This is a genomic window from Pseudonocardia sp. NPDC049154, from assembly GCF_040648315.1.
In the GTDB taxonomy this organism is placed as follows: domain Bacteria; phylum Actinomycetota; class Actinomycetes; order Mycobacteriales; family Pseudonocardiaceae; genus Pseudonocardia.
In genome coordinates this window covers 1-53,429 of the sequence record NZ_JBEZDN010000049.1, presented here as the reverse complement: position 1 = coordinate 53,429, position 53,429 = coordinate 1, and the positions used below count along the sequence as shown (strand labels likewise).

Annotated in this window: 49 protein-coding genes; 25 read left to right on the top strand and 24 right to left on the bottom strand. The window is 72.8% G+C overall.

Features of this window, described 5'->3' with window-relative positions; all coding sequences use genetic code 11:
• Positions 1-91: 91 nt before the first annotated feature.
• Positions 92-1,570 (bottom strand): fatty acid--CoA ligase family protein, encoded by a 1,479-nt coding sequence (locus AB0B41_RS22630; RefSeq protein ID WP_358206382.1) that lies wholly within the window; start codon positions 1,568-1,570, stop codon positions 92-94.
• A gap of 156 nt (positions 1,571-1,726) precedes the next feature.
• Here AB0B41_RS22630 and AB0B41_RS22625 point away from each other — a divergent pair, with 156 nt between their 5' ends.
• From AB0B41_RS22625 to AB0B41_RS22605, 5 genes are all read left to right on the top strand, one after another.
• Positions 1,727-2,443: an FCD domain-containing protein gene (locus AB0B41_RS22625; protein WP_358206380.1), complete on the top strand. Its 717-nt coding sequence runs from the start codon at positions 1,727-1,729 to the stop codon at positions 2,441-2,443.
• Between the two features lie 130 nt (positions 2,444-2,573).
• Positions 2,574-3,803 (top strand): ABC transporter substrate-binding protein, encoded by a 1,230-nt coding sequence (locus AB0B41_RS22620; RefSeq protein ID WP_358206378.1) that lies wholly within the window; start codon positions 2,574-2,576, stop codon positions 3,801-3,803.
• Positions 3,800-4,663 (top strand): branched-chain amino acid ABC transporter permease, encoded by an 864-nt coding sequence (locus AB0B41_RS22615; RefSeq protein ID WP_358206376.1) that lies wholly within the window; start codon positions 3,800-3,802, stop codon positions 4,661-4,663. The genes AB0B41_RS22620 and AB0B41_RS22615 overlap by 4 nt, the downstream gene beginning before the upstream one ends.
• Position 4,664: 1 nt before the next feature.
• Positions 4,665-6,548 (top strand): branched-chain amino acid ABC transporter ATP-binding protein/permease, encoded by a 1,884-nt coding sequence (locus AB0B41_RS22610; protein ID WP_358206374.1) that lies wholly within the window; start codon positions 4,665-4,667, stop codon positions 6,546-6,548.
• Positions 6,545-7,327 (top strand): ABC transporter ATP-binding protein, encoded by a 783-nt coding sequence (locus AB0B41_RS22605; RefSeq protein WP_358206372.1) that lies wholly within the window; start codon positions 6,545-6,547, stop codon positions 7,325-7,327. Before AB0B41_RS22610 ends, AB0B41_RS22605 begins: the two co-directional genes overlap by 4 nt.
• Before the next feature lie 75 nt (positions 7,328-7,402).
• Here the strand turns inward: AB0B41_RS22605 and AB0B41_RS22600 are convergent, their stop codons facing one another.
• Positions 7,403-8,398 carry an alpha/beta hydrolase gene (locus AB0B41_RS22600; protein WP_358206370.1) on the bottom strand — a complete coding sequence of 332 codons (996 nt, stop codon included), beginning with the start codon at positions 8,396-8,398 and terminating at the stop codon, positions 7,403-7,405.
• A gap of 174 nt (positions 8,399-8,572) precedes the next feature.
• On the opposite strand from AB0B41_RS22600, the gene AB0B41_RS22595 reads away from it, so the two are divergent.
• A complete protein-coding gene (locus tag AB0B41_RS22595) occupies positions 8,573-9,478 on the top strand; it encodes an enoyl-CoA hydratase-related protein (protein ID WP_358206368.1) in 906 nt (301 codons plus the stop codon).
• Between the two features lie 81 nt (positions 9,479-9,559).
• Here the strand turns inward: AB0B41_RS22595 and AB0B41_RS22590 are convergent, their stop codons facing one another.
• Positions 9,560-10,438, bottom strand: a complete 879-nt coding sequence (locus AB0B41_RS22590) for a TIGR03619 family F420-dependent LLM class oxidoreductase (protein ID WP_358206367.1) — start codon at positions 10,436-10,438, stop codon at positions 9,560-9,562.
• A 109-nt stretch (positions 10,439-10,547) separates the two neighbouring features.
• On the opposite strand from AB0B41_RS22590, the gene AB0B41_RS22585 reads away from it, so the two are divergent.
• From AB0B41_RS22585 to AB0B41_RS22555, 7 genes are all read left to right on the top strand, one after another.
• Positions 10,548-12,098 carry an AMP-binding protein gene (locus tag AB0B41_RS22585; protein ID WP_358206366.1) on the top strand — a complete coding sequence of 517 codons (1,551 nt, stop codon included), beginning with the start codon at positions 10,548-10,550 and terminating at the stop codon, positions 12,096-12,098.
• Between the two features lie 49 nt (positions 12,099-12,147).
• Entirely contained in the window at positions 12,148-13,353 is a 1,206-nt protein-coding gene (locus AB0B41_RS22580) for an MFS transporter (protein WP_358206364.1), read from the top strand.
• 125 nt (positions 13,354-13,478) lie between these two features.
• Positions 13,479-14,396, top strand: a complete 918-nt coding sequence (locus tag AB0B41_RS22575) for an LLM class flavin-dependent oxidoreductase (protein WP_358206362.1) — start codon at positions 13,479-13,481, stop codon at positions 14,394-14,396.
• Positions 14,397-14,463: 67 nt separating this feature from the next.
• Positions 14,464-17,127, top strand: coding sequence for a heterodisulfide reductase-related iron-sulfur binding cluster (locus tag AB0B41_RS22570; protein WP_358206360.1), 2,664 nt, complete (start codon positions 14,464-14,466; stop codon positions 17,125-17,127).
• Positions 17,128-17,424: 297 nt separating this feature from the next.
• Positions 17,425-18,258 (top strand): sugar phosphate isomerase/epimerase, encoded by an 834-nt coding sequence (locus tag AB0B41_RS22565; RefSeq protein WP_358206358.1) that lies wholly within the window; start codon positions 17,425-17,427, stop codon positions 18,256-18,258.
• A gap of 3 nt (positions 18,259-18,261) precedes the next feature.
• The gene (locus AB0B41_RS22560) at positions 18,262-19,905 is read left to right on the top strand and encodes an AMP-binding protein (protein WP_358206357.1); all 1,644 of its coding nucleotides are present in this window, start codon (positions 18,262-18,264) and stop codon (positions 19,903-19,905) included.
• Positions 19,902-20,849 carry an SDR family NAD(P)-dependent oxidoreductase gene (locus tag AB0B41_RS22555; protein ID WP_358206355.1) on the top strand — a complete coding sequence of 316 codons (948 nt, stop codon included), beginning with the start codon at positions 19,902-19,904 and terminating at the stop codon, positions 20,847-20,849. Before AB0B41_RS22560 ends, AB0B41_RS22555 begins: the two co-directional genes overlap by 4 nt.
• A gap of 71 nt (positions 20,850-20,920) precedes the next feature.
• Here the strand turns inward: AB0B41_RS22555 and AB0B41_RS22550 are convergent, their stop codons facing one another.
• The 4 genes from AB0B41_RS22550 to AB0B41_RS22535 all read right to left on the bottom strand — a co-directional run bounded on the left by AB0B41_RS22550 (position 20,921) and on the right by AB0B41_RS22535 (position 25,052).
• Positions 20,921-22,081 (bottom strand): CoA transferase, encoded by a 1,161-nt coding sequence (locus tag AB0B41_RS22550; protein ID WP_358206353.1) that lies wholly within the window; start codon positions 22,079-22,081, stop codon positions 20,921-20,923.
• Positions 22,078-22,935 (bottom strand): hotdog fold thioesterase, encoded by an 858-nt coding sequence (locus AB0B41_RS22545; protein ID WP_358206351.1) that lies wholly within the window; start codon positions 22,933-22,935, stop codon positions 22,078-22,080. Before AB0B41_RS22545 ends, AB0B41_RS22550 begins: the two co-directional genes overlap by 4 nt.
• Before the next feature lies 1 nt (position 22,936).
• The gene (locus AB0B41_RS22540) at positions 22,937-23,686 is read right to left on the bottom strand and encodes a 3-oxoacyl-ACP reductase family protein (protein WP_358206349.1); all 750 of its coding nucleotides are present in this window, start codon (positions 23,684-23,686) and stop codon (positions 22,937-22,939) included.
• A 145-nt stretch (positions 23,687-23,831) separates the two neighbouring features.
• Positions 23,832-25,052, bottom strand: coding sequence for a CaiB/BaiF CoA-transferase family protein (locus tag AB0B41_RS22535; protein WP_358206347.1), 1,221 nt, complete (start codon positions 25,050-25,052; stop codon positions 23,832-23,834).
• 162 nt (positions 25,053-25,214) lie between these two features.
• Here AB0B41_RS22535 and AB0B41_RS22530 point away from each other — a divergent pair, with 162 nt between their 5' ends.
• Positions 25,215-25,952, top strand: coding sequence for an SDR family NAD(P)-dependent oxidoreductase (locus AB0B41_RS22530; protein WP_358206345.1), 738 nt, complete (start codon positions 25,215-25,217; stop codon positions 25,950-25,952).
• A 26-nt stretch (positions 25,953-25,978) separates the two neighbouring features.
• Here AB0B41_RS22530 and AB0B41_RS22525 read toward each other — a convergent pair whose 3' ends face one another.
• Positions 25,979-26,767, bottom strand: coding sequence for an enoyl-CoA hydratase/isomerase family protein (locus AB0B41_RS22525; RefSeq protein ID WP_358206343.1), 789 nt, complete (start codon positions 26,765-26,767; stop codon positions 25,979-25,981).
• A gap of 31 nt (positions 26,768-26,798) precedes the next feature.
• Positions 26,799-28,337: a class I adenylate-forming enzyme family protein gene (locus AB0B41_RS22520; protein ID WP_358206341.1), complete on the bottom strand. Its 1,539-nt coding sequence runs from the start codon at positions 28,335-28,337 to the stop codon at positions 26,799-26,801.
• Between the two features lie 194 nt (positions 28,338-28,531).
• On the opposite strand from AB0B41_RS22520, the gene AB0B41_RS22515 reads away from it, so the two are divergent.
• From AB0B41_RS22515 to AB0B41_RS22500, 4 genes are all read left to right on the top strand, one after another.
• Positions 28,532-29,305, top strand: coding sequence for a crotonase/enoyl-CoA hydratase family protein (locus tag AB0B41_RS22515; RefSeq protein WP_358206339.1), 774 nt, complete (start codon positions 28,532-28,534; stop codon positions 29,303-29,305).
• On the top strand, positions 29,302-29,898 hold the full coding sequence (locus AB0B41_RS22510) for a nuclear transport factor 2 family protein (RefSeq protein ID WP_358206337.1): 597 nt from the start codon (positions 29,302-29,304) through the stop codon (positions 29,896-29,898). Before AB0B41_RS22515 ends, AB0B41_RS22510 begins: the two co-directional genes overlap by 4 nt.
• Positions 29,891-30,877 (top strand): LLM class flavin-dependent oxidoreductase, encoded by a 987-nt coding sequence (locus AB0B41_RS22505; RefSeq protein WP_358206335.1) that lies wholly within the window; start codon positions 29,891-29,893, stop codon positions 30,875-30,877. The genes AB0B41_RS22510 and AB0B41_RS22505 overlap by 8 nt, the downstream gene beginning before the upstream one ends.
• A gap of 118 nt (positions 30,878-30,995) precedes the next feature.
• Positions 30,996-31,370, top strand: a complete 375-nt coding sequence (locus AB0B41_RS22500) for a transposase (protein ID WP_358206333.1) — start codon at positions 30,996-30,998, stop codon at positions 31,368-31,370.
• A 512-nt stretch (positions 31,371-31,882) separates the two neighbouring features.
• Here the strand turns inward: AB0B41_RS22500 and AB0B41_RS22495 are convergent.
• The 4 genes from AB0B41_RS22495 to AB0B41_RS22480 all read right to left on the bottom strand — a co-directional run bounded on the left by AB0B41_RS22495 (position 31,883) and on the right by AB0B41_RS22480 (position 35,718).
• Complete coding sequence (locus AB0B41_RS22495) at positions 31,883-32,725, bottom strand: methyltransferase domain-containing protein (RefSeq protein WP_358206331.1); 843 nt, start codon at positions 32,723-32,725, stop codon at positions 31,883-31,885.
• Between the two features lie 75 nt (positions 32,726-32,800).
• Entirely contained in the window at positions 32,801-33,643 is an 843-nt protein-coding gene (locus AB0B41_RS22490; RefSeq protein WP_358206329.1) for an alpha/beta fold hydrolase, read from the bottom strand.
• Between the two features lie 107 nt (positions 33,644-33,750).
• Entirely contained in the window at positions 33,751-34,566 is an 816-nt protein-coding gene (locus AB0B41_RS22485) for an oxidoreductase (protein ID WP_358206327.1), read from the bottom strand.
• 204 nt (positions 34,567-34,770) lie between these two features.
• On the bottom strand, positions 34,771-35,718 hold the full coding sequence (locus AB0B41_RS22480) for an NAD(P)/FAD-dependent oxidoreductase (RefSeq protein WP_358206325.1): 948 nt from the start codon (positions 35,716-35,718) through the stop codon (positions 34,771-34,773).
• A gap of 96 nt (positions 35,719-35,814) precedes the next feature.
• Here AB0B41_RS22480 and AB0B41_RS22475 point away from each other — a divergent pair, with 96 nt between their 5' ends.
• Positions 35,815-36,492, top strand: coding sequence for a TetR/AcrR family transcriptional regulator (locus AB0B41_RS22475; protein ID WP_358206323.1), 678 nt, complete (start codon positions 35,815-35,817; stop codon positions 36,490-36,492).
• 685 nt (positions 36,493-37,177) lie between these two features.
• Here the strand turns inward: AB0B41_RS22475 and AB0B41_RS22470 are convergent.
• Both AB0B41_RS22470 and AB0B41_RS22465 read right to left on the bottom strand, forming a co-directional pair.
• On the bottom strand, positions 37,178-38,215 hold the full coding sequence (locus tag AB0B41_RS22470) for a hypothetical protein (RefSeq protein ID WP_358206321.1): 1,038 nt from the start codon (positions 38,213-38,215) through the stop codon (positions 37,178-37,180).
• A gap of 1 nt (position 38,216) precedes the next feature.
• On the bottom strand, positions 38,217-39,056 hold the full coding sequence (locus AB0B41_RS22465; RefSeq protein WP_358206320.1) for a hypothetical protein: 840 nt from the start codon (positions 39,054-39,056) through the stop codon (positions 38,217-38,219).
• A gap of 35 nt (positions 39,057-39,091) precedes the next feature.
• Between AB0B41_RS22465 and AB0B41_RS22460 the strand changes: the two genes are divergently transcribed.
• Positions 39,092-39,802: a GntR family transcriptional regulator gene (locus tag AB0B41_RS22460; RefSeq protein WP_358206318.1), complete on the top strand. Its 711-nt coding sequence runs from the start codon at positions 39,092-39,094 to the stop codon at positions 39,800-39,802.
• A gap of 22 nt (positions 39,803-39,824) precedes the next feature.
• On the top strand, positions 39,825-40,901 hold the full coding sequence (locus AB0B41_RS22455; RefSeq protein WP_358206316.1) for a CoA transferase: 1,077 nt from the start codon (positions 39,825-39,827) through the stop codon (positions 40,899-40,901).
• 15 nt (positions 40,902-40,916) lie between these two features.
• Here the strand turns inward: AB0B41_RS22455 and AB0B41_RS22450 are convergent, their stop codons facing one another.
• The 7 genes from AB0B41_RS22450 to AB0B41_RS22420 form a co-directional block, all read right to left on the bottom strand.
• Positions 40,917-41,930: a phosphotransferase family protein gene (locus AB0B41_RS22450; RefSeq protein ID WP_358206314.1), complete on the bottom strand. Its 1,014-nt coding sequence runs from the start codon at positions 41,928-41,930 to the stop codon at positions 40,917-40,919.
• A gap of 1 nt (position 41,931) precedes the next feature.
• Positions 41,932-42,936, bottom strand: a complete 1,005-nt coding sequence (locus tag AB0B41_RS22445; protein WP_358206312.1) for a hypothetical protein — start codon at positions 42,934-42,936, stop codon at positions 41,932-41,934.
• Positions 42,937-42,945: 9 nt separating this feature from the next.
• Positions 42,946-43,707: an SDR family oxidoreductase gene (locus AB0B41_RS22440; RefSeq protein ID WP_358206310.1), complete on the bottom strand. Its 762-nt coding sequence runs from the start codon at positions 43,705-43,707 to the stop codon at positions 42,946-42,948.
• A 159-nt stretch (positions 43,708-43,866) separates the two neighbouring features.
• Positions 43,867-44,310: a hypothetical protein gene (locus AB0B41_RS22435; protein WP_358206308.1), complete on the bottom strand. Its 444-nt coding sequence runs from the start codon at positions 44,308-44,310 to the stop codon at positions 43,867-43,869.
• 14 nt (positions 44,311-44,324) lie between these two features.
• Positions 44,325-45,926 (bottom strand): NAD(P)/FAD-dependent oxidoreductase, encoded by a 1,602-nt coding sequence (locus AB0B41_RS22430; protein WP_358206306.1) that lies wholly within the window; start codon positions 45,924-45,926, stop codon positions 44,325-44,327.
• Positions 45,923-47,128, bottom strand: a complete 1,206-nt coding sequence (locus tag AB0B41_RS22425; RefSeq protein ID WP_358206304.1) for an LLM class flavin-dependent oxidoreductase — start codon at positions 47,126-47,128, stop codon at positions 45,923-45,925. Before AB0B41_RS22425 ends, AB0B41_RS22430 begins: the two co-directional genes overlap by 4 nt.
• Complete coding sequence (locus tag AB0B41_RS22420) at positions 47,128-48,042, bottom strand: SDR family NAD(P)-dependent oxidoreductase (protein ID WP_358206302.1); 915 nt, start codon at positions 48,040-48,042, stop codon at positions 47,128-47,130. Before AB0B41_RS22420 ends, AB0B41_RS22425 begins: the two co-directional genes overlap by 1 nt.
• Before the next feature lie 351 nt (positions 48,043-48,393).
• On the opposite strand from AB0B41_RS22420, the gene AB0B41_RS22415 reads away from it, so the two are divergent.
• The 3 genes from AB0B41_RS22415 to AB0B41_RS22405 are packed head-to-tail and all read left to right on the top strand — an operon-like array spanning position 48,394 to position 51,634.
• The gene (locus AB0B41_RS22415; RefSeq protein WP_358206300.1) at positions 48,394-49,341 is read left to right on the top strand and encodes an alpha/beta hydrolase; all 948 of its coding nucleotides are present in this window, start codon (positions 48,394-48,396) and stop codon (positions 49,339-49,341) included.
• A gap of 2 nt (positions 49,342-49,343) precedes the next feature.
• On the top strand, positions 49,344-50,249 hold the full coding sequence (locus AB0B41_RS22410; RefSeq protein WP_358206298.1) for a helix-turn-helix domain-containing protein: 906 nt from the start codon (positions 49,344-49,346) through the stop codon (positions 50,247-50,249).
• The gene (locus tag AB0B41_RS22405) at positions 50,246-51,634 is read left to right on the top strand and encodes an MFS transporter (RefSeq protein WP_358206296.1); all 1,389 of its coding nucleotides are present in this window, start codon (positions 50,246-50,248) and stop codon (positions 51,632-51,634) included. Before AB0B41_RS22410 ends, AB0B41_RS22405 begins: the two co-directional genes overlap by 4 nt.
• 378 nt (positions 51,635-52,012) lie before the next feature.
• Here AB0B41_RS22405 and AB0B41_RS22400 read toward each other — a convergent pair whose 3' ends face one another.
• Positions 52,013-52,318 (bottom strand): WHG domain-containing protein, encoded by a 306-nt coding sequence (locus tag AB0B41_RS22400; protein ID WP_358206294.1) that lies wholly within the window; start codon positions 52,316-52,318, stop codon positions 52,013-52,015.
• Positions 52,219-52,482, bottom strand: a complete 264-nt coding sequence (locus AB0B41_RS22395; protein WP_358206292.1) for a hypothetical protein — start codon at positions 52,480-52,482, stop codon at positions 52,219-52,221. Before AB0B41_RS22395 ends, AB0B41_RS22400 begins: the two co-directional genes overlap by 100 nt.
• Positions 52,483-52,672: 190 nt before the next feature.
• On the opposite strand from AB0B41_RS22395, the gene AB0B41_RS22390 reads away from it, so the two are divergent.
• A partial coding sequence (locus tag AB0B41_RS22390) for an electron transfer flavoprotein subunit beta/FixA family protein (protein ID WP_358206290.1) occupies positions 52,673-53,429 on the top strand: 757 nt, incomplete at its 3' end.

The following is a 53,429-nucleotide window of genomic DNA, read 5'->3' as shown; positions in this document are numbered from 1 at the left end:
GGAAATGCTGGCAGACCAACACCCCCTACGACCCCGCCAGACACCGCGCCGCCCAAGCCCATCAACACCGAGCGGCTTGACACAGGGCTACTCAGAGCCCCGCCTGCGCCGCGCGCGCGGTGAGCTCCCGGCGCAGGACCTTGCCGTTCGGGTTGCGCGGCAGGGCCTCGACGAACTCCCACGCCACGGGCACCTTGAACCCGGCGAGCCGGGCGCGGGCGTAGGCGCGCAGCTCCGCCGGGTCGGGGCTCGCGCCCGCGGCCACGAGGAACGCCGTGACGGTCTCGCCGAGGCGCTGGTCCGGCACCCCGACCACGGCGACCTCCCGCACCGCCGGATGGGTCAGCAGCACCTGCTCGACCTCGATCGGGTAGACGTTCTCCCCGCCCCGGATGATCTTGTCCCCGCGCCTGCCGACGAGGAAGACGTAGCCGTCCTCGTCGATGCGGGCGAGGTCGCCGGTGCGCTGCCAGCCCTGCTCGTCCACCACGAACGAGTGCAAGCTGCGGGCCCAGACCTCGCCGACCCCGTCCTCGTCGGGGGACTCGAGGCGCAGCTCGGTGCCGGGGGCCGCGCGACCGACCGACCGCAGCAGATCGGGCCGCTCGCCCGCCGCCAGCCGGTGGTCGGCCGCGGTGAGCACGCTGACCGGTGAGCCCTCGGTCTGGCCGAAGAGGTTCACGAAGTCCACGTGCGGCATGACCTCCTGCACCCGCCGCATGGTGTCGGGATGGATCGGGGAGGCGCCGTAGCCGAGCACCCGCAGGCTCGCCGAGGCGAGCGCGTCCTCGGCCAGCAGCATCTCGAAGACCGTCGGGATGGTCACGCAGTGGGTGGGCCGCACCGCCTCCAGTGCGCGCCACGCATCGACCGAGAAGGACGGGAAGACCGCCAGCGAAGCGCCGTTGCCGAGCGCGACGGCGATGTTCCCCAGTCCGCCGACGTGGTGGAACAGCGAGGTCGCCACCATCCGGTCGGCCGGGTGCAGGTCGAGCAGGTAGCCGTTGACGTCCGCCCGCCTGCCCAGCGGGAACTCCCGCACGTCCACGCGCTTGGGCAGCCCGGTGGTGCCCGAGGTGTGCATGGTCAGCGCGACCCGGTCGGAGTCCGTGCCGGGTTCCAGCGGGTGGTCGCCCGCGGGCTCGCGGTCGACGACCACCACCCGCCGCCGTACCTCGGCGCCAAGCCGGGCCGCCAGGTCGGCGTACGCGGGCTCGGCGAGCAGCACGTCCCCGGGCATCCGGGTCAGGCACGCGAGCAGCTCCGGTTCGGTCATCCGGGGCGCGAGCGGGGCCAGCGGGCGGTCGGCCAGCGCACCCGCCACGAGCAGTGCGACCGAGGTCGGTCGGGTGGTCAGCAGTGCGGGCACCGAGCAGCCCGAGACCGAAGACTCGGCCCGCAGCAGGTCCACCGAGCCCGCGACCATGGACGAGAAGCGGGCCCGCGTCCAGGTCCGCGCGCCCTCCGTGGTGGCCTCGACCAGCGCGATCGCCTCCGGGTCCCGCTCGAGGTGGCTCACCACCCGCTGCGTCCACGTGGTGAGCGGGGACGGCGTGTAGTCCTCGTACACGGGTGCCTCCGGGTGGGTTCTCGGCGCGTTCCACCGGCCCTGACGACGATGCCGGCAATCCGGTTTATCATACAGACAGTTCCGACGGAATCGGTCACGAATCGGAGGACCATGGCGACTCCGGACGGGCACACGACACCCGTGCGCGTGCCCAAGATGGCTGAGATCATCACGGATCGCCTTCGCCGCAGCATCGTGCGCGGGGAGCTCGCCGAGGGGGCGGCACTGCCCTCGGAGGCCGAGCTGATGGCCACCTTCGGGGTCTCCCGCCCCACGCTGCGCGAGGCGCTGCGCGTGCTGGAGTCCGAGGCGCTGATCCAGGTGCGCCGCGGGGCCCGCGGCGGGGCGCGGGCGCAGGTCCCCCGCGCCGCGGTGGTCGCGCGCTACGCGGGACTGGTGCTGCAGTTCCGCGGGGTGACCCTCGACGACCTCTACGAGGCCCGGACCGTGCTCGAGCCGCCCTGCGTGGGGTTGCTCGCGGCGCGCGGCGGCGGGGAGGCGGTGCCCGAGCTGCGCGCCGCCCTGACCCGCCAGCGTGAAGCGGGCGCGGACCCGGAGGGCGCGGTCCGCGCGCACGTCGCCTTCCACGCCCTGCTGGTCGAGCACGCGGGGAACCAGACCCTGCGCCTGCTCATGCGCGTGGTCGAGCACATCGTGGACCAGGCCGACCTGGCCCAGGCGCGCACCGCCGCGGGGTCCTCGCTCTCCCGGGAGGCGAGCAGGCAGGGCCTGGCGGCCCACCGCCGGGTCGTCGACCTGATCGAGGCGCGAGACGTCGAGGGGGCCACGACACTGTGGCACCGCCACCTCGCCGAGGCGCGCCGCTATCTGCGCAGGCCGGAGGTGCGCACGGTGCTCGACCTGCTCGCCTAGGTGGGCGGGCGCCACGATGCCCACGCAAATCGGTAGAAGAGGTTGATGAATTCCGACTGTTCGGTTTAGGGTGTCGCCGATCACGCGATCGTGTGAAAGCGCGCTTCGTGCGCCGAGCCGGAGGAGACCAATGTCGGTCTGGAGATCCATTCGTGGTGTCGTCGCGGCGCTCGCCGCGGGGGCCGTCCTCGCGGCCTGTGGCGGCGGGGGAGGTTCGGACCAGGCTTCCGGGCAGGGTGGGGACACCTTCAAGCTGCTCGCGGTGCTGTCGGTCAGTGGCGCCAACTCGCAGACGGGCGGCATCCCTTCGCGGCAGGCCCTGGAGGCCGGGATCGAGATCCTGAACAAGCAGGGTGGGATCAAGGGCAAGCAGATCCAGATGGACGTCGTGGACATGGCGAGCGACCCGACCAAGGGCGTCGCCAACGTCCAGTCCTACCTGGCCGACCACGACAAGCCGGACGCCGTGTTCGGCGGGCAGTACAGCGCCGAGTCGCTGCCGCTCGCGCCGATCCTGACGCAGGCCGAGCTGCTGCAGATGTCGTCGTCGATCACGCCGTCGCTCGACAACCCGCAGAAGTTCCCGTACGCGTTCCAGCAGTCGATCCCGATCGCGACGATCATCGACGTGCTGGCCACGCACCTCGCGGGCCAGGGCTACAAGACGGTCGGCTACGCCGCGGGCGATGACGAGTCGGGCCACTCCGCGGTCGACGCGTTCACCAAGGTCGCCGCGTCCAAGGGGCTGACGGTCGTCCCGGGTTTCGTGCCCCCGGGCTCGGTCGACGCGACCGCCACCCTGGAGCGCATCCGGGCGTCGAACCCGGACGTGCTCGTGCTCAACGGCGTCGGCCCCGCGGCCGCCACGCTGCTGAAGAGCCGCACCAACCTGGGCTGGACCATCCCCACCGTCGGTGAGGGCACCGCGTTCGCGGCCAACGACCTGGGCAAGATCTCCTCGCCCGCGGACTGGAACAACGTCACGGTCCAGACCCCGAACTGGCAGGTTGCCGGCTCGAACATCCTGAGCGTCCCGGCGTTCAAGACGTTCCTGGACACCTACAAGGCCAAGAACCAGATCACCATCGGCATGGGTGGCCTCGTGTGCATCTACGAGAACCTGATCGCGATCAAGGCGGCGGCCGAGGCCGCTCCCACGACCGGCGGCGCCGACCTGGCCAAGGCCATGGAGAGCTTCGGCCCGACGCCGATCCCGGCGTCCATCTCCTCGCTCTGGATCGGGCCCGGCGGGCTCGGCGCCTCGGCGCAGCACCACAGCAACCAGGCGTGGGGCACGGGTGACTTCACGTTCGTCCCGGCGCAGGCGCTCCAGGACGGCATGGCCTCCGTGCGGACATGACCATCATCTGGGCAGGCCTCGCCCTCGGCTCGGTCTACGCGCTGACGGCGATGCTCTACAACGTCACCGTCGCCACGTCCGGCGTGTTCAGCTTCGCCGCGGCGCAGTACGTGATGATCGGGACCTTCGTGGCCTATGTCGTCAACGTGCAGTGGGGGCTCCCCGCGATCCTCGCCGTGCCCGCTGGCGCGGTGGTGGGCGGGGTGCTCGGGTACCTCACCGAGCTCCTCGCCATCCGCCCGCTCAAGGACAAGACGGGGTGGGCGCCCCTGGTCACGACGGTCGGGGCGGGTGTCGTGCTCGAGGGTCTGGCGTTCGCAATCTGGGGCTCGGACCCGCTGCGGGTCCCCCCGGTGGTGCCGGACCGCGCGTTCGACGCCCTCGGCGGCCAGCTGCAGTTCAACGACCTGCTGCTGATCGTCCTGGGGATCGTGCTCTGCTTCGGCGCCCATCTGCTGCACAAGCGCAGCCGGTGGGGGCTGATGGGCCGGGCGATGACCGCCGACCCGGACAACGCGGCCGCGCGCGGCATCAATGTGCGCGGTCTGGTCACCGGCTCGTTCGTGGTGGCGGGCGCCGTCGGCGGCGCACTGGGGATCGTCGTGGCACCGAAGACCGAGACGCTCTTCTCGGTCGGCACCGTGCTCGTGGTCTACGCCTTCGCGGCGCTGACGGCGGGCGGGTTCGGCAGCTACGTCGGCTGCTGGGTCGGCGGCATCGTCATCGGCCTGCTCCAGGCGCACACCGAGCGTTACGTCGGCAGCTCCTACCCGCTGCTGCTCATCTTCCTGCTGGTCCTGGTGGTGCTACTGGTGAAGCCCACCGGGTTGTTCGGCGACAGACGGGTCAGGTTGGTGTGACATGACCGCCTTCGTACGCACGGTCTCGACACAGGTACCCCGGCGGCTGTGGATCATCACGCCCATCGTGGTGGCGCTCTTCGCGCTGCTGCCGGCGATGGGGTACCACGGCGGCATCCTCCGGCAGCTGATCCTGATCGCCATCTACACGCTGGTGGTCAGCGGGCTGAACCTCAGCTTCGGCTACGCGGGGGAGGTCGTCCTCGGCCAGGTCGCCATCCTGGCCCTGGGTGCCTACATCACGGCCATCCTGAGCACCAACGGCGTGACCGACATCGGGCTGGCGCTGCTGCTGTCGCTGGTCGCCTCGGCGATCCTCGGGCTGGTCACCGGCCTGCCCGGGCTGCGGCTGAGCCACCTGGCGCTCGGGCTCATCACCTTCTTCCTGGTGCTGCTCGTGCCGCCGGTCGCGCTGGCGTTCTCGAACGTGACCGGCGGCTACACCGGCCTGGTCGGGCTGATGACCCCGACGCTGTTCGGGTCACCGATCAAGGGGACCGTCGGGCTCTACGTGGTCAGCGTGGTGCTCGCCGGGTTCTGGATCTTCGTGATGCGCAACCTGGTGCTCTCCCGCTACGGGCTCGCGCTGCGGGTGCTCAAGGAGAACCCGCTGCTGGCGTCGTCGCTGGGGCTGTCGGTGCTGCGGCTGCGGCTGAGCGCCTACGTGATCGGCAGTCTGCCCGCCGGGCTGGCCGGGGTGCTCTTCGCCTACGCCACGGCTTACGTGGCGCCGGCGTCGTTCACCCTCACCCTGTCGATCGCGGTGCTGGCGGCCTCGGTCGTCGGCGGGTCGCAGAGCATCTACGGCGCCGTGCTCGGCTCGGCGCTGCTGGTGCTCGGCCCGCTGAGCGCCCAGGGCTTCGAGCGCTACTCGCTCGTGGTCTACGGCGCGTTCCTGCTGCTCGCGGGCACCGTCCTGGCCATGGGCCTGACGGGTGCGGGGCGCGCGCTGTTCGTCCGGCTGCGGACCCTCTTCTCCGGCGAGCGGGCCCGCCACGCCGCGCCGACCGGGCCGGTGGACCCGTCCGAGGCTGCCGACGCGGCGGACGCCGAGGGGACCCCGCGCGCGGAGCTGATGCTCCCCGGCGAGGTGCTCGAGGTGTCCGGCGCGACGAGGGCGTTCGGTGAGGTCAAGGCGATCACCGACGTCGACTTCCGGGCCGAGCCGGGCCGGATCACCGCGCTGATCGGCGCGAACGGCGCAGGCAAGACCACCCTGCTCAACGCCGTGTCCGGGGCGATCACCCTGGACTCCGGCACGGTCCGGATCGGCGACCGGGACGTGACCGCGCTGCCGGTCGCGACCCGGGCCCGGAAGGGCATGGGCCGGAGCTTCCAGACCCCGATGATCCCGTCGTCGATGACGGTCATGGAGGTCGCGGAGTCCGGCTCGCTGGTCGCCGGGCCGCTGCGGCCGATCGCGGCGATCCTGCGGCTGCCCGCGTTCCGCAAGGAGCGCCGGGAGAACCGCGAGACCGCCCGCACCGCGTTGGAGCTGGTGGCGCTCGGGGACCGGGCGAACGTGCCCGCCTCCGCGCTCCCGCTCAGCACGCGGCGGCTGCTGGAGGTCGTAAGGGCGGTGGCGGGCAGGCCCCGCGTGGTGCTGCTCGACGAGCCCGCTGCCGGCATGGACGACGACGCGATCGAGGAGCTCCGGGCGCTGCTCAAGCAGCTGCGTCGGGCCGGCGCCACGGTGGTGCTGATCGAGCACAACATCTCGTTCGTGCTCGAGATCGCCGACGACGTCGTCGTCATGGAGCTGGGGAAGGTGATCGCCGCGGGTCCGCCGGAGCAGATCCGCACGGACGAGCGGGTCATCGCCAGCTACCTCGGCACCAAGCACGCCGCGGCCGCGAGCCGCGCCGACGGGGAGGGCGGGGCATGAGCACCACCGAGTCCGGGGCCGATCCCGGGTCGTTGGAACCGCTGTCGAACGAGCGCGGTGAGCCGGTGCTGGCCGCCGCGGGGCTGCGGTTGGGCTACGCCGACCTGACCGCGGTGTGGGACGTCGACCTGGAGGTCCGCGCCGGGCGCACCACGGCCCTGCTGGGGCGCAACGGCGCGGGCAAGACCACGTTGCTCAAGGGCCTCGTCGGGCTGCTCCCGGCGAAGGCGGGCCGGGTGACGCTGCACGGCAAGGACGTCACCGGGGCCCCCGCCTGGGAACGGGTGGGCCGGGGGCTCGCGATCGTCCAGGAGGGCAAGCGGATCTTCCGCAACCTCACGGTCGAGGAGAACGTCACCGTCTCGGTGCCGCGCCGGATGCCGCGCGCCGAGCGGGCCGCCGCGCTCGACCGGATCTGGACGGACTTCCCGGTGCTCACCGAGCGGCGGGGCCGCCTGGGCGGTGAGCTCAGCGGTGGGCAGCAGCAGATGCTGAACATCGCGAGCGCGATCGTGGCCCGGCCGACCGTGCTGTTGGTCGACGAGCCGTCGTCCGGGCTGTCGCCCATGGCCGTCGAGCAGGTGCTCGGAGTGATCGACCGGCTCCGCGCGGACGGGCTCGCGATCCTGCTCGTCGAGCAGGTGATCGAGGACGTCCTGGGCGGCTTCGCGGACGACGTCGTGCTCATGGACCAGGGGCGTGTGCTGCTGCGCGAGGACGCGGAGAACGTCTCCTTCGACCTCGTCGCCAGCACGATGTTCGGGTCCGGCGCGGTGTGAGGCGGCCCGGGCCCGGCGCCCGGCGCACGACCTGAGGCGGCGGTCGCCCCGATGGGGCGGCCGCCGCCGTCGGTGTCAGCTCGCGGCCCAGCGCTCCTCGGCGAAGGCCCGCACGACGCCGCGGTGCTCGGCGTCCTCGGGTGTCGCGCCCATGAACACGGTGTGGCCGGCCGCCTCGAAGACGTGCAGGTCCGCGTGAGCGCCCGCCCGCCGCAGCGCCCGGTGCAGCCGCACCGTGTCGGACAGCAGGATGTCCCGGGTGCCGGTGGTGAGCAGGGTGGGCGGCCACTCGGGCCCGAACTCGCCGAAGATCGGCGACAGGTACGGGTTGCGCGGGTCGTGCAGTCCCACGTACCACTCGGCGAGGGGGCCGAGGTGTCGGACGAGGACGTTGTCGAGGCCCAGGTTGGTGTTCACCGAGTCGGATTGCAGCGTCATGTCCACCAACGGCGTCCGCAGGACGAGACCGGCCGGCATCGGGAGGCCCTCGTCCTGGGCGCGCAGCAGCGTTGCGGCGGCCAGGTTCGACCCCGCCGACGTGCCGGCCAGCACGATCTCGCTCGGCTCGTGCTCCGCGAGCAGCGCGCGGTACGCGGCCACGCAGTCGTCCAGCGGTGCGGGGAAAGGGTGGTCCGGGGGCATGCGGTAGTCCACGCCCCACACCGTGACGCCCAGGGCCACCGCGGCGCCCGCGGTGGTGATCTGGCACATCTCGCCGGCGCCGAGGAGGAACCCCCCGCCGTGCAGGTCCAGCAGGACCCGGCGGTCGTCCGGGGTGTCGCCCGGCGGACGGGCGACGTAGACCAGGGCGTCCTCGTGACGGCGCTCCTCGATGTCGACGCCCATGTCCTTGGGGCGAAGCGCGTAGACCCGCAGCAGCGCCTCGTCGATCCCCTTGGCCATCGACCGCCAGCCCTCGGCGTCCTCGCGTGCGGGCCACGGCTGGGGCGGGAACTCGTAGGGGGGCCCGGTGTTGCCGCGGATGATCACGGCCTGCGCCTCGGCGCTCACGGAACCGGGGACCGGGATCTCACGTGCCGGAAGATGCAGCACGGGTGGTTCGTCACTCATCTGTGGACGCTCCTCGGAGACACAATAGTTCAACTGAACGGTACCGGTTTCGCCACTCGCTCCGGGTCCGCCGCGACTCGCTCCACAGGTCCGGACGTGGGGGTGCCGGTCGAGCGGCCGGGCGAGGCTTTACCCTCCGCCCATAATCGGGTAGACCATCAAACAGTAACTGCGATGACGCTGGAGGACTCCATGACCGACACCGCCGAGCCGGCGACCGAGGCCCCGGAGCCCATCGTGCTCGAGGAGACGGCGGACGGGGTCCGCGTCGTCACCCTGAACCGCCCGGACCGGCGCAACGGGTGGTCCCCGGAGCTGGAGGCGGCGTACTTCGCCGCGTTGGATCGCTGCGATGCCGACGACGAGGTCAAGGCGGTCGTGGTGACCGGCGTGGGGCGGTTCTTCTGTCCGGGCCTGGATCTGACCCGGTTGGCGAAGGTGGCGGGCGGTGGGTTCAGCCTCGCCGGCCGCCCGCCGCAGTACCGCCCCCGCCGGCTGCGCAAGCCGTTGATCGCCGCGATCAACGGGGCGTGCGCCGGGATCGGGCTGGTCCAGGCACTTCAGGCGGACGTGCGGTTCTGCGCCGAGGAGGCGCGGTTCTCCACGGCGTTCGCCCGCCGCGGGCTCGCGGCCGAGTACGCGATCAGCTGGGTCCTGTCGCGCTACGTCGGCGTGGAGAACGCGTTGGACCTGCTGCTCTCGGCGCGCACGTTCGACGCCGCCGAGGCACACCGGCTGGGCCTGGTCAGCAGGCTGCTGCCGCGCGAGCGGGTGCTCGACGAGGCCGTCGCCTACGCCCGCGACCTGGCCGCGAACTGCGCGCCCGCCGCGATGGCCGCGATCAAGCACCAGGTCTACACCGACCTGGAGACGGGCCTCGAGGACGCGATGGCCCGCTCGCTGCAGGTGATGGTCGCGTCGAACACGTTCACCGACCTCGCCGAGGGTGTGGCCGCGCCCGGGGAGAAGCGGCCGCCGCGGTTCGCCCCACTCAGCACGGCCTACGACGCCGACGAGGTGACGGGTAGGCCGGTCCCCGGCGCCACCCTGACCGCCGACGACGTGCTGGGAACGGACTAGAGCGCGCGTCCCGCGGATCATCCAGCCGGTGTCCGCTCTCACCCGGACCGGACCGGACCGGAACCGACCGCCGGGCGAGGATCAGCCGCGCGCCGCCAGCTCGGCCAGAGCGTGCAGCTGGTCCGCGTAGTGGGCGGGCGAGGTCGACATCGGATGCACCACCAGCCCGCGGGCGCCGGCCTTGCGCAGGATGTCGAGCAGGGTGGTACTGCGGTCCGGGTCGCCGAGCGGGTCGAGCCGCTCGCCGCTGGCGTAGTACACCAGGGCGGGGGTTCGGCCGTGGCGCTGCACCGCGTCCCGGACCCGGGGCTCGTCGAAGACGGCGATCGCCTGTTTGGCCAACAGACCGAACGGTGACCAGATGTCCGCGAACTCCACGGCTCGCACCAGCGACCGTCGCGACCGGCCGCCGATCCAGGTCGGGGTGCCGGGGCGCAGGCCGGGGTCCACGAGGTAGTCCCGGTAGTCGTAGTGGGTGCCCGAGTAGGAGGCGACCCGTTCACCCGAGGCTGCGGTGATGGCGCGCAGCGCGTCGTCCGCCTGCGCCCCGCGGCCCTCGAACGGGGCTCCGAGCAGTGCGAACTCCTCCTCCAGGGAGCCGACGCCGACACCGACGTCCACGCGGCCGCCGGAGAGCCGGTCCAGGGTCCCCAAGCGCTTCACGACCTCGAGCGGATGGTGGTAGGCGAGCACCAGCACGTAGGTGACCAGCCGGATCCGCTCGGTGACGGCGGCCAGGTATCCGAGTGTGGTGAAGGGGTCGTAGTAGCGCGCACCTCGGGTGCCCTCCCGGGCCAGCGGCAGCGCGACGTGCTCCGGCGCGCACAGGTACCGGAAACCGGCCGCCTCCGCGGCGCGGGCCACCTCGGCCAACGCCGCGGGATCCGCCTCGACCTCCCACGGCGGCGCCTCCAGGGCGGGGGGCAACGTCGTCTGCGGAAGCATGATCCCGAGTTCCATGAGACTCCTCGCACTCGCGGCGCCCTCCGATGGACGCCGCTTGGAGTGTAATGAGTTATCTCTTAAAGTGAGATCGACTCCATCCCGACGGTGTGCGATCGGAGACCCCATGAGCGAACCGACGGGTGTCCTGCTGGGTTCGGACCACAGTTCCGCGGCACAGGTGGCCCGTCGTGCCGAGCTCCTGGCCGCGGTGCTGGCGGCGGGCGACCACGGTCCCTCCGGCACGGTCGTGCTGGCCGCATGGAACTCGTTCCTGCCGCTGGAGGTGTCGCCCGCGGTGGCGGCGGCCGGGCTGCGCGTGGTCCTGTTCAACCCGAAGGCCACGGCAAGCGAGCTCGCCTACGTGCTGGCGGACTCCGGCGCACGGCTGGTGATCGGGCATGCAGACGTCCTGCGCCGGCTGGGGGAGGGGATCGGGTCGGACGTGACCGTGGTGGCCGCGCGCACCCCGGAGGCCGTCGCCGCCGTCCGGTCGGACGCGGACGCCACCGTCTCCCCGCCGCCCGGTGCGGTGGACTACGAGGAGTTCCTGGCGCGCGGGGCCACTCTGCCGGCGCCCCCGCCCGGCGAGTCCGCGCTGAGCGCGCTGTTCTACACCTCGGGCACCACCGGCAGGCCGAAGGGCGTGGTCCGCCCCGCCCCGACACCGGCGGAGGTCCGCAGGCGCCGCGAGGTCACCGACACCTGCTACGGCGTCACCGCGGAGAGCCGCGGCCTGCTGACCACCCCGATGCACCACATGTTCGGCTCGAACTTCGCGCTCACCCTGCTGCGCCGGGAGCGGCCGCTGGTGATCATGCCGCGCTGGGACGCCGAGGAGATGCTGGCGCTGGTCGAACGCCACCGGATCACGAACCTGACCATGGTGCCCACCATGTTCGCGCGGCTGCTTGCGCTGCCCGAGCGGGTCCGCGCGGGCTACGACACCTCGTCGCTGCGGCACGTCCTGCACACCGCGGCGCCCTGTCCGCCCCACGTCAAGCGGGCGATGATCGAGTGGTGGGGCCCGATCCTGTGGGAGCAGTACGGCACCTCGGAGACCGGCGTGGTGACGCTGTGCGACTCCGCGGAGTGGCTGGCCCACCCGGGCACCGTCGGTCGGCCGTTCCTCGGCAGTGTCGTGCGGGTCTACGACGACGAGGGCCGGGAGTGCGCGCCCGGCGAGGCCGGCACCGTCTACGCCCGGATGCCCGGCACCCCGGATTTCACCTATCTCGGCAGGCCCGACGACCGCGCCGCCGTCGAGCGGGACGGGCTGGTGACCGGTGGCGACATCGGGATGCTCGACGCCGACGGGTACCTCCACATGCGGGACCGCCGTGCGGACCTGGTCCTGGTGAGCGGCGTGAACGTCTACCCGGCAGAGGTCGAGGCGCAGGTCGCCCGGTTCCCCGGGATCGCGGACAGCGTGGTGTTCGGCGTGCCGGACGAGGACCTGGGGGAACGGGTCGAGGCGGTCGTCGCACTCCTGCCGCAGGCTCCGGCGGACACGGTGGAGCGGTTGCGGGAGTTCCTGCGCAGCGAGCTGAGCGGGTACAAGGTGCCGCGCGCGTTCCACGTCGTCGACGCCGTCTCCCGGGACGAGTCCGGCAAGGTCCGGCGCCACGCGGTCCGGGCGGCCTACGCCGGTCGGCACGGCGCGGGCGGTGCCGGATGAACGTGCCGGGCGTTCCCGAGCCCGGGTCCCGGCGACCGAGCGGTCGGTCGTGACCCGGGCCGGCGCCGTCGCGGCGGGCCGCCCCGAGGACCCGGCGACGAGCGGGCAGGCGGTGCGCTCGCTGGCGGTCGCGGTGTTCGCGCTGGTCGCCACCATCCTCCCCAGCTATCTGCTGGGGACCCTGGCCGTGTCCATGGGCCCGGAGCTCGGGCTGACCCCGGCGCTGCTCGGGGTGGTGGTCGCCTGCCGCTTCGCCGGAGCGGCGGTGAGTTCGCCGTTCGCCGGGCGCTGGGTCGAACGGCTGGGACCCGTACAGGGCCTGCGGCTGCCCGTGCTGGCGCTGGTGGTGGTGCTCCTGGTGATCGGGCTGCTCGTCCGGCAGTGGTGGGTGCTCGCCCTGCTGATGGTGGTCGGCGGGGTGGCGCTGGCGACCGTGCAGCCCGCCGCGGACGTCTGGGTGTCCCGTCGGGTGCGGGCGGAGCACCAGGGGCTCGCCTTCGGGTTCAAGCAGGCCGCGATCCCCGCGGCCGCGCTGCTCGCGGGCTCCCTGGTGCCGACGGCGCTCGCGGCCTGGGGGTGGCGACCGGTGTGGGTGGTCGCGGCCTGTGTCGCGCTGCTCGCCGGGGTCGCCGTGCCGTGGCGCGCCGGGGCGACGGGCGCAGGGACGGGGCGGGCGCGCCTGGACCGTACCGGGGACGAGCCGGTGTCCTCGCTGGTCTGGCTCGCCGTCTCGTTCGGGCTGGCCAGTGTCGCCGTCGTCAACCTGACGACCTTCCTGGTCGTCGGCGCCGTCGACGCCGGGCTGGGGGAGGGCGCCGCCGGGCTGCTGTTCGGGCTGTCGGGGGCGGCCGGGATCGTCGCGCGGGTGGCGCTGGGCCGCCTGGCCGACCGCACCCGGTGGGACCTGCTGGTGCTGCTCGCGTGCCTGCAGGTCGTCGGGGCGGGCACGTTCGTGCTGCTCGGGCTGGCCGGGCCCGTCGGGTACCTGGTCGGAGCGCCGCTGGCGTTCGTGTTCGGGCTCGGGTGGCCGGGGCTGATGATGCTCGCGGTGGTGCGGGCCAGCCCGCGGGCGCCGGGGGCCGCCACCGGCATGGCCAACACCGGGTCGTTCGTCGGGTCGATCCTCGGCCCGCCCTGTTTCGGGCTCGTCGCCGCCCATGTCGGCTACCCGGCGGGGTGGTTGGGCACGGCGGCGAGCCTGCTCCTGGCGGCCGCGGCCGTCCTGGTCGCCCGCGCGGGGCGCCGTCGTTCCTAGCGCACCACCGCGCCTCGACCACCGCACGAGCGGCGCCGCCCCGCCGAGGGTGTGGCCGCGCCGAGAGAAGGGACCACCACGATGGGGCTCACAGAGCCGATCGTCGCCCGCGTCGGCGGCCGACGATGAGCGCGCTGCGGATGGGGTTCCGCCCGCCCCGGCAGCTGTTCGCCGAGCCGGCTCGGCTCGCGGCGCTGGTCGAGGCCGCGGAGGCCGGCGGGCTGGACCGTTTGGTCGTCGGGGACCACGTGGGGTTCCGTGGCGGCCAGGGGTTCGACGGGCTCGTCCAGGCCACCGTCCTCGCCGCGCTGAGCAGCCGGATCGGCGTGGGCACGGCGGTCTACCTGCTGCCGCTGCGCCATCCCGTACCGGTGGCGCGGCAGGTGGCCTCACTGGCGGACGTCGCCCCCGGGCGCGTCGAGTTCGGCGTCGGGATCGGCGGCGAGGACCCGGCGGAGTACCGGATGTGCGGGGTCGACCCGCGCACCCGCGGGGCCCGCGCCGACGAGGCGTTGGCGATCGTGCGGCCGCTGTTGGCGGGGGAGTCCGTCACGTTCGCCGGCCGGCACTTCGCCGTCGACGACGTCGTGTTCCGACCCGCGCCGCGGCTGCCGGTCCCGATCCTGGTCGGCGGCCGGTCGGAGGCGGCCCTGCGCCGGACCGCGCGGTTCGGGGACGGCTGGATCGGGGTGTGGATCTCACCCGAGCGTTTCGCTGCGGGCGTGTCGCGAGTCGCCGAGCTGGCCGAGCAGGAGGGCCGCGCGGACACCCCCTGGCGCCACACCCTGCACGTGTGGTGCGGGATCGGTCCGGACCACGAGCGCGCCCAGGCCCTGCTCGCCGCGGAGATGGAGGCGCTGTACGCGCAGCCGTTCGCCCGGTTCGCGCGGTACTGCCCGGCAGGAACCCCCGAGGACGTCGCGCAGGCGCTCGCCCCGTACGTCGCGGCCGGCTGCCGGGACGTCAACCTCATCGCCGTGGCGCCGGACGACGAGTCGGCGCTCGAGGGCACCCTCGCGGTCCGCACGTTGCTGACCCAGTAGTGTAATGAGTAATATGTTTCGGGTCGTCTAGAGCCGAGACCGACGTCGGCCGGAACGGAGTCGTGGGATGACGTGGGTGCAGTGGGTGCTCGGCATCCTGACCGTGGCAACGGCCGTGGTGGCGGTGGCGTTGGTGTGGCGGACGACGGCGAGCATGGTCGCGACGATCCGGCTGGGTCAGCCGGACTCGTCTCGCACGGGTCCGTTCTGGCCGCGCCTGGGCGTGATGGCCAAAGAGGTGCTCGGCCACACGCGGATGATGAAGTGGTCGCACGTCGGTGTGTTCCACTGGCTGGTCATGGTGGGCTTCGGCGGGCTGATCCTGGCGCTGGTCGAGGCGTTCGTCGAGGTGTGGAACCCGCACTTCCACCTGCCGATCATCGGCGAGTGGGGGCCGTACTCGCTGTGGGTGGAGATCCTCGGCGTCGGGACGATCGTCGGCATCGTGCCGCTGATCATCTACCGGCAGGTGAAGAACCCGCGCCGGCTCGGACGGACCTCGCGGTTCTACGGCTCGAACATGGGCCGGGCGTACTTCGTCGAGTTCGTGGTGTTCCTCGAGGGCGCGGGGATCCTGATCGTGCGCGGCGCCAAGGACGCGCTGGGCTACTTCGACGTCCCGGCCTGGTCCGCGCCGGTCTCGCTGGCGCTGGGGTCGGTGCTGCCGCCGTCGGAGGCGCTGGTCAGCGTGTTCGCCGCGATCAAGGTCCTCTCGGCGATGATCTGGCTGATCGTGCTCGCCGCGAAGCCGACCATGGGTGTGGCCTGGCACCGGTTCACCGCGTTCTTCAACATCTACTTCAAGCGCGAGGCGGACGGGCGCAAGGCGCTGGGCGACGTCAAGCCGATGACCTCGAAGGGGAAGGTGCTCGACCTGGAGGAGGCCGACCCGGACACCGACGTGTTCGGCGTCGGGAAGGTCGAGGACTTCTCCTGGAAGGGCCTGCTGGACTTCACCACCTGCACCGAGTGCGGGCGGTGCCAGTCGCAGTGCCCGGCGTGGAACACCGAGAAGCCGCTGTCGCCGAAGCTGCTGGTCAACGCGCTGCGTGACCACGCCTACGCCAAGGCCCCCTACCTGCTCGCGGGCGGCTCGAAGGACATGACCGGCGACGAGGTCGGGCTGACCGGGGACGACGCCGAGGCTCGCCTGGCGGCGATCCCGGAGGCCGCGGTCAAGGAGGCCGAGCGGCCCCTGGTCGGCGGCGAGGACGTCCTCGGGGTGATCGACCCGGACATCCTGTGGTCCTGCACCACCTGCGGCGCGTGTGTCGAGCAGTGCCCGGTGGACATCGAGCACGTCGACCACATCGTCGACATGCGCCGCTACCAGGTGATGATCGAGACCGAGTTTCCCACCGAGCTGTCCGGGCTGTTCAAGAACCTGGAGAACAAGGGCAACCCCTGGGGGTTCAACCAGAAGGACCGCCTGGCCTGGGCCGAGGAGCTGCCGTTCGAGGTCCCGGTGTTCGACGGCGAGCTGTCCCCAAACACCGAGTACGTCTACTGGGTCGGCTGCGCCGGCGCGTTCGACGACAACGCCAAGAAGACCTCGAAGGCCACCGCGGAGCTGCTGCACCGGGCCGGGGTGAACTACGTCGTGCTCGGTGCCGAGGAGACCTGTACCGGTGACCCGGCGCGGCGCGCGGGCAACGAGTTCCTGTTCCAGATGATGGCCCAGCAGACCGCCGAGATGCTCAACGCGGTGTTCGAGGGCCGCGAGCCCGGCACCCGCAAGATCGTCACGACCTGTCCGCACTGCCTGAACTCGCTGTCGCGGGAGTACCCGCAGCTCAGCCAGGACGGAGACGGTGGGGGCCACTACGAGGTCATCCACCACACCCAGCTGCTGAACAAGCTGGTGCGCACCGGCAAGCTCGTCCCGGTCGCCGACTCCGACAGCGGCCGGAATGTCACCTACCACGACCCCTGCTACCTGGGCCGGCACAACGAGGTCTACGAGGAGCCGCGCGAGCTGGTCTCCGCCGTCGGCACGCTGACCGAGATGCCGCGGCACGCGGACCGCTCGATGTGCTGTGGCGCGGGTGGGGCGCGGATGTGGATGGAGGAGCGGATCGGGCAGCGGATCAACATCACCCGCACCGCGGAGGCCGTCGAGACCCTCGGTGCCGGGGGAGGTGACGGGGCGGCCGGCACCATCGCCGTGGGCTGCCCGTTCTGCCGCACGATGATCGGCGACGGGCTGACCGCCCAGCAGGCGCAGGGCTCCGGGGAGAACATCCAGGTCCGGGACGTGGCGCAGATGCTGCTCGCGTCCGTCCAGCGCGGGGACGCGCAGACTCCCTCCCCGAAGTCGGTGGCGGCGACCGAGGGCGACGTGGAGCAGACCACGGACTCGCCGCTGACCGAGAACACCCCGGCCTCGGCGGCCGACGCGGGCACCGCACCCGCTGACGCCACTCCGGAGGCGGGCTCGGTCACCAAGGAACAGACCGACCCCGCGCCGGCCTCGACCACCGACGGCCCCGACGCCGACCGCTCCGAGGTCACCACGGAGAAGAACGACGAGGCCCTAGCCGGCTCGGCGAAGGACGGCCCGGCCGAGACCGAGGACGGTCCCGCCAAGGACGCGTTGATCTCCGACTCCCCGACCCCGGGCACCGAGGCGCAGCCGGAGACCGACCCGATCACCGGCCACGGCCAGGCCGCCAAGCCGGAGACTAACGGCCACGCCAAGTCCGACTCCACGGCGAAGCCGGACAACAACTAGCGCAACCCCGTCCGGGGTCGTGTCGATGCACACCGCACGCCCCGGACCATGATCCTCCCGAGCGTCACCGCAGCGCCGCACCAGGCACGCTCACGTCACGCTCGCCGGTCCGGCGGAACGGGCCGACCGTCTTGACAGTCCGGCGTGGCTACATGTTGCATGTAACTGCGAGGCTGTCCGGGTGCGTTCCCGAGTTCCGGTCGGCCTTTTTCGCCCCCGGTCGACGGCGCCGTCACGTGTGCCCCGCTGGGATCCCAGCGGCTCGCGCCGGCGAACACGACAGTGACGGGACGGTTCATGCACGCAGGTCAGATCACGCCCACTCCCCGCCTCAGCGCCACGGCGCTCGCGTTCCCCCCGCGCCCGGTGGCGCAGGACATCGCCGCGTTCGCCGAGGCCGGGGTGCCCTCGATCGGGGTCGCGGAGTGGCGGCTCGAGGAGCAGGGCTGGGACTCCGAGCTCGCGGTCCTCAAGGACTCCCCGGTCCCGGTGGCCTACCTCCTCGCCCCGAGCTTCTTCACCCTCGAGGACCCGAGCCGCTGGCCCGCCGAGCGGGAGCGGCTGCTGCGCGTGGCCTCCGCGGCCCGGGACGTCGGGGCGAACCTCGTCTACGGCACCACCGGACCGGCCGGTTCGCTGAGCTTCGAGGCCGCCACCGAGGCGTTCGCCGAGGCCGCCGCCCCGGTGGTCGAGGCCGCCGCCGACCTCGGCGTGACGATCTGCTTCGAGACCACGAACCAGCTGCGTCAGGAGCTGGGGTTCACCTACACGTTCCGGGACCAGGTCGTGGTCTCCGAAGCGAGCGGCATGCCGATCTGCCTCGACCTCGCCTGGACCTGGCGGGAGCGCGGGCTGGTCGAGCTCGTCGCGGCGAACGCCGACCGGATCGCGATGATGCAGGTCAGTGACTACATCCCGCCGTCGACGTCGATGCCGGACCGGGCCGTCCCGGGCGACGGCATCGTGCCGCTGAAGGCCCTGCTCGCCGGGATCCACGCGGCCGGGTTCCGCGGCCTGGTCGACGTCGAGCTGCTGGGTCCCCGGATCGACGCCGAGGGAGCCGTCCCGGCGCTGCGCCGCGGCGTCGCCCGGGTGGCGGAGCTCCTCGCCGCTCGGACCGCGGGGGTGTGACCGATGACCACGGAGCCGACCGACCCCTGGTGGTACGTCCCCGAGCACACCAAGGTGCGCTACGACGAGCGCTGCCACAGCATCCCGAACACTCTGCGCCAGACGGCGGCCCGCCTGCCCGACGCCGAGGCGCTCGTCGCCGAGGACGGCAGGCGCACCTTCGCCGAGCTGGAGGGCGACATGCTCGCGTCGGTCCGCGCGGTGCGGGCGCTGGGCGTGCGGCCCGGGGACCGCGTGGCGTTGTGGGCGCCGAACTGCGGCCGCTGGATCGTCGCCGCGCTCGGCGTGCTCGGGGCCGGCGCGGTCCTGGTCCCGGTGAACACCCGGTTCAAGGGTGAGGAGGCCGCGTACGTGCTGCGCCACAGCGGCGCGACCGCGCTGCTGACCGTCGACGGCTTCCTCGGCGTCGACTACCCGCGCATGCTGCGCGAGGCGGACCCAGAGCTGGCCGTACTGGCCCCCGGGCGCACGGTGCTGCTGTCCGGGCAGGCGGACGACACCCAGCTGAGCTGGGCGGACTTCCTGGCCAGCGGCGCGTCCGTGCCGCTCGCCGAGGCGGAGGCGGCCCTCGACGCCGTCGGGCCGGACGACCTGTCGGACATCATGTTCACCTCGGGGACCACCGGCTACCCGAAGGGCGTGCAGCTCACCCACCGCCAGTCGCTGCGCGCCTACGGGCACTACTCGCTGCTGATGGACTTCCGTCCCGGAGACCGGTACCTGATCATCCCGCCGTTCTTCCACACGTTCGGCTACAAGGCGGGCTGGTTGTCCTGTCTGATCCACGGCACCACGATCATCCCCACCGCCACGTTCGACGTGGCCGACGCGCTCCGCACCATCGACCGCGAGCGGGTGTCCATCCTCTTCGGACCGCCCACGATCTTCCATGAGATCCTCGACTCGCCCGAACGTGCGTCGTTCGACCTCACGTCGCTGCGGATGACCATGATCTCGGCGGCCACCGTGCCGCCCAGCCTCGCGCAGCGGGTGGCGCGCGAGCTGAAGCCGGAGGCGATGCACGGCGGGTACGGGCTCACCGAGGCCAGCTCCTACTCCACCTACGTAGTCCCGACCGACGACTTCGAGGCCGTCACGACGACGGTCGGGCGGCCATCGTGGGGAGTCGAGGCGAAGATCGTCGACGAGCAGGGCCGCGAGGTCGGGACCGGCGTCGAGGGCGAGCTGTTGCTGCGCGGCTTCAACATCACCGCGGGGTACTGGGACGAGCCCGAGCGCACCGCCGAGGTGATCGACGCCGACGGCTGGCTGCGCACCGGTGACGTCGTGACGCGGGACGAGCGGGGCTACATCCGGGTGACCGACCGCAAGAAGGACATGATCATCGTCGGCGGGTTCAACGTGTACCCCGCCGAGGTGGAGCGGATCCTCGTCGCGCACCCGAAGGTCGCCGCGATCGCGGTGGTCGGCGCGCCGGACCCGCGGATGGGGGAGGCGCCCGTCGCGTTCGTCGTGCCCCACCCCGGGTTCGACGCTGCGGAGTTCCGCGCCTGGGCCAAGGAGCACATCGCGAACTTCAAGGTGCCGTCGCGCGTCGAGGTCGTCGCGCAGCTCCCGCGCAACGCCAGCATGAAGGTGCTCAAGAACGAGCTGCGGGCGCGGCTCGCCGAGCCGGTCGCCCCGTGACCGACCTGACCGGGAAGGTCGCCCTGGTCACGGGGGCGGGCAGCGGGATGGGCCGGGCGCAGGCCGTCGCGCTGGCCGCGGCCGGGGCGAAGGTCCTGGTCAACGACCTACCCGGGGGCTCGGCCGAGGCCGTCGCCGCCCAGATCGGGGACGGGGCCGTCGCCGAGCCCTGCTCGGTGGACTCGTTCGCGGCGGGGCAGCGGCTGGTGGACCGCGCCGTGGCGGAGTTCGGCGGCCTGGACATCGTGTGCACCACGGCCGGGACCTACCGGATGGGCCCGCTCGACGAACTGTCCGAACAGGACTGGGACGCCGTCGTCGGGGTCAACCTGACCGGCACGGTCGCACCCATCCGGGCCGCCCTGCCGGTGCTGCGCGAGCGGGGCGGCGGCAGCATCGTGACGATGAGCTCCGACGCCGGCACCGGGGACTTCTTCAACGGCGTGTACGCGGCGACGAAGGAGGGGGTCGTCGGGCTGACCCGGGCGGTGGCCCGCGAGTACGCCCGGTACGGGGTCCGCTGCAACGCGGTGCGGCCGCGCGCCTTCGACACGGGCATGGCGAACGAGGCGTCCTGGCGGGCCATGTACGACTTCGACCGGGCCTTCGGCGGCCCGCCCTGCGGGGTCCACCGGTATAGCCCGCGGGTGGGCACCGCCGCGGAGGTCGCGGCGATCGCGGTGTGGCTCTGCGGTCCGGAGGCCGCCCACGTGAACGGCCGCGTGCTCCAGGCGGGCTGCGGCGAGATCGGTCTCTGGCGCGAGCCGGAGGTCGTGCGCTCGGCGTACCGACCGGCGGGCGTCACCCCGGAGGCCCTGCCGGACATGGCGATGCAGGTCCTCGGCGGCGTGACCGATCACTACCGGAGCCTGCCGGCGGAGGCCTACGCGATCCTCGACGCTCGAGTGGCCCGGCAGCGCGCCAAGACCGGGCCGGTGCCCTGAGCGAGCGCCTTCGCGATCTCCCCCCACCGACCTCGCTGCCGTTCCCGTCTCGGGACGGGCGGCAGCGGCGACTACTCCGCGCCCGCTGTCGGGATCCCGAGCTCGCGCAGCACCTCGGCGGTGTGCTCGCCGACCCCCGGTGCCGCCCGCCGGTACTCCACGGGGGTGCCGGCGAGGCGGAACGGGGCGGCGACCGAGCCGATCCGCTCGCCGCCCGCGCCCTCCAGCCAGACCTCGGGGGAGAGCCCGCGCTCGCGCGCGTACGCGAAGGCCTCGGGCACCGTGTGCGCGATTCCCGCGGGCACCCCGGCCGCCGTCAGCACAGGGAGCCACTCGGCGGCGGGCCGCTCGACCAGCGCGGACTCCAGCTCCGCGCGCAGCGCGTCGCGGTGAGCCACCCGGTCGGCGTTGCGGGCGAAGCGGGGGTCGGCGGCGAGCTCCGGGCGACCGAGCGCCCGGGCGAGCCCGTCGAACTGCCGGTCCGACGCCACCGCGACGGCCACCTCCCGGTCCTGCGTCGCGTACGACGCGTACGGGGCGATGCTCGGGTGCTCGGTGCCCAGCGCCCGCGGCTTGAGCGCGGCGTTGAGATGGTTCCCGGCCTGGTTCGCCAGGCTCGCCAGCAGCGAGCTCATCAGGTCGACCTCCACGAGCTGGCCCCGGCCGGTGACGACCCGGTGCGTCCACGCGCCGAGCACGCCGATCGCCGCGTAGCAGCCGGTCAGGATGTCCACGACCGGGAAGCCGACCTTGACCCAGGGCCCGTCGGTCGGTCCGGTGACCGACAGCAGCCCGCCCACGGCCTGGAGCAGGAAGTCGTTGCCGAGCGCGCCCGGGCCGGCGTCCGGCCCGAAGCCGGAGATCGCGCAGTACACCAGGCCCGGGTTCGCCGCGGACAGGTCCGCGTACCCGAGCCCGAAGGTCTCGGCCACGCCCGGCCGGAAGTTGTGCAGCAGGATGCCGGCCCGCGCGGCGAGCTCGGTCGCCGCCTCGCGCCCCTCGTCGGCCTTGAGGTCGAGCGCGACGCTGCGCTTGTTGCGGTTGGCGGACTGGAAGTACACGCTGCTGCCGTCGCCGACGAACGGCGGGCCCCAGGTCCGGGCGTCGTCGCCGCCGGGCTGCTCCACCTTGACGACGTCCGCGCCCATGTCCGCGAGCATCATCGCCGCGTGCGGCCCGGCCAGCAGCCGGGTGAAGTCGGCGACCAGCACGCCCGCGAGCGGGCCGCTCACGGTGCGGCCCGGAAGGCGATCGTCGCCGTGGCGACCAGCGCGGGGCGTCCGTCCGCGGTCGCGATCTCCCCGCGCGCGACCGCCGAGGTCCGGCCCTGCCGCACCCGGGTGCCGGTCACGTGCACCGGCCCGCCGTCGGTGCCCGCGGCGCGGTGGTACTCCACCGACAGCGACAGCACCTGCGGCACACGGGTTCCCGGGTCGAGCGACGCGACCGCCGCGAGCTGCGCCAACAGGGCGCCCACACCGCCGTGCAGCGTGTACGACCGGTTGCAGAGATCACCGACCCGCGCCAGCCGGAACGCGACCGTGCCGTCCCCGCGGAGGAGTCCGTCGATACCCAGGGTGCGGCTCAGCGCGTCGGCGGGCTCGCCCGCCTCGGGACCCGGCGGGGGTTCCGTGACCCGCAGCGGCGGCCCGCCGGGACGGCGCGCCCACCAGCTGGTGGCGCGCCCGAACGTGCGGCCGGTCCCGTCCCGCAGGTCCGCGATTGCCGCCACGAAGTCGCCCGGCGCCGAGCCCAGGGGGGCGACCGGACCCGGCCGCGCCCCCTCGACGCGGGCGACCGCCTCGACCACGCCGGAGCCCGGAGGTGCCCCGAACAGGTCGAGCGTCAGCGCCGTCGTCGAGAGCCGGACCTGTCGGTCCACGAGCGCGACCGCGGTGCCGGAGGCGGAGTCGGCGACCAGCGCCGCCAGGCCGGGCCCGATCGGGCCGAGCGCGGACTCCCACCTCCCGTCGTGGTCCACAGCGACGTGGACCCCCTCCCCGGACACCCGGCATCGCAGGTCCAGCGTCGCGATGGCGGGAACCTCGGCCAGGTAGGCCGGGGCGGACTCGACCCCGGAGGACACCTCAGCCCCCCATGCCCAGGCCGCCGTCGACGGTGAGCACCGAGCCGGTGCAGTAGCCGCCGTCCGGGCCGAGCAGGAACGCGATCGCCGCGGCCATCTCCGCGGGGTCGCCGCGCCGCCCGAGCGGGATCATCCGCCTGATCGCCTCCTGCGTCTTCTCCGGCATGGACCGGGTCATGTCGGTCTCGAACACTCCCGGGACCACGGTGTTCACCGTGACCCCGGCGCGCGCGACCTCGCGGGCCAGTGAGCGGGTGAGGCCGTGCAGGCCTGCCTTGGCCGCCCCGTAGGCGGCCTCGCTGGGGCTGCCCATCACCGCCGTCACCGAGCTGACATTGACGATGCGCCCGTAGCGCGCCTCGCGCATCGCCGGGATGGCCGCGCGGGAGAGGTGGAAGGCGGCGGACAGGTTGACCGCGAGCGTGCGCTCCCAGTCCTCGGGCGAGGTGTCGGTGCTGCGCGCCTCCAGCAGCAGGCCCGCGTTGTTGACCAGGTGGTCCAGCCTGCCGTACTCCTCGACCACCGAGACGACGAGCTCGGCGCAGGCGGCCGGATCGCCGACGTCCACCTGGCGGGGGACGATCCCGTCGACCTCCTTCGCGAGGGCCTCCGCAGCCGCGGTGTCCCCGCGGTAGACGGCGACGACCCGGCTCCCGCCCTCGGCGAGCCTGCGGGAGAGGGCGGCCCCGATGCCCCGGGTCCCCCCGGTGACGACGGCGACGGGCGTCCCGTCGGGGGCGGCTGCGGTCATGGGGTGGACTCCCTCCGGCCGCGCGGGGCGACCCGGTGCACAACGGCGTAGACCTGCCCAACCTATAACTGGTTCAACTGTTTGTCAGTCGTCGTCCGCGTCACGGGTCGCGACGCCACGGGCCGCGGGAGCGCGAGGTCGTGGGTCAGATGACGCCCTGGGCGCGCAGCTCGGCCGTGTCGACCTCTGCGCCGAGGAGCTCGGCGAGGACCTCGTCGGTGTGCTCGCCCAGCGTGGGCGGGGCGCTGTAGTCCGTGACCGGGGTGCCGGAGAGACGGACGGGGTAGCGCAGCGCCGGGATGGTGCCCGCGACCGGGTGCTCCATGGTCATCTGCAGGCCCCGCTCCCGGACCTGCGGCTCGGCCAGGGCCTCGCCGATGTCGTTGACCGGGGCGACGGGCACGTCCGCGGCGTCGAGCACCGCGATCCAGTGCGCGGCCTCCTTCTGCGCGAAGATCTCCTCCAGGATCGGCAGCAGCTCCTCGCGGTGCTCGATCCGGGCGGCGATGCTGTCGAAGCGCGGGTCCTCGATCAGGCGCGGGTGGCCGATCGCCTCGCAGGCCCGCCCGAACTGCGGGTTCGTGGTGGCCACGATGAAGAACTGCTTGCCGTCCGCGCAGCGGAAGGCCTGCGACGGGATGCCACCGAAGCCGCCGTTGCCCCGCCGGGCCGGGACCGTGCCGTCGACCAGGTAGTTCTCGGCGTAGTGCGAGATGGAGGCGATGCCGCAGTCCAGCAGCGAGATGTCGAGGTACTGGCCCTCACCGGTGGCGTCCCGGTGGCGCAGCGCGGCCAGCAGCGTGGTGCTGGTGCAGTAGCCGGTGAGGATGTCGATCAACGACAGGCCGGACTTCATCGGGCCGGCGCCGGGCTGCCCGTCCGGCACCCCGGAGACGCCCATCATGCCGCTCATGGCCTGGAAGATGCCGTCGTAGCCCGCGCGGTGGCGGTAGGGTCCGGTCTGGCCGAACCCGGTGACCGACGCGTAGACGAGCCGCGGGAAGCGCTCCTTGAGGTCCTCGTAGCCGAGGCCATACTTGGCGAGCACACCCGGCCGGAAGTTCTCGACGAGCACGTCCGACCGCTCGAGCAGGCCGAGGAGGATCTCCTTGCCCTTCTCCGTGGTGAAGTCCAGCGTGACGGACCGCTTGTTGCGGTTGCAGCTGAGGTAGAAGGCGGAGAGCCCGGCCGACCGGTCGTCGCCGAGGAACGGCGGACCGTAGGCCCGCGCGTCGTCCCCCACGCCCGGTCGCTCGATCTTGACGACGTCCGCGCCCAGGTCGCCGAGCATCTGGGTCGCCAGCGGCGCCGCCAGGATCCGGCTCAGGTCCAGGACGCGTACCCCGTCGAGCGCTCCGTGTGCCATCGTCGGCCCTCCCGGCTTCGTTCTGTCGGTCCTGCCCGGTGGGGACCGGACCGAGTGTTCGCGGCCGGTCGGAACCGAGCGCAGAATCAGTATAATCAGCTAGGGGTTCAGATGACAGGATTCTCGTTCCGACCGTCACGCGACAGCCGAGGAGGGCAGCGGATGACCGACACCGTCGTCTGGATCACCGGGGGGACCCGTGGGTTGGGAGCCGGGCTCCTGGAGACCTGCCCGTACCCGGGGGCACGCATCATCAACGCGTCGCGGAGCCCGCGCCCGGAGGTCGAGAACGTCGCCTTCGACCTGGGGGACCCGGCGACCTGGGCGGGTCTGCGCCGCTCCTTCGACGAGGTGCTGTCGACGTTCACCGGCTCGCGCGCCCTGTTCGTGCACAACGCCCTGTTCGACGGCGCCACCGGCTACGCGGGGGAGATGGACCCGGACCTCTACTACCGCGACGTCCTCGGGAACTCGGCGGCGCCGCTGGTCCTGGCGGACTGGTTCCTGCGCGCGGTCCGGCCCGGGTACGAGTCGGGGATCGTGCTGATGTCCTCGGCGGCCGCGCGGATGCCGGTCGAGGGGCACTCGGTGTACGGGGCGGCGAAGGCCGGCGTGGAGCAGTGGGTGCGGGTGGTCCGCCGGGAGCGGGCGCGCCGCGGGACCGGGCCGTGGGTCGTCGCCGTCCGGCCGGGGCTGGTGGACAGCGCCACCACGCGTCGGGAGGCCGAGCCCGACCCCGAGACCTACCCGATGGCCCCACACCTGAAGGCGTCCTTCGCGGCGGGCGAGGCGTTGCCCCCCCAGGACGCGGCCCGTGACATCTGGGCGGCCCTCCCGCCGCCCGCGGACACCTCGGTCCTGCTGTTCGGGGCCGTTCCCTCGAGCGCGCTCGGGGGCTGAGTCCGCGGAGCCTCCCACGAACGGGCCTAGCGGCCGGTCCACTTCGGAGCCCGCTTCTGCAGGAACGCGGCGCGGGCCTCGGCGGCGTCCTCGGTGGCGTTGGCCAGGATCTGGGTGCGGTTCTCCAGGTCCAGTGCGGCCTCCAGGGACGGGGCGTCGACGTTGCGGCGGTAGACCTGCTTGGTCATCTTCTGGCCGAACGGGCTCAGCGCGGCGATGGCGGAGAGGGTCTCGTCCGCCTTCGCGAGCAGGGACTCCGTGTCGTCGGTCAGGGTGGTGACGAGGTGCATCGCGTACGCCTCGGCGGACTCGACGGTGCGGTTGGTGAGCATCCACTCCGCCGCCGGACCCACGCCGATCAGCCGGGGCAGGTGGTAGCTGATGCCGCACTCGCCCGCCGAGAGCCCGATCCGCGGAGCACCGAGGAGGAAGCGCGCCGAGCGCGAGGCGAGCCGGATGTCACTGGCCAGCACCAGCGCCAGGCCTGCCCCCGCCACCGGTCCGTTGACCGCGGTGACGACTGGGCACGGGCAGTTCGCCACGCTGAGGATCATGCGGGCGAAGCGCTCCTGCATGAGGATCGCGTCGGCGTTGCTGCGGTTCTGCTGCCGCTCGTGGGAGGCCTGGATGTCGACGCCCGCGCAGAACCCGCGGCCCTCCCCGGTGATCAGCACGGCGCGGTGGTCAATGGCCGACCCGACCTGCGCGGCGATCTCGTCGACCATCTCGGGGGTCAGGGCGTTGAGCCGTTCGGGACGGTTGAGCCGCAGGACGCGGACACCGTCGGTGCGGTCCTGTACGAGTACCTCGGCCATGGACGGGGGTCCTCCTGGTCGGTCGTGTCGCTCAGCCGACCCGGGCCGGGCCGGTGTCGTCGCTCAGCTCGCGCGCGAGCCGGAACTTCTGGATCTTGCCGGAGGGCGTCAGCGGGAACTCCGAGACGAACCGCCAGGTCCGGGGCACCTTGAACGAGGCGAGCCGCTCGCGGGCGAAGGCCTCGAGCTCCTCGGCGGTGGGCGGGTCGCCGAGCGGCCTCACGAACGCGACGGGCACCTGCCCCCACGTGGGGTCCGACGCCCCGACGACGGCGATCTCGGCGATCCCCGGGTGCTGCGCCAGGGCCGCCTCGACCTCGGCCGGGTAGATGTTCTCGCCGCCGCGGATCACGAGCTCCTTGAGGCGACCGCGCAGGGTGACGATCCCGTCGGCGTCCATCTCCGCGAGGTCGCCGGTGTGCAGCCAGCCCTGCTCGTCGACCAGCACCGAGGGCCCATCGGGTGCCTCGTTCCAGTACCGCCGGATCGTCAGCGGTCCACGCAGCCGCAGCTCGCCCGTGGTACCGGGCGGCACCGGCTCGCCCGTCGCGGGGTCGGTGATCCTGGCCTCGCGGTGCGGGTTGACTCGGCCGATGGTGCCCGCCTTGACCCACGCCTCGTCGCCGACGTGGGTCTGCAGCGCGCTGGGCGCCTCGGACTGGCCGTAGCCGTTGAGGATCTCGGCGTCGAACGCCTGCTCGACCCGCGCGATGAGCTCCGGCGCGACGTCGGAACCGCCGAGCATCATCAGCCGCAGGTGGGGGAGCGGGGGTGGGGTGCCGCCGCAGCGCTCCATGATCGCCACCATCATCGTGGGGACGCCACCGAAGAACGTGACCTGCGCGCGCTCCAGCAGGGACAGCGCCTCGAGCGGCTCGAACGAGGCCATGAGCACGAAGGTCGCGCCGCGCAGCAGCGCCGCCGAACTGGTGCACACCGACCCACCGACGTGGTGGAACGGCAGCGGGGAACACACGACGTCCGTCTCGGTGAGCCCGATGGTCGCGTGGCTGATGGGGCCGATGTTGGCCCCCAGCCGATGGTCGATCAGGGCGCCCTTCGGGACGCCCGTGGTGCCCGAGGTGTACTGGATCCGCAGCGGCGTGTCCGGCGTGACCCCCACGCTCGGCGCCACCGTCCCGGTCAGCTGCGCGACCTCCTCGACCGGCAGCACGGTGCGGTTCCCGTCGAGCTCGCGGGCGGTGCCGAGCAGGTCCCGGCCGCGCCACGGCGGCCCGGCGAGCACGACCCGCGCGCCGGAGTCCGACAGGACGAACGCGGCCTCGGTCGCGGTGAGCGCCGGGTTCATCGGCACCAGGACCATTCCGGCGGTGGCCACGGCGTACTCGGCGACGATCCAGTCCACGGAGTTCGCCGCCCAGAGCGCGACCCGGTCCCCGGGTTCGGCGAGCTCGAGCAACCGGGCGGCGGCGCCGCGGACGCGGCTGTGCAGGGTGGTGAAGTCGAGGCTCCGGAGCTCGCCCCCGTCGTCCCAGACCAGGGCGGTGGCGCGGGCACGACGTTCGGCGACCTCGGCGAACCGGCCTCCGACCGTGGAATCGACGAGCATGGGTGCGACCTCCCGCTGGCTCGGCATTGAGCGGTATCCGGCGGCGGCAACGCCGTCGGGGATCAGTTAACGCTATCGGCTCGATCGTCGCCGCGACAGAGTCGATTGCGGCCGATTCGACGGCCTTTGAGGTTGAATGATCGCTCTGTTAACGTCCGGAGCCTCCAGAGACGACGACGGTCGAGGGGTGGGCGATGGGGACGGACGGCGACGTGGTGCTCACCGAACGGCGGGGCCGCGTCCTGGTGGTGACCCTGAACCGCCCCCACGTGCGCAACGCGGTGAACGAGGCCGCGGCTCACGGGGTCGCCGCCGCGGCGGACCTGCTCGACGCCGACGATGAGCTGCGCGTGGGTGTGCTCACCGGCGCGGGCGGGACCTTCTGCTCCGGCATGGACCTCAAGGCCTTCCTCACCGGCGAGATCCCGCGCATCGAGGGCCGCGGGCTCGCCGGCATCGCGATCACCCCGCCGCGCAAGCCGCTGATCGCGGCCGTCGAGGGCTGGGCGTTGGCGGGCGGGTGCGAGATCGCGCTGGCCTGCGACATGATCGTCGCCGCCCGGGACGCGCGGTTCGGCCTGCCCGAGGTCACCCGCTCGTTGGCGGCGGGCGGCGGCGGGCTGCTGCGGCTGCCCGAGCGGATCCCGGCCAACCTGGCGATGGAGCACATCCTGACCGGAGACCCCTTCGGGGCCGAGGCGGCCGCCGCGTGGGGCCTGGTCAACCGGTTGACCGAACCCGGTGACGCACTGGCGGAGGCGCTCGTGCTCGCCGAGCGGATCGCGGCGAACGGCCCGCTGGCGGTGCAGGCGAGCAAGGACGTGCTGGTGCGCGGCCGGTACTGGTCGCGCGAGGAGCGGTGGGCGAGGCAGGCGGAGTTCACCGAGTCGGTGCTGCACTCCGAGGACGCGAAGGAGGGCGCCCGGGCGTTCGCCGAGCGCCGCACGCCGGTCTGGCGCGGGCGGTGAGCGAGCCCGACCTCGCCGCCCGGATCGCGCGGTTGGAGGCCCGGCAGGAGATCGGGCAGCTGCCCGTGCGGTACGCGTTGGCGGTCGACCGGCGGGACCTGGACGCGTGGACGGAACTGTTCGTCCCGGACGTCGAGCTCGGGCGGCACGGCCGCGGCCGCGAGGCGCTGCGCGACTGGATCGCGCCGCAGGTCGCCACGTTCTACCGCTCGGTCCATCTGATCTGCGGGCACCGCATCGAGCTCGGCCCCGAGCCGGACGCCGCGACCGGCCAGGTCTACTGCCGCGCCGAGCACGAGGTCGGGGACCGCTGGGTCGTCATGGCCATCCGGTACGACGACACCTACCGCCGCCTCGGCGGCGAGTGGCTGTTCGCCCGGCGCCGCGAGACGCACTGGTACGAGGCCGACGTGACCGAGCGCCCGCAGGCCGTCGACTTCGACAGCTGGCACCGGGCGTCGACGCCGCCGCCGCTGCCCGGCCGGGACCCGTCGTTCGCCGCCTTCTGGGCCGGCCGCGACGCGGCGGCGGTGACCGACCGTCCCATCGATCCCATCGATCCCATCGAGCCCCTGGGGGAGCCCCGTGCCTGAGCTCGGCATCTACTTCGACCTGCGCAACCCACAGCGGTGGGCGCAGGACCCCGCGCGGTTGCACGCCTTCACCCTCGAGGCCTGCGAGGAGGCCGAGCGGCTGGGCGTGGGCTCGATCTGGGTCAGCGAGCACCACCTGTTCGACGACGGCTACCTCGCCCAGCCGATCACCTTCGCCGCCGCCATCGCCGCCCGCACCCGCCGCCCGCGGATCGGCACCGCGATCACCATCGCCCCGCTGCACCATCCCGCGGAGCTCGCCGAGCAGTCCGCGCTCGTCGACCTGATCTCCGGCGGGCGCTTCGACCTGGGCATCGGTACCGGCTACCGGGTACCGGAGTTCGCCCTGTTCGACGCCTCGCCCGAGCGCCGCTACGCGCAGACGGACGCCTGCGCGCGCCGGGTGCGGGAGCTCTGGGGGCCCGGCGGGGTCACCCCGCGGCCGGTCCAGGACCCGATGCCGCTGTGGATGGGGTACCAGGGGCCGCAGGGCGCCCGCCGGGCCGGGCTGCTCGGCGAGGGCCTGCTCACCGCGAGCGGCGCCTCCTGGGAGCCCTACCGGCTCGGCCTCGAGGAGGCGGGCCACGACCCGGCGAAGGTCGCCCGGATGGCGGGCGGGATCAACGGCTGGGTGTGCGAGGACCCGGATCGGGACTGGGAGTGGGTGGGCCCGCACGCGGCCTACCAGTTCAACTCCTACCGCAGGCACATGGTGGAGGGCACCGACCAGCGGGTCCCGCGCACGATCGAGCCCGACGAGATGCGCAACCGTGCCCGCTCCGGTCCCCTCGGCTCCTTCCTCTACGACACTCCGGAGGGCGCCGCCGCGCGGATCCGCGAGGACATCGGCGACGCCCCGGTGGAGACCGTCTACTTCTGGGCCTCGATCGGCGGGATGTCCGAGGAGGCCGTGATCGCCAACATCCACACCCTCTGTACCCGCCTCGCCCCGCTGCTGGCCGACCCCGCGGCGGGGTAGCAGGGGCAGGTGTGGCAGGTGTCGACCCTCATCGGCCCTGCCGCCCGTCGCGGAACCGGGCGACCGCCTCCGTGCGGTTCCCCCAAGATCGGGGAGGCATCAGCTATAAGGGGTAGCGATGCCAGAGGTACGGAAGAGGTACGACCGGGAGTTCCGTGACGGGCGGTCCGGATCGTGGAGGAGACGGGCAAAGCCGATCGCCCAGGTCGCCCGGGACCTGGGGGTCAACGAGGGCACGCTGGGCAACTGGATGGCCCGGGCGCGGGAGGCGCGCGAGGGCGCCGAGGGCCTGTCGCGGGGTGACATCGACGAGCTCAAGCGGTTGCGCGCGGAGAACGCCGAGCTGCGGATGGGGCACCGCACCGCGACCAGCCGCACCCTGACCGGAGTCACCGACGAGATCGCCACCCTACGCACCGCCGTCGAAGCCATCGCCGACCGAGTACGCAAGCACGAAGAACATCTGCGACGCCTCGCCGCCCACCAAGACTGACAGCATTAACCGGTCACACACGGGAAGCAAGATCATTAGCCGGATAATGTTCTGACAACGCCGCGGCCGAGGCGTTCTTCTCCGGCCTGGAATGGGAAATGCTGTCCCGCAACGACTTCGACACGGGCCGGGCCCAGGCGCGGCAGCTCGTTCCCGGCCGGGCCGAGCGCGGTCCCGATCACCGGCTCGGCCCTTGGTCGTCGAACAGCGGGTCCGGCCTACACTGTTCCTGGGCCCGGGCATAGGTGGTGAGCAGAGCGGTCCAGCGCACCCCGGGAGGCAGAGACACGTCGGTCATGCCGATGATCATGCATCGCCTCACACGGGGCGCGACATCTCTCGCGAGCGCCTTGCACAGAACGACTACAGCCTCGGTACGACAGCGGAAGATCTTGACGCCGCCCGATTTGGAGACGACGAGCTGCGGCCCTGCGACACCGCGTATTCCGATCTCCGCCTGCGCCGAAGCGGGCCGGAGTCGGTGCGGCTCGATGGCGCCTCGTCCGGGCCGGTCAGCGGCGTCGGGCGGTGATCAGCCATGCCGAGGAGTCGAATAGCACGCCGCTCTCGGTCTGGTGCGCGTCCAGGGTCGCGCGGAGTGTGTCGAATGCGCTGGTTCGGCTGGCGGCGTCCAGGTCATCGGTCAGTCTGTGCACGATGCCCATCCCCCTGATGAGGGCGTACGCGTCGGCGGCGTCGTTTCCGAGCTTCATGGCCTCGTCGACCGATTCGATCTCGACGTCCACCAGCCCGGCCCCGGCCAGCAAGGCCCGGACCCGGCCCGCCTCGGCTAGCCCGAACGGGCCGGGCGCCCCGGGTGGAGGGATGGGTAGGGACCGGCCGGCAGCGAGGGCGTCGCGGATCGCCGACATCCACTCGTTGCGCGCGAGCTCACGCCAGGCGAGCAGGCCCATCCGACCGCCGGGGTGCAGGGACTCGGCGAGGTTGGCGAAGGCGCGGACGGGGTCGGCGAAGAACATCGAGCCAAAGCAGCTCAAGATCACGTCGACGCCGGTGGGTGCGCACGCGTGCACCTGGGCGTCTGCCTGCTCGAACCGGGCGTTGGTGATCCCCGCCGCGGCGGTCAGCTCACGCGCTCGCTCGATCATCCGGCCGGAGAGGTCCACGCCGAGCGCGGTGCCGGTGGGCACGTGTCGTGCCGCCTCTCGGGTCAGCGCGCCGGTGCCGCATCCGACGTCTAGCACGTCGTCGCCGGGGGAGAGCAACCCGGCCGACAGGAGGAGGCCTCGATGACGGCGGGTGGTCTGTTCGTAGTGTTCGGCGTGCTCGGTCCAGTGGTCGCCCTCCGGGCCGTCCCACGCGGCGGCCTGCTCGACGTTGGCGATGAGAGACATGGCAACCTCCTATACTCCAAAGTCCGCCCCGCGCCGCCCATCCCGCTGGTCTCGCCGCGAGGGTCGAGTGATCCGCTACTGGGCCCACGCCGCGATCCGTTCCGCGATCGCCTTGGGGGCCTCGATGTGCAGGAAGTGACCGACGCCGGGGACGACCTCCAGCGCGTGCGGGGCGGCGAACCGATGCCGGTCGTCGACCTGCGGAGGGAGGATGCAGCCGTCGTCGGCACCGTGGAGCTGCAGCAGGGGCACCGCGATCGGCTGAGACAGGCGGCGCGTCGCCCTGAGCATGCCGGGTCGCAGCATCGCCCGGTAGTACTTCGTGGGCGCGGGCATGCTCGCCCGCAAGTGCTCGTGTAGCTCCGCCTGCAGAGCTGGATCGAGCGAGAGGCCGGGCGACCACTGACGCCAGAGGCGGTCAATGAGGGCGAGATCGCGGGCGGTGACCATCCAGCCGCTTCCCGGCAGTTGAAAGAGCCCCATGTACCAGCTCCGGCGTAGCTGAGCGGGGCGCGGCCGGCTCAGGAACGTGAGTGGGTGGGGGATTGCGAGCGTGACCGCGCGTTCGATCCGCTCCGGCGCGGTGACGCAGGCATCGTAGGTGATCGCGGCGCCCCAGTCGTGGCCGATCAACTCCACGGCTCGCCCGGGAGACCAGCGGTCGATCAGCGCGAGCACGTCGCTGGTGAGGGATGCGAAGTCGAACGGTCCCGCGGTCGGGGACGGCGCGTAACCGCGAAGCCAGGGTGCGACGACGTGACGTCCGCGGCGGCCGAGCTCGGCGAGGAAGGGCGTCGCGGTCGGCGGATGGTCCGGGAAGCCGTGCAGGACGAGTGTCGGTTGACCATCGGGATCACCACCCTGCAGCGCGTGGAAGGTGCCGTGTGGCAGGTCGAAGGTGACGTGTTCGAAGCCCACGTGCGTCAGCCTTTTCCAACAGCGGTCGGACGAGAGACGCTGATGCTGGCTTCGGTGTCTCTGGTTTCGGTCACGTGCGTCCCTCAGGCGCCGGGTGTACGGCGGGGTCAGCCGGCTAGCCGGTTGAGCTTGCGGAGTTGTTTGTCGAAGGCGCGCGAGGGCACGATCCGGCGCAGGACGCTGACGCGTCCTGCCATCGAGCCGGCGGTGTACCGGAGCTTGGGCTTGGAGTCGGTGGCGGCCGCGACGATCACCTTCGCGACAACGTCCGGGTCGTCGGCGTTGCGCACGGCCGTGGCCAGCACGTCTCGGGAGACCTCCCGCTGCGCGGCGTAGACCGGCAGGGGCGAGTCGGGTGCCAGGCTGCTCGCCTCGAAACTCGTGCTTGTGTAGGCCGGCTCGACCAGCAGCATCCGGACGCCGTGCTCGCGAAGCTCGTGGTCGGCGGACTCGGAGTAGCCCTCGACCGCATGCTTGGTGGCGGCGTAGACGGCCATGAAGGGGGCCGGGATCAGACCGAGTACCGAGGAGACGTTGACCATGCGGCCACTGCCCTGGGCGCGCATGTGGGGCAGCACTGCGTTGGTCATCCGAATCAGGCCGAAGACGTTGATGTCGAAAACCTCCTTGGCCTGGTCGATCGAGCTCTCCTCGCCGGCGCCGACCGCGCCCACGCCTGCGTTGTTGACCAGGACGTCGATCCGACCGAACCGCTCGATCACCTCCTCGACCAGGGAGCGGACCGACTCGTCGCTGGCCACGTCGAGATCGAGGAACGTCACCCCGGCGAGCGGCCCGGCGTTCGCCGCGTTGCGGCTCGTGCCGACCACCGCGAAGCCGGCGCCCACGAGGGCGAGCGCTGCCGCCCGCCCGATCCCGGAGGAGGCGCCCGTCACGAGGGCCACTGGGCGAGCTGTCTGCATGGTGGTTCCTTCGGCTGTGGGCATGACTTTGTCGTGCGCTGTGCGGGGTCGCCTGTGCTCAGGTCGACACGGTCCGCACCGGGTTGGTCTGCGTCCGGAAGGACGAAGGCCACGAGGTCGCGCAGAGGTCTTGGGGGATGGAGGGGCTTCGGGCCCGACGTGGCGCTGCGGCCAGACGATGGGCAAGATCGAGTGATCCGACGATCAATGGGCTGGCATTGGCTCGGTGTGGCCGTTGAGAGCCTTCTCGACGTCAGCGGGGACTAGATACTGGTTGTTGAGCGCGATGGCGGCGGCGGACCCGGCGGCCGCGGCGTTGATCAGCTGGGCGGTGTGGTCGGCGACGTTGCCGGGCGCCCACACGCCGTCGATGCTGGTGCGACCGGTGCGATCGGTGGCGACCCAGCCCTCGTCGTTGAGTTCGCAGCCCAGGCCGGTCAGCAGCTCGTCGGACGGTACGAAGCGTGGTCCGACGAACAGCGCCGTGCGGCTGACCGTCGGGCCCTCGGCGAGCTCGACACCGCGGACGCCGGTCTCGTCGGACACGATCCGCGTCACTTCGCCGTCGACGATCCGCACGCCGCGAGCGACCAACGGCTCCCGCTCGTGGTCCTCCAGGTCGATCCGGTGGGGAAAGAACACCACGTCCTCAGACCACTGCCGGATCAGCTGCGCCTGGCGCAGGGCGAACGCGCGGTCCTCGCCCGCGATCACTCCCAGCGCGGTGTCGCGTACCTCGTAGCCGTGGCAGTACGGGCAAACGTGCACATCCTGGCCCCACCGCGGGCGCAGGCCCGGGATCTCCGGGAGCTCATCGCGAAGCCCCGTGGCCACCACCACCGCGCGTGCGCCCAGTCGCCCGCCCTCGGCCAGGCGCACGGCGAACCGGGCCCCATCGAGCCGGTCGATGCCGACCGCTCGGCCCGCCAGCAGCTCCCCGCCGTAGCCGACGACCTCGCGCCTGGCCGTGGACAGCAGCTCGGCCGGGTCCATTCCGTCGCGGGACAAGAAGCCGTGCAGGTGCGCCGCCGGGGCGTTGCGCGGTTCGCCGGCATCGACGACCACCACCCGCCGTCGGGACCGCCCCAACATCATCGCCGCGGACAACCCGGCCACCCCGCCGCCGACCACCACCACGTCGTACTCCGCCATGACTCACCCTCCCGCACGCTCACCCGACACAACCTCTAGAGGAAAGTTCTAGCACAGCTACCGAGGATTGTTCTACCCCGGGTAGGATGGACCGCGATGACCAGGACCCCCACCACCAGCACGGGCCATCGGGCCAGGCCCGGCTCGCGCCGCGAGGACATCGCGGCCGCCGCGATCGAGCTGTTCCTCGACCGGGGTGTCGCGGCCACCCGGATGGAAGACATCCTGGCCGCGGCCGGGGTGAGCGTGGGCAGCTTCTACCACCACTTCCGCAACAAGCTCAGCCTGGCCGCCACGGTCTATCTGGAACACCTGCAGCGCTTCCAGCGCGACCTGCTCGTCGAGCTCGACCGCCACGCGCGCACCGAGGACGCCGTCCGCGGGCTGGTGCTGGCCTACCTACGGTGGGCCGGGGCCGATCCGCGCGCTATGCGCTACCTGGCGCTGTGCCGCGAGCCCAACGTCGCCGAGATCTCCGAAGGCGAAGAAGCTCGGCTCAAGCAGAGCTTTTACGGTCGGCTCGCCGGCTGGCTCGACGAACGCGCCGCGACTGGGGAGCTACGAGCGCTGCCGCACGAGCACAGCTGTGCGCTATGGCTCGGACCCGCCGAGCAGCTCGTCCGGGCCGCCATCGACCCCTCCGGGTATTCCGCCACACCGGACCCCGACACCCTGGGCGCACACCTCGCCCACGCCGAACGAGTCCTCGCCGACGCCGCCTGGGAAGCCCTTCGACGCCCCGCCCTGGGCGACGATGCCGATCAAGCGCCCTAGGCGGACCCGGCCCAGGTCGGGACGTAGGTCTCAGGTCGGGGACCCACAGCTGGTTCGGTGCCTCGTCCCGTGAGGGGCGATCCAGCAGGTCGGGGTGTCCAGTGGCGGTGGGATCGGTCCCGGTGGTGCGGGGCCTCGTTCGCCCGCCGCACGCTGTCCATCCCGATCCGCGCATGAGTCGGGCGACACGATCCCGGCCTAGATCGAGACCGGCCCGGCCGGCAGGCTTCCAGAGGGTCTGCGGCTTCGTTGACCCGGTAGTCGTCCTCCCACAACGTGACCAGCCTCGGCCGCCCCGAGCGGTTCGCCCTCGACCCTCCCCACCCGTGTCGATCGATCGTGAAGTGTCACGAAGGACGAGCGTGACGGTCCCGTCCGGTCTCCACCGACCCCAGTCGTCCGGTGCAGTCCCGGAACCCGCCGTGTCGTCGTCGCACAGCAGTCGGATGCCGAAGGCCCGCGCGTCGGCGCCGCCGACGATGGACCCCGTGGTCGACCGGCTGCGTTCGGCGGTCCCGCCGCAGGTCGGGGCGAGCAGGCCGAGGCAGCGGCCGAGGTGCTCGACGGCCTTCGCCGCCTCGTTGTCCCTCCCGTGCACGACGGCGTCGTGCCGGAGATCGGCGGCCTGCTTCCACAGCGTCGCGAGACGCTGCTCCCCATCATCGGTCCCCGCCTCGGGGTCCGGTCACCCGCCCACCGCGACGGTCTGGGATCGGGTCGCGCCCCAGTTGTGCAGCACGGCGGTGTGCAGCCCGCCCATGCCGCCCGCGGTGAGCACCAGCACGTCCGACGGCTCGGGGGTCAGCGGCACCCGCCCGTCGGCCCGGACCCGGCCCGCCCGCTCGATCAGTGGCCGGTGCGGCTCCGGAAACCAGTCCAGCGGCAGGGTCGCGTACTCCCACAGGGCGGCCGCGAGCTCCGCGGCGTCGGTGAACCGGCGCCCGATGATCTCCGCCCACACCGGGTTGAAGGCCACCAGCACCTCGGAGAACACCGAGCCCGTGAGGAACCCGTTGGCGCCCATGTACGGCAGGGACTTGCCGACGAACTCGACCATCTCCGCGGGCGTGGCCGCGGTGAGGTCGCAGATGTTGACCGTGCCCATCGCCCCGAACGCCGTGACGGCGTCCCCGGGCATCCCGCGACGGGTGGCGAGCGCGGGCCAGGGGGAGCGCTCCTCCCACTCGCCGAACACGATCCCGGACACCCGTCCCGGCGTGCCGAAGGTGCTCTGTGAGGTCTGCCCGATCACCTGGCCCGCCACGTTGCGCATGACCAGGCGCAGCGCGCGCCCGATCGACGGTGCCCCGCCGACCGCGCCGCCGAGGCAGCCCGCGCCGAACGCGATGTCGAGGGCGTGCCGCTGCGGTCCGTTGACGACCAGCGCGGGCACCACCGAGCCGGTGGTGGCGTTGAGCCCGTGCAGGTCGAAGGCCGGGGCGGACATCGCCCGCAGCGCGCTGACCAGCAGCGGCAGCGACCCCGCCGGGGCGCCGGTCATCACGGCGTTGGCCGCCACCCGGCCCACCGTCACCGGTGCGCCCGACGGCGGCAGCTCGGCCACCACCTCGTCCGGGTCCGCGCCGGTGGCGGCCAGGAACGTCGCCACCCGCTCCTCGGTCGGGGGCAGCAGCGGCAGCCCGTCGGACCATCCCTCGCGCTGGGCGAACTCGTGGAACTCATGCGGGTCTGCGGGGATCCGGGTCAGCTCGGAGACGGCCACCTCAGGCCACCGCCGCCACGGTCGACACGCCCAGGCGCTCGAGCAGGCCGGGCAGCAGGTCGCGGGCGATCGCCCGGACCTCGTCCTCGGGCCGGACGTCGAGCGGGTAGGGCAGCACGTGCAGGCGCAGCCCGGAGCGCCCGTAGTGGGCGGCGAGGGTGTGCGCGAGCTGCTCGAAGTGGGCGGTGCTCACCGCGACGGTGGGCAGCCCGGTGCCGAGCGCGGCCACGGCGTCCTTGATCGTCCAGGACGTGCAGGAGCCGCAGTTGGCGAGCCCGGAGACCGCGACGTCGATCCCGTCGAGGAACGCCGCGAACTCCTCGGCCTGCCGGGCCCCCTCCGCTCGGTCCGAACCCTGCGCCCGCCGCCAGGTGACGACCTCGGCGCCGGCGGCGCGCAGTGGCCCGGTCCACTCGTCCACCACCCAGTCCCAGGAGCGCCACAGCACATCGACCCGGAACCCGATCCGCTTGCCCGCCAGAGACCCCGCGTCGGGGCCGGGGCTCGGGTCATCGACGGCGGCGGCCGCGGTCGGGTCGACGACGGTGAGCCACCCGTCGGCGGGGACCGGGGTGGCTGCGTCCCCCGCCTGCTCGGCGCGCGGGTCGTCCACGACCACCCGGTATCCGCCGGGTGCCTTGCGGTGCAGGGCCGACTCGGCCATGGCCCGCAGCGGTTCGGGCGGGAGCACGCAGTCCGCGCAGCCCGCCGACTCGAGGCTCAGCTCGAGGACGACGGTCTGGTGGCGGACGTCGACCGAGGCGAGGCGCAGGTCGGCACCGTCCCCGCCGACCGCCTCCCGCAGCTCGGCCGCCGCGGCGGCGATCCGTGTGATGTCCATCGTTACGTTTTACATGTAGATGCTAGGGTTCGGCCATGGGTGGTTCGGTGGACGGTGCGCGGCTCGCCCCGGTGGAGGCGGGTGACCTGCTGCTCTCGCGGGTGGTCGACAGGCTTCGCGAGGCGATCCTGCGCGGCGACTTCGCGCCGGGGGACAAGCTGAGCGTGCCCGATCTCGCACGCACGCTGCAGACCAGTCGCACTCCGGTGCGCGAGGCGCTCTACGCGCTGGAGCGCTCCGGCCTGGTCGTGATGCGGCCGCGGCGGGGGGCCGTAGTGTTCGGCGGCGGGCCCACCGAGCTGCGCCACCTCTTCGAGGTCCGCGAGGGGCTCGACGGGATGGCCGCCCGGCTCGCGGCCGAGCGGATGACCGAGGCCGAGCGGGCCGCCCTGCGGGAGGTCTGGCAGCGCCACGACGCCGCACTGGCGGCCCGGGACCTGGCCGAGCACGTGACCCTCGACGTCCGGTTCCACGACCTGGTCCGGGACGGGGCGCACAATCCCGTGCTGAGCGAGAGCCTGGCCCGGCTGCGCGACCAGATGACCTTGATCGTCCGGTCGTGGTCGGGGAGCCCCGGCGCGCTCGGCCGGCGGACCCGGGCCGATCACCGGGCGCTGGCCGAGGCGGTGCTGGCCGGAGACGCGGAGCACAGCGAGGCCACCGCCCGCGAGCATGTCCGCAACGTCGCCGCCTTCGTGCTGCGCACCGAGCTGCCCGGCGCTGCGGCACCCTCCGCGTCCGCCTGACCTTCACCTTGGGAGGACCTTCATGACGGACTCGCTGCCGTTGGCCGGGCTGCGCGTGCTCGAGCTCGCGACGCTCTACGCCGCGCCGCTCGCCGGCACCATGCTGGCGGACTTCGGCGCCGACGTGCTCAAGGTCGAGCCGCCGACGGGCGACCTCTTCCGCGACACCCCGATGTGGCCGCTGGTCGCCCGCGGCAAGCGCTCGGTCCGGATCGACGTCCGGGAGGCTGCGGGTCAGCAGACCGTGCGGGAGCTGGCCCGCGACGTCGACGTGCTGGTGGAGAACGTGCCCGCGAAGGTCATGCGCCGCTGGGGACTGTCCTACGAGGACCTGCACCGGGAGAACCCGGACCTGATCGTGGTGAGCGTGAGCTGCTTCGGGGCCGGCGGCCCGCACGCGGACCGGCCCGGCTCGGGAACACTCGCCGAGTCGTTCGGCGGACTCACCCACCTCACCGGGGAGCCGGACGGGCCGCCGATGCTGCCGTCGATCCCCCTCGGGGACGCGGTCAACGCGATGTCCGCGGTGATCGGGATCCTTGTCGCGAGCCGGGCCAAGGACCACGGGGTGGCCCGCGGCCAGCACGTCGACCTGGCGATGTACGAGCCGATCCTGCAGCTGGTCGGGCCCGCCGTGGGCGCCTACGTGCCCGGTGGTCCGGCGCCGCGGCGCACCGGCAGCAGGCTGGCCGCCCCGGTCTCCGTGCGGAACGTCTTCGCCACCGCGGACGGCGGCTGGGTCACGATCTCGTGCAGCACCGAGCGGCACCACCGCGAGCTGGTCGAGACCGTCGGCGGGACCGCGGACACCCCGCTGCCCGAGGCGGACCGGCTGACCGCCGAGTGGATCGCGGCCCGGGGGACCGGGGAGGTCGTCGACATGCTCGTGGCCAAGCGGATCCCCGGCGTGCCGGTCAACGACCTCGCGGCGCTGGCCGCGGACGAACACGTGCGGGCGCGCGGCAGCCTGGTCGAGATCGGCTCCGGCTACGGGGTGGCGCCGGTGCCGCGGCTGTCCGAGACCCCGGGGCGGGTCCGCTCGGCGGGCCCCGGGCTCGGCGAGCACGACGAGGAGGTCCTCGGCGCCCGCGTGGGCTGAGGGCGCGGGGACGGCTCAGGCGTGCGCGGCGAGCTGCTCTCGGGCGAGCTCGGCGAAGCGGGGGACCCGCTCGCGCAGGTGGTCGAAGTCGACCGCGGTGTCGCCCATCCGGCCCTCGGTGTAGCGGCGCAGCATCCCCTCGGCGATGACGGCGGTGCGCCACAGCGACAGCGCGCGGTAGTAGGGGAGGTCGGACACGTCTCGCCCGCTGCGGGCGGCGTACCGCTCCACCAGTGCGGCCCGGGAGGGGAACCCGCCGGCGCGGGTCGGGGGGTCGGCCATCCAGACCGTTCGGCCACCCTCGTCGGGTTCCTCCCAGTTGCCGAGCAGGAAGGCCAGGTCGGCCAGCGGCTCGCCGTGTGTGGCGAGCTCCCAGTCGAGGACGGCGAGGATCCGCCCGGCACCGTCCACCATCACGTTGCCGAGCCGGTAGTCCCCGTGCACCAGCCCGGGTGCCGCGGCCTGCGGCCGGCCGCGTTCGAGCCGCTCCCGCACCTCGTCGACGATGGCCAGCGGCCGGGTGCGGGTGCGCTCCCAGAGCGTGCCCATCCGGCGCAGCTGCCGCGTCGCGTAGGACTCCGGGCGCAGCAGCTCCCCGAGCCCGACGGCGTGCACGTCCACCGCGTGCAGCGCCACCAGGACGTCGACGAGCTGCTCGGCGGCGGTAATCCGGGCGGGTCCGGCGAGCACCGCGTCGGCGTCGGCCGGGGTCTCGACGACGTGGCCGTCGACCCAGCCCGACACCCCGAACGGGACGCCCAGGACCTCGTCGTGCGTGCACACCCCGAGCAGCGGCGCGACGGGCACGCCGGCCCCGGCGAGGGCCCCGGCGATCCGGTGCTCGCGCACCACGTCGTGGATGCCCGCGGCCCCCTCGGGCGGCCTGCGGAGCACGAACCGGCGACCCGCCGCGTCCGTCACGCGGTAGGTGAGGTTGGAGTGCCCGCCGCTGAGCAGGTCGAGGGTGAGCGGCGGGGTGATCGAGGGATCGGCGGCGGTGAACCACGCCGCCAGGGCCCGGTCGTCCATCTCAGTCCTCCTGGCCGACCGGAACCCCGTCGCGCATGAGGTCGTGGTACTCGCAGTGCCCCTCTCCGGTCCGGCCGTCCTGCCAGGTCCAGGTGGTGGGGGACTTGACGATTCGCAGCAGCGTCGGGTCGCCCTGGGCGTCACGGCCGCGGTGGCGGACGGGCAGCCAGTTCTGCGGGACGCCGTGCGCCCGCCAGGTGCGCTCCCCGCTGCGGATCTCCAGGCCGACCTTCTGCAGCGGGTACCAGGGCTCGCCGCCGTAGGTGCTGTCCAGGACGAAGTCGTCGACGAGGTGGAACCGGCCCTCGTCCCACACGAAACCGCTGCGCGTGCGCTTGGTCGGGCCGACCGCCCGGACCAGCATGAACCCGGTGTCGTCGGTGACCGAGCAGATCAGCCAGCGCAGCCAGATCTTCGCGTGCCAGTTCCGCGGGCCCCACGAGTGGTCCTTCCCGCCCCGGCCGTCGATCTCAAAGGTCGTCTCGCCGATCCTGATCCGACCGGACGTGCGGGCTAGGTGCTGGTAGTGGAAATCCGCCTGGCCGGGCAGGAAGATCTTGTCGATGTGGTCCTGGTCGAAGCCCATCACCGACTCCAGGCCCTCGGACACCGAGGTCAGCTCCACGTCGCAGTGCGCGCGGCGGGCGGTCTTGAAGGCCGTGCCGGGCTCGGTGAGCGACCACGGGTCGTCGAGCAGCAGGACCTCGCCGGAGTAGCGCAGCGTGCTCCGCCGCCAGGGCTCGTCGACGACCCACTCCAGACCGCCCGCGCCGAGCCCGTTCGCGCTGATCTCGGCCCGCTCGAAGAAGAAGGCCACCCGGCCGTCGGGAAGGTAGACGCAGGCGGACATCTCGGCGTGCCGTTCGTTGGGCCGACAGCCCAGCCGGAACCAGCCGCCGACGCCGGTGCGGGAGTCCCACACGTCGACGTAGCGGCTCTCGTTCCAGTTCTCCGCGGGGCCGGTCTCGTGCAGGTGCTCGTCGGGATCGGTGAGCAGGTGTCCCATGGGGTCTCCTCAGAAGACGCCGAAGCCGCCGTCGATGCGGAAGGTGTCCCCGGTGTGGAAGGACGAGAGGGGGCTGGCGAGGTAGATCGCGATGCCCGCCCAGTCCTCCGGCTCGCCCCAGCGCCGCACCGGGATCCGGGACTTGATCCGGTCCGAGACGGCGGGGTTCTCGAGCCAGGCGTCGAACAGCGGGGAGCGGGTCCACCCGGGCAGCAGGGTGTTGGACCGGATCCCGTACTTGCCGAACTCCACGGCGAGCGAGCGGGACAGCGCGGTCAAGCCGCCCTTGGCGGCGGCGTAGGCCTCCTCGCGCGGCGCACCGAAGATCGCCGCCAGGCTGGCGGTGAGCACGATGCTGCCGCCGGTGCCCTGCGCCTTGAGCAGGCGGGCCGCCTCACGGGTGGTGAGGTAGGCGCCGTCGAGGTCGACGCGCATCAGGGCCCGCCAGTCCTCCAGGGTGGACTCCAGGTAGGGCGGGTTGTCCATGGCGCCCGCGAGCGCGGCGTTGGCGAAGCAGGAGTCCAACCTGCCGAACTCCGCCTCCAGCCGGGCGAAACCCTCAACGACCTGCTCCTCCTCGGCCACGTCCACCCGGTGCGCCACCACCCGGTGGCCGTGCGCCTCCAGCTGCGCCACGGCCGCCGCGTTCTTCTCCGGGTTGCGCCCCCACAGGCACACGTCCGCGCCCGCGCGGGCCAGTCCGTCCGCCATGCCGAGCCCGATGCCGGAGTTCCCTCCCGTGACGAGCGCGACGTGTCCGGTCAGGTCCATGGGGTGGCGGTAAGAGTCAGACGTCACAATTAATCATTAACATTCTCTATCTATTTCGGCAAGGGTCTCGGACTCGACACCTCGTGCCCGTCGCCCCCCGCCGGGTGCTCGCCGGCGGGTGGGTCGGGCCCCGCTCGGCGATCGCGGGCGCCCGCGGCGTCAGGCCGACTCCTCGTGCAGTCGGCCGGCCCGGGTGGTCACTCGACGGGCCAGGCTCTCGACCGCTGCCCACAGCTGCTCGCGGGTGTGGGCGAAGTTGTGCATGTGCGCCATCCGCGGCACCACCTCCACCTGCACGTCCGGGCTGGAGCGGTACGCGGTCGGCTCGGCCGCGGGGTCGGGGACGACATCGCGCTCACCGCAGGCCACCAGGACGGGGACGTCGACGGCCGCGGCCTCGTCGGCCACCGCTCCTGGTGTCATCATCGTGATCGCGCACGCCGGCGCCGTGGCGCTGCCCCACGGCGTGCGCTCGTCCCCGCGGACCAGCCCGGTGTAGGGCCTGAACGACTCGATGTCGGGGTCGACCAGCACGGGCTCCTCGTCCGGCCAGTGGAAGCAGTAGCGGGACTGCTCCGGTTCGGGCCCGATCTTGCCCAGCACGGTGGCCGCGAGCGCTATCGCAGCGTGAAGCCTTCGTAGCCGTTCGCGGCGACCCGGTCCGCCGCGCTCGTGTAACGGGCCATGCCACCGACGTAGGGCAGGAAGACCCGCTCCCCGCCGGGCGTCACCTGCACCATGTAGTTCGGGACCTGCCTGCGCAGCAACGGTTCCGCCATCTCCGCGACGTGCGCGGTCCACTCCGCGGCGGCCTCCGGGGTGGCCTCCACCGTCCGCAGGCCACGGGCGTCGAGGTGGGCGATGCAGTCGCCGATCCAGTCCATGGCGTACTCGTTCTGCACGAACAGGTTGGCCAGGACCGACGGGCTGCCGACCCCGGTCGGGGTGAACAGGTTCGGGAAGCCGGGGGTCATGAGCCCGAGCAGGGTCCGTGGCCCCTCGGCCCAGCCGTCGGTGGGGGACGCGCCGTGCTCGTTCCGCACGCCGACGGAGTCGACCGCCCCCCGAAAGGCGTGGAACCCCAGGGCGAAGACCACGAGATCGAGCCCGTGATGTCCCTGCTCGGTGCGGATCCCGGTCTCGGTGAACTCGACGATCGGGTCCTCGGTCACGTCGACGAGCGTGACGTGGTCCCGGGCGAAGGTCTGGTAGTAGCCGGTGTCCAGGGCCAGTCGCCGGGTGCCGATCGGGTAGCGGTCCGGCACGAGCCTGCGGGCGGTGTCGGGGTCCTCGACGAGCAGACGCACCTTCTCGCGCACGAACTCCGCCACGACGTCGTTGGCCGCGCGGTCGACCGCCTGGTCGGTGAACAGGAACACCATGCCCTGGCCGCCCTCCTCCCACTGGCGCTCCAGGAGCGCGCGCCGCGCGGCCGCGTCGTAGTCGCCGGTGGGACGGGTGGCGACCGGGATGGTGCTGCCGCCGGGGGTGTGCCGGGTCAGGTGCTCGCGCTCGGCGGCGAGGTCAGCGCCGATCCGGCGGACCAGGCCCGCGTCGAGTCCGCGGTTACGGGCGGGCACGACGTAGTTCGGCGTCCGCTGGAACACGACGAGCTCGCGCGCCTCCTGCGCGAGCACCGGGATCGCCTGCACTCCGGACGATCCGGTGCCGATGACGCCGATCCGCCGGTCCGCCAGTGCGACCTCGCGCTCCGGCCAGTGGCTGGTGCGGACCCACTCGCCGCGGAACCTCTCGAGCCCGGGGAAGTCCGGGGTGCGTGCCGCCGACAGCTGGCCGGTGGCGAGCACCAGGAACCGGCACCGCACGGACGATCCGGTGCTGGTGGAGACGTGGTAGCGGGCGATCTCCGGGTCCCACTGCGCGCCGGTCACCCAGGTGTGGAAGCGGAACAGTCCGCGCAGGTCCAGGGTGTCCGCGACGAAGTTCAGGTAGGCCTCGAGCTCGGGCTGCGCCGCGAACCGCTCCGACCACGTCCACTTCTCCCAGAGCTCCGAGGAGAAGTGGTAGCAGTAGTCCGTGCTGTCCACGTCCACCCGGGCACCGGGATAGCGGTTGTGCCGCCAGACCCCGCCGACCCCGCCGGCGCCCTCGATCCCGAGCACCGACAGGCCCTGCTCGCGGAACCGGTGGACGCCGTAGAGCCCGCCGATCCCGGCACCGACCACCAGCACGTCGGTCTCGATGCTGACGTCGGTCACCGGGCCACCTTCGCCGCGTAGTCCCGGCCCGCGGCCTCGATGGACTCCCGCTGCTCCCGCAGCCGCTCCTCGCGGGTGGCGACCACCCGCTCGCGGGACCGGTCCAAGGCATCCCACGAGCCCTGGAAGTGCGGCATCACCTCGCGGGAGAACAGCTCCAGCCCACGGTGCAGCGCCTCCGGGGTGGTCCAGTCGGTGCCGAGGTAGAGCAGCGCGCTGCCGAACCCGCCGGTCTCGGCCTGCAGCGCCTCGATCATGGCGATCGCGTCGTCGGGGGTGCCGATGCAGGCGATCCGGGTGCCGCCGAAGCCGTCGACCAGCTCGTCGATCGTCGGGGGCGCGGTGGGGGCGGGATCGTCCGGGTCCGCCTCCATCCACTTCAACGTCCGTTCGGAGACCTGCGCGGAGTGTGCCGCGAACCCCGGCAGCCCGACGGCGACCTCCCGTCGTGCCTGGTCGCGGGTCTCGGCCACGTGGACCATCGTCACGATCCGCCAGTTCCGCCGGTCCACGGTCTGTCCGTGGGCGGCGGCCTGCTCCTCGACCACGCCCCAGTGCCGCCCCAACGCGGCGTACCCGGTCGCGCTCGTCGCGCTGAGCGAGAGCAGCCCGGCCCCGTAGCGCCCGGCCAGGCTCGGCCCGAAAGGCGACTCCATCGCCGTGAATGCGATCGGCAGCTCAGAAGAGTACGGCGCGAGCTGCAGCGCCGCGTCCCGCAGCTCGAACCAGTCGGTCTTGACCGTGAGCGGTTCGGGCGAGGTCAGCAGGTGGTGCACGGCCTCCCAGCTTTCCAGCATCCGGCGGCGGGTCTCGCCCCACGGCACGCCGATCATCGCGGCGTCGGTGGGCAGCGACCCGGGGCCGACGCCGAGCATCGACCGCCCCATCGACAGGTGGTCCAACAGCACGGCGCGCTCGGCCACGTGGAAGGGATGGTGGTAGGGCAACGACACCACGCCGGAGCCGAGCCGGATCCGGGTCGTGCGCTGCGCGGCCGCGGCGAGGAACACCTCGGTCGGCCCGACGATCTCAGAGCCCCCGGAGTGGTGCTCGCCGACCCACGCCTCCTCGAACCCGAGTGTCTCGGCGTAGGCGATCAGCTCGAGATCGCGCTGCAGGGAGCGGGTGGGGCTGCTCCGGACCTTGTGCATGGGCGGCACGAACAGGCCGAACCCGAGGCCGGGGGTGCGGGGTACGGGCATCAGGACTCCTCGGACTCGTCGGACCAGAACACCGACGGGACACCGCCGACCTCGCCGTGCGACAGCCCGCGGATGCCGGTCGGCTGCTGGCGCTTGCCGAGGTCCTCGGCGAAGGCGTCCGCGACGGCCTCGGCGGGCCAGGACTCGCGGGTGCTCAGTGGGAGCAGCACGCAGGGATGGGTCATCAGCGCGAGCTGGGTGCCCTCGATGCGGACGAGCTGGCCGGTCACGTCGGCGGCCCGGTCGGACAGCAGGAAGGCGACCGTGCCCGCGTTGGACTCGGCCTCGGGCTGGGTGCCCGGGTAGCTCGGGTGGCCATGGCTGGTCAGGTACTCGGCGGTGATGTCCGACATCCGCGTCCTGGCCTGCGGGGACACCGCGTTGACCCGCACGCCGTAGCCCGCGAGCTCCTGTGCCCAGGTGTAGGTCGCCGAGGCCACCGCGCCCTTGGTCGCGGCGTAGCCGCTCATCATCGGGATGCCGGCGTGGGCACCGGAGGTGACGTTGACGATCGCGCCGGATCCCTGCTCCCGCATCCGCTTCGCGGCGGCGCTCGCGCACAGGAAGGTCCCGACGACGTTGGTCTCCAGCAACAGCTGCAGCTCCTCGGGATCCAGCTCGAGGAGTGTGTTCATCCGGAACACGCCGGCGTTGTTGACCAGCCCGTCGATCCGGCCGTACTCGGCGACCGTGCGCTCCACCAGTCGTTCGACGTCGGTGGAGCGCCGGACATCGGCCTGCGCGGCCACGGCGGTGCCCCCGGCCGAGCTGATCGCCGCCGCGGTCTCCTCGGCGACCGTGGCGTCGAGGTCGTTGACCACCACGGACGCGCCCTGCCGGGCGCACTCCGTGGCGTAGGCGGCGCCCAGGCCGCGACCCGCGCCGGTCACCAGGATCGTCTTTCCTGCGAGCATGGAAGCTCCTCCGCCATCGTCGTCGAGTACGGGAGGTCGAGGCGAACCGGTCGATCCGGTAGCCCTTTTGCTGGCCTAACAGCGCGAGGAGACATGGGTCAACCGTCGGGCGTTCCGCGCCTGGTCAGCGCGTGGCGACATGCCCTTCGACGTGCGCCGTCTCGTCTACCGAACCGCCTTGGCGCGGACCGCGGAGTTCGGGGCCGTGACCTCCGGCGGGCATCTCGCATGTTGACAGAGGCTGTCAGAGCGTCTTAGCGTCGAATCATCGAGAGGTCACGGCTGTTTCTCGCCTTTCGTCCGATTCCGCACCGACGCGGGTCGGCGTGCCGTTCGAGAGGGCTCCACCCCATGTCGCTGAAGCCAGCGGTGGCCGACTTCCTGCGGCGCGTCGCGTCCACACCAACTCCCGACTACCGGTCCTTCGACGCCGAGCAGACCGCAGCGCATGTCGCGCGGATGCGGGCGGTCCCGCCGTCCGGCGCCCCTCCCGAGGAGGTCGCCCGGGTCGCCGAGTACCCCGTCGCGGGAATCCACGTCCGCGTGACCTGGCCGGACGGACCCGGCCCGCACCCGGTCGTCGTCTACCTGCACGGCGGCGGTTTCGTCACCGGTGACCTCGACATGCACGACTCGACCTGCCGCACCCTCACGAACCGGTGCGCCGCCGTCGTCGTCAACGTGGACTACCGGCTGGCGCCGGAGGCCCTGTTCCCCGCCGCGCTCGACGATGCCGCCGCGGTGCTGGACTGGGTCGTCACCGCGGCCGCCGAGCTGGAGATCGACCCGGAGCGCCTCGCCGTCGCCGGCAGCAGCGCGGGCGGGGCCCTCGCCGCCTCGCTGGCCCAACGCGCGCGGGACGCCGGCGGCCCCCGGATCGCCGCGCAGCTGCTCGTCTACCCCGTGCTCGACGACGCCCTGGACGCCTCGTCGTGGGACCGCTACGGCACCGGCCACCTCCTCGACCGGGAGCAGATGGCCTGGTTCTGGCGGTGCTACCTGGGGGACACCGCGCCCGGACCGTACGCCGTGCCCGCCCGGGCCGCGGACCTCTCCGGGCTGCCGCCCGCCGTCGTCGTGCTGCCGGAGTGTGACCCGCTGCGCGACGAGGGCCTCGCCTACGTCGAGCGGCTGGTGTCCGCGGGGGTTCCCGTCGACGTCGTGCACGTGCCGGGGCAGATCCACGGGTTCCTCGCGTTCGCCGGGGTCTTCCCCGACGCCGCCGACGCGCTCGACCGCGCCGCCGTCCTCTGCCGGTCCCGGCTCGCCGTGGCGCCCGTCGCGGCTGGGATCGAGTAGTGGTGGCGACCCCCGTGCCCGCGGTCGACCGCGCGGCACGCGCGCTGGCCCTACTCGCCGAACGCCCCGAGGAGGCGTGCTCGGTCACCGAGCTCGCCGCGCGGATCGGCATCCACAAGGGCACCTGCCACGCCATCCTCATGGCGCTGACCGACGCGGGCCTGGTCAACCGGGACCCCGCGACCCGCCGGTTCAGCCTGGGGACGGCGACGGTCGTCCTCGGCACCGCCGCCGCCGAGCGGTATCCCTGCACCCGGGTCGCCGTCCACGAGATGCACCTGCTGCACGCCCGGACCGGCATCACCGTGCTGCTGGTGTCCTCGGAGTCGCAGGAGATGGTCGTCGAGGCCGTGGTGGGGGAGGCCGCGGGCGTCGACGTGGGTCGGCCGCTGCCCGTCGTGCCGCCGATGGGGCTGGTGTTCCGGATGCTCGCCGAGTCCGACGAGCGCGAGGCCTGGCTGCACCGCATCGACTCGCCCGCGGTCGCCTCCTACACCCGCCGAGCGTTGGCGGCCGCCCGCGAGCAGGGGTACGCGATGGGTCTGGCCCGCCCGCCGCACGGCCAGCTCGGCGACCACCTCGACCGGATCGGCGCCTGCCCGGACCCGGGGGAGCGGGAGCGGCTGGCGGTGCGGCTTGCCGAGCTGATGCGCGTCGGCTACTACCCGACGACGGGGGTGGACGTGTCCGGCCGGGCGCAGTTCCTGACCGCCCCCGTGCACTGTCCCCACCGCACACGAGGCCCGCGGGGTGTCCGCTGCCCGCTGGCGATGACGCTGTTCGACCTCCCGCGGGACGTCCCCGCCGTGGAGGTGAGGCACTGGGGCCGCGAGCTGGTGGCGGCGGTCCGCCGCTCGGACCGCGCCACTGTTCCCGTACCGACCGAGCACCCAGGAGGGGTGGCATGACGAGTTCCGAGACCGAGGGTGCCGACGTCGGTGCCCGTGCCGACACCAGGGTCGGCCGGGTCACCCCGGTCGGCAGGCTCGACCGCCTCCCGGTGACCGGCAAGCACTTCCTGTGGATCTCCATCATCGGGTTCGCGTACCTGGTGGAGGCGTTCGACAACGTGGTGTTCAGCTACGTCGCCCCCGCGGTGCGGGCCGAGTGGGGGCTCAGCATCGCCGACGTCGGCGTCGTGACCTCCAGCATGTTCGTCGGGATGTTCCTGGGCGCCGTGGTCGGCGGGCGTCTCTCGGACCGGTTCGGCAGGCGCGCCATGCTGATCGGCAGCGCGCTCTTCTACTCGGCGGCGTCGCTGCTGTCCGCGGTCGCGCCGAACTTCGAGGTGCTGGTGGTGGGGCGGGTGCTGACCGGGGTCGGCATCCAGGCCGCCGCCGGTGTGATCATGGTGTTCGTCAGCGAGATGTTCCCGGCGGCCTCGCGCGGGCGGTTCTTCGCGCTGATGGGGTTCTTCGGGTTCGTCGCGCCGCTGCTCGGGTCGCTCGCGGCCCTGCTGATCGTGCCGACCGGTCCCAGCGCCTGGCGCTGGGTCTTCGCGCTGGGCGCGGCCGGGGTGATCGTGGCCGTCGCGACCTTGCTGTGGCTGCCGGAGTCGGTGCGCTGGCAGGTCGACCACGGTCGCGAGGAGGCCGCGGACCGGTTGGTGCGCGAGGTCGAGGTGCTCGCCGAGCGCAAGGGCCCGCTGGCCGAACCGCCGCCGAGCCCGCCGCCCGCCCTCGCGGCGTCGATGCGCGAGCTGTTCGCCCCGCTGTACCGGCGCAGGCTGGCCGTGCTCGGCGGCGCCTTTGCGATCTTCGTGTTCTGCCTGTTCGGGTACACCGCCTGGCTGCCGACCATGCTGGTCGAGCGGGGGATGACCCAGACCGAGGCGCTGAGCACCTCGACGATCATCACCTTCGCCGCGCTGTCCGCCGCGCTGATCCTGTTCCTGCTCGCGGACCGGGTCGAGCGCAAGACGATCCTGCTCGGCGCGGGCGTGGTGGCGGCGGTGGCGCTGCTCGTCTTCGGCATCACCACGTCGAACGCGCTGCTCATCGTGGCGGGTGTGGTCGCGAACATCTCCTTCTCCGTCTGCAGCGTCACCTTCTACACCTACCTGCCCGAGGTCTTCCCGACCCGCCTGCGTGGCGTCGGCTCCGGCGTGGTGGCGGGCATCGCCCGGATCGCCGGGATCGTGTCCGGCGTCGCCGTGGCGGCGATCTACACCGGATTCGGCGGGGTCACCCTGTTCGCGATCCTCGCCGGCGGCCTGCTGGTGATGGGCGCGATCGTCGCGGGCTTCGGCCCGCGCACCACCGGCCGTACCCTCGAGGAGATCACCAAGTCCTGACCGCGGGGTCGGACACGACGAGACGCCCGGCGCGGGATGCGCCGGGCGTCTCGTCGCGCGGACCGTCAGCCGGCGAACTTGTCCACGGTGGTCCCGACCCGGCGGCCCGCCCGTCGCGGGGATCGACCCGGTGATCGGGGACGCGCCGCCAGGCTGTCGCGAGCGCGGTGACCCGGTGGTGGAGCTCGTGGTAGGTGATCGTGGCGAACCGGGGCAGCAATCGCCTGGTCTCCTCCCCGGCGATCTCGTAGGCGCGCTCACCCAAGGCCGGGCGGTCGGCGTAGCCCTGCAGCATCGTGGCCGGGCGTCGGCGGGCTTGCGGAACGGGCAGAGAGCCGCCGGATCGGGGGACCGCTCGGCGAGCTCGCGGCGCCAGGGTCATGAACACCGGGTGAGGGTGAGCATGCCGTGCTCGGCGGACCAGATCGCGATGGCGACGGTCCGCGGGTCCCGCGCGGGCAGTGAGCCCGCGGCGACGCACGCCGCGACCGCGGCCCGCCAGTCGTCCCGCAGCCGATCCAGGGGATCCGGTTCGGGGTCGTCGTCGAGCCGGCGCGACGGGTGCGTGGCGAACATCAGCCGGGTCAGGCCGGGCCGCCGGTGCAGGAAGCCGGCGTAGGCGACGTCGAGGGCGCGCAGGCCCTCGAACGCGTCCCCGTCCGCAGTGGCCCGTTGCTCGCGCATGGTGGTGGCCAGGTGTCGAAGCCGATCCGCACCACCGTCGCGACCAGCTCCTCCTTGCTGCGGAGCTCCTCGACCGCCTTGGCGACGCCGCGGGCGTCGGCCGCCTCGAGCACGGCCCGCTGCTCGGGGTGCTGGGTCACGGTGAGCAGGGACAGGCCCAGCATGGTGGCCGTGGTGTCCTGGCCGCCCGCGGGCGGGGGCGGCGCGTGTTCCGACCCACGTTCCGGGCAGGGTGACGGCCGCGGGATTATTGGCTATATTAGTTATCTGTTTACGGAGAGCGGCGCGGCTTATGGGATCGCGCCCCCACGCAGGGCCGAGGATGCCGGTCCGGCAGGAGGTCGAAGAGGTCCGATGAACATCGTCGTGCTGGTCAAGCAGGTGCCGGACACCTACTCCGAGCGGAAACTGTCCTCGGGCGACCACACCCTGGACCGGGACGCCACGGACGCGGTGCTGGACGAGATCAACGAGCGCGCCATCGAGTCGGCGTTGCAGCTCAAGGAGGCCAATGACGGGTCCGAGGTGACCGTCGTGGCCATGGGCCCGGACCGGGCCACGGACGCGATCCGCAAGGCGCTGTCGATGGGTGCGGACAAGGCGGTGCACCTGTCGGACGAGGCGCTGCACGGCTCGTGCGCGATCCAGACGACCAAGGCGCTGGCCAAGGTGATCGGCACCCTGGGCGAGGTGGACCTGGTGCTGGCCGGGAACGAGGCCTCGGACGGGCGGATCGGGGCGATCCCGGCGATGGTGGCCGACGTGCTCGGGCTGCCGTCGCTGACCCACGCCCGGGAGCTGACCGTGGAGGGGTCGACGGTGACGGTGCGCCGGGAGACCGACGACGGGGTCACGGTGCTGTCGGCCGAGCTGCCCGCGGTGGTGTCGGTGAACGAGAAGATCAACGAGCCGCGGTACCCGTCGTTCAAGGGGATCATGGCGGCGAAGAAGAAGCCGGTCACCACCCTCACGCTCGCGGATGCCGGGATCGACGCCTCCGAGGTCGGGCTGGCCAGCGCCACCTCCACGGTGACCTCCTCGCAGCCCAAGCCGCCGAAGTCCGGTGGCGAGAAGGTCGAGGACGAGGGCGACGGCGGCGCGAAGATCGCGG

Excerpts from the sequence above, each read along its gene's own strand:
- AB0B41_RS22600 (WP_358206370.1), bottom strand. The coding sequence starts at position 8,398 with ATGAGTGACGAACCACCCGTGCTGCATCTTCCGGCACGTGAGATCCCG.
- AB0B41_RS22530 (WP_358206345.1), top strand. The coding sequence starts at position 25,215 with ATGACCGACACCGTCGTCTGGATCACCGGGGGGACCCGTGGGTTGGGA.
- AB0B41_RS22620 (WP_358206378.1), top strand. The coding sequence starts at position 2,574 with ATGTCGGTCTGGAGATCCATTCGTGGTGTCGTCGCGGCGCTCGCCGCG.
- AB0B41_RS22605 (WP_358206372.1), top strand. The coding sequence starts at position 6,545 with ATGAGCACCACCGAGTCCGGGGCCGATCCCGGGTCGTTGGAACCGCTG.
- AB0B41_RS22495 (WP_358206331.1), bottom strand. The coding sequence starts at position 32,725 with ATGTCTCTCATCGCCAACGTCGAGCAGGCCGCCGCGTGGGACGGCCCG.
- AB0B41_RS22535 (WP_358206347.1), bottom strand. The coding sequence starts at position 25,052 with ATGGCACACGGAGCGCTCGACGGGGTACGCGTCCTGGACCTGAGCCGG.
- AB0B41_RS22615 (WP_358206376.1), top strand. The coding sequence starts at position 3,800 with ATGACCATCATCTGGGCAGGCCTCGCCCTCGGCTCGGTCTACGCGCTG.
- AB0B41_RS22455 (WP_358206316.1), top strand. The coding sequence starts at position 39,825 with ATGACGGACTCGCTGCCGTTGGCCGGGCTGCGCGTGCTCGAGCTCGCG.
- AB0B41_RS22445 (WP_358206312.1), bottom strand. The coding sequence starts at position 42,936 with ATGGGACACCTGCTCACCGATCCCGACGAGCACCTGCACGAGACCGGC.
- AB0B41_RS22395 (WP_358206292.1), bottom strand. The coding sequence starts at position 52,482 with ATGCTGGGCCTGTCCCTGCTCACCGTGACCCAGCACCCCGAGCAGCGG.
- AB0B41_RS22595 (WP_358206368.1), top strand. The coding sequence starts at position 8,573 with ATGACGCTGGAGGACTCCATGACCGACACCGCCGAGCCGGCGACCGAG.
- AB0B41_RS22565 (WP_358206358.1), top strand. The coding sequence starts at position 17,425 with ATGCACGCAGGTCAGATCACGCCCACTCCCCGCCTCAGCGCCACGGCG.
- AB0B41_RS22570 (WP_358206360.1), top strand. The coding sequence starts at position 14,464 with ATGACGTGGGTGCAGTGGGTGCTCGGCATCCTGACCGTGGCAACGGCC.
- AB0B41_RS22425 (WP_358206304.1), bottom strand. The coding sequence starts at position 47,128 with ATGCCCGTACCCCGCACCCCCGGCCTCGGGTTCGGCCTGTTCGTGCCG.
- AB0B41_RS22560 (WP_358206357.1), top strand. The coding sequence starts at position 18,262 with ATGACCACGGAGCCGACCGACCCCTGGTGGTACGTCCCCGAGCACACC.
- AB0B41_RS22590 (WP_358206367.1), bottom strand. The coding sequence starts at position 10,438 with ATGGAACTCGGGATCATGCTTCCGCAGACGACGTTGCCCCCCGCCCTG.
- AB0B41_RS22625 (WP_358206380.1), top strand. The coding sequence starts at position 1,727 with ATGGCTGAGATCATCACGGATCGCCTTCGCCGCAGCATCGTGCGCGGG.
- AB0B41_RS22610 (WP_358206374.1), top strand. The coding sequence starts at position 4,665 with ATGACCGCCTTCGTACGCACGGTCTCGACACAGGTACCCCGGCGGCTG.
- AB0B41_RS22465 (WP_358206320.1), bottom strand. The coding sequence starts at position 39,056 with ATGGACATCACACGGATCGCCGCCGCGGCGGCCGAGCTGCGGGAGGCG.
- AB0B41_RS22500 (WP_358206333.1), top strand. The coding sequence starts at position 30,996 with ATGCCAGAGGTACGGAAGAGGTACGACCGGGAGTTCCGTGACGGGCGG.
- AB0B41_RS22540 (WP_358206349.1), bottom strand. The coding sequence starts at position 23,686 with ATGACCGCAGCCGCCCCCGACGGGACGCCCGTCGCCGTCGTCACCGGG.
- AB0B41_RS22405 (WP_358206296.1), top strand. The coding sequence starts at position 50,246 with ATGACGAGTTCCGAGACCGAGGGTGCCGACGTCGGTGCCCGTGCCGAC.
- AB0B41_RS22585 (WP_358206366.1), top strand. The coding sequence starts at position 10,548 with ATGAGCGAACCGACGGGTGTCCTGCTGGGTTCGGACCACAGTTCCGCG.
- AB0B41_RS22450 (WP_358206314.1), bottom strand. The coding sequence starts at position 41,930 with ATGGACGACCGGGCCCTGGCGGCGTGGTTCACCGCCGCCGATCCCTCG.
- AB0B41_RS22460 (WP_358206318.1), top strand. The coding sequence starts at position 39,092 with ATGGGTGGTTCGGTGGACGGTGCGCGGCTCGCCCCGGTGGAGGCGGGT.
- AB0B41_RS22515 (WP_358206339.1), top strand. The coding sequence starts at position 28,532 with ATGGGGACGGACGGCGACGTGGTGCTCACCGAACGGCGGGGCCGCGTC.
- AB0B41_RS22400 (WP_358206294.1), bottom strand. The coding sequence starts at position 52,318 with ATGCGCGAGCAACGGGCCACTGCGGACGGGGACGCGTTCGAGGGCCTG.
- AB0B41_RS22575 (WP_358206362.1), top strand. The coding sequence starts at position 13,479 with ATGAGCGCGCTGCGGATGGGGTTCCGCCCGCCCCGGCAGCTGTTCGCC.
- AB0B41_RS22415 (WP_358206300.1), top strand. The coding sequence starts at position 48,394 with ATGTCGCTGAAGCCAGCGGTGGCCGACTTCCTGCGGCGCGTCGCGTCC.
- AB0B41_RS22520 (WP_358206341.1), bottom strand. The coding sequence starts at position 28,337 with ATGCTCGTCGATTCCACGGTCGGAGGCCGGTTCGCCGAGGTCGCCGAA.
- AB0B41_RS22525 (WP_358206343.1), bottom strand. The coding sequence starts at position 26,767 with ATGGCCGAGGTACTCGTACAGGACCGCACCGACGGTGTCCGCGTCCTG.
- AB0B41_RS22420 (WP_358206302.1), bottom strand. The coding sequence starts at position 48,042 with ATGCTCGCAGGAAAGACGATCCTGGTGACCGGCGCGGGTCGCGGCCTG.
- AB0B41_RS22485 (WP_358206327.1), bottom strand. The coding sequence starts at position 34,566 with ATGCAGACAGCTCGCCCAGTGGCCCTCGTGACGGGCGCCTCCTCCGGG.
- AB0B41_RS22480 (WP_358206325.1), bottom strand. The coding sequence starts at position 35,718 with ATGGCGGAGTACGACGTGGTGGTGGTCGGCGGCGGGGTGGCCGGGTTG.
- AB0B41_RS22475 (WP_358206323.1), top strand. The coding sequence starts at position 35,815 with ATGACCAGGACCCCCACCACCAGCACGGGCCATCGGGCCAGGCCCGGC.
- AB0B41_RS22440 (WP_358206310.1), bottom strand. The coding sequence starts at position 43,707 with ATGGACCTGACCGGACACGTCGCGCTCGTCACGGGAGGGAACTCCGGC.